58 protein-coding genes (2 of these 58 cut by a window edge) are annotated in these 57,671 nt (G+C 37.9%); 25 read left to right on the top strand and 33 right to left on the bottom strand.

The genetic code is table 11. The features are described 5' to 3' along the window. From AC1D0K_RS04805 to AC1D0K_RS04770, 8 genes are all read right to left on the bottom strand, one after another. Positions 1–640, bottom strand: partial view of a hypothetical protein gene (locus AC1D0K_RS04805; RefSeq protein ID WP_477399532.1) — the 5' portion only. It extends 29 nt beyond the left edge of the window; the window shows 640 of its 669 coding nt (coding positions 1–640); its start codon is at positions 638–640; its stop codon lies beyond the left edge, outside the window. A 47-nt stretch (positions 641–687) separates the two neighbouring features. Next, positions 688–1,296, bottom strand: coding sequence for an XkdF-like putative serine protease domain-containing protein (locus AC1D0K_RS04800; protein ID WP_477399534.1), 609 nt, complete (start codon positions 1,294–1,296; stop codon positions 688–690). Positions 1,297–1,772: 476 nt separating this feature from the next. Next, positions 1,773–2,162, bottom strand: coding sequence for a hypothetical protein (locus AC1D0K_RS04795; protein WP_477443177.1), 390 nt, complete (start codon positions 2,160–2,162; stop codon positions 1,773–1,775). Positions 2,163–2,165: 3 nt separating this feature from the next. Beyond that, positions 2,166–2,489 carry a hypothetical protein gene (locus AC1D0K_RS04790; protein WP_477399961.1) on the bottom strand — a complete coding sequence of 108 codons (324 nt, stop codon included), beginning with the start codon at positions 2,487–2,489 and terminating at the stop codon, positions 2,166–2,168. Between the two features lie 64 nt (positions 2,490–2,553). Continuing rightward, complete coding sequence (locus AC1D0K_RS04785; RefSeq protein ID WP_477443175.1) at positions 2,554–5,238, bottom strand: phage tail family protein; 2,685 nt, start codon at positions 5,236–5,238, stop codon at positions 2,554–2,556. 158 nt (positions 5,239–5,396) lie between these two features. After that, positions 5,397–8,450 (bottom strand): DUF5977 domain-containing protein, encoded by a 3,054-nt coding sequence (locus tag AC1D0K_RS04780; RefSeq protein ID WP_477463008.1) that lies wholly within the window; start codon positions 8,448–8,450, stop codon positions 5,397–5,399. 24 nt (positions 8,451–8,474) lie between these two features. Beyond that, the gene (locus AC1D0K_RS04775; RefSeq protein ID WP_477399554.1) at positions 8,475–9,083 is read right to left on the bottom strand and encodes a hypothetical protein; all 609 of its coding nucleotides are present in this window, start codon (positions 9,081–9,083) and stop codon (positions 8,475–8,477) included. 85 nt (positions 9,084–9,168) lie between these two features. Then, positions 9,169–10,749 (bottom strand): SGNH/GDSL hydrolase family protein, encoded by a 1,581-nt coding sequence (locus AC1D0K_RS04770; RefSeq protein ID WP_477399556.1) that lies wholly within the window; start codon positions 10,747–10,749, stop codon positions 9,169–9,171. A gap of 51 nt (positions 10,750–10,800) precedes the next feature. On the opposite strand from AC1D0K_RS04770, the gene AC1D0K_RS04765 reads away from it, so the two are divergent. Beyond that, entirely contained in the window at positions 10,801–11,001 is a 201-nt protein-coding gene (locus tag AC1D0K_RS04765; RefSeq protein WP_477399557.1) for a hypothetical protein, read from the top strand. Here AC1D0K_RS04765 and AC1D0K_RS04760 read toward each other — a convergent pair. The 7 genes from AC1D0K_RS04760 to AC1D0K_RS04730 all read right to left on the bottom strand — a co-directional run bounded on the left by AC1D0K_RS04760 (position 10,963) and on the right by AC1D0K_RS04730 (position 16,589). Then, complete coding sequence (locus tag AC1D0K_RS04760; RefSeq protein ID WP_477463007.1) at positions 10,963–12,198, bottom strand: hypothetical protein; 1,236 nt, start codon at positions 12,196–12,198, stop codon at positions 10,963–10,965. The genes AC1D0K_RS04765 and AC1D0K_RS04760 overlap by 39 nt on opposite strands. Before the next feature lie 181 nt (positions 12,199–12,379). Next, positions 12,380–13,495 carry a hypothetical protein gene (locus AC1D0K_RS04755; protein WP_477443132.1) on the bottom strand — a complete coding sequence of 372 codons (1,116 nt, stop codon included), beginning with the start codon at positions 13,493–13,495 and terminating at the stop codon, positions 12,380–12,382. A 20-nt stretch (positions 13,496–13,515) separates the two neighbouring features. Beyond that, positions 13,516–14,151: a hypothetical protein gene (locus tag AC1D0K_RS04750; RefSeq protein ID WP_477443134.1), complete on the bottom strand. Its 636-nt coding sequence runs from the start codon at positions 14,149–14,151 to the stop codon at positions 13,516–13,518. A gap of 10 nt (positions 14,152–14,161) precedes the next feature. Next, positions 14,162–14,308, bottom strand: a complete 147-nt coding sequence (locus AC1D0K_RS04745) for a hypothetical protein (protein ID WP_477399728.1) — start codon at positions 14,306–14,308, stop codon at positions 14,162–14,164. Continuing rightward, positions 14,305–14,964, bottom strand: a complete 660-nt coding sequence (locus AC1D0K_RS04740; RefSeq protein ID WP_477399726.1) for a hypothetical protein — start codon at positions 14,962–14,964, stop codon at positions 14,305–14,307. Before AC1D0K_RS04740 ends, AC1D0K_RS04745 begins: the two co-directional genes overlap by 4 nt. A gap of 12 nt (positions 14,965–14,976) precedes the next feature. Continuing rightward, the gene (locus AC1D0K_RS04735) at positions 14,977–16,164 is read right to left on the bottom strand and encodes a terminase large subunit domain-containing protein (protein WP_477399724.1); all 1,188 of its coding nucleotides are present in this window, start codon (positions 16,162–16,164) and stop codon (positions 14,977–14,979) included. 113 nt (positions 16,165–16,277) lie between these two features. Beyond that, the gene (locus AC1D0K_RS04730; RefSeq protein WP_477399723.1) at positions 16,278–16,589 is read right to left on the bottom strand and encodes a hypothetical protein; all 312 of its coding nucleotides are present in this window, start codon (positions 16,587–16,589) and stop codon (positions 16,278–16,280) included. Between the two features lie 526 nt (positions 16,590–17,115). Here AC1D0K_RS04730 and AC1D0K_RS04725 point away from each other — a divergent pair. Next, on the top strand, positions 17,116–17,892 hold the full coding sequence (locus AC1D0K_RS04725; protein ID WP_477399721.1) for a methyltransferase: 777 nt from the start codon (positions 17,116–17,118) through the stop codon (positions 17,890–17,892). 640 nt (positions 17,893–18,532) lie between these two features. Here AC1D0K_RS04725 and AC1D0K_RS04720 read toward each other — a convergent pair. The 5 genes from AC1D0K_RS04720 to AC1D0K_RS04700 all read right to left on the bottom strand — a co-directional run bounded on the left by AC1D0K_RS04720 (position 18,533) and on the right by AC1D0K_RS04700 (position 21,663). Next, a complete protein-coding gene (locus tag AC1D0K_RS04720) occupies positions 18,533–18,748 on the bottom strand; it encodes a hypothetical protein (protein WP_477399492.1) in 216 nt (71 codons plus the stop codon). Next, a complete protein-coding gene (locus tag AC1D0K_RS04715) occupies positions 18,741–19,004 on the bottom strand; it encodes a hypothetical protein (RefSeq protein WP_477399494.1) in 264 nt (87 codons plus the stop codon). Before AC1D0K_RS04715 ends, AC1D0K_RS04720 begins: the two co-directional genes overlap by 8 nt. After that, positions 19,004–19,786 (bottom strand): hypothetical protein, encoded by a 783-nt coding sequence (locus tag AC1D0K_RS04710; protein ID WP_477399496.1) that lies wholly within the window; start codon positions 19,784–19,786, stop codon positions 19,004–19,006. Before AC1D0K_RS04710 ends, AC1D0K_RS04715 begins: the two co-directional genes overlap by 1 nt. 274 nt (positions 19,787–20,060) lie before the next feature. Next, positions 20,061–20,534 (bottom strand): hypothetical protein, encoded by a 474-nt coding sequence (locus tag AC1D0K_RS04705; protein WP_477399497.1) that lies wholly within the window; start codon positions 20,532–20,534, stop codon positions 20,061–20,063. Positions 20,535–21,384: 850 nt separating this feature from the next. Then, positions 21,385–21,663: a hypothetical protein gene (locus AC1D0K_RS04700; RefSeq protein WP_477399499.1), complete on the bottom strand. Its 279-nt coding sequence runs from the start codon at positions 21,661–21,663 to the stop codon at positions 21,385–21,387. A gap of 29 nt (positions 21,664–21,692) precedes the next feature. Here AC1D0K_RS04700 and AC1D0K_RS04695 point away from each other — a divergent pair, with 29 nt between their 5' ends. Beyond that, complete coding sequence (locus AC1D0K_RS04695; protein WP_477399501.1) at positions 21,693–21,920, top strand: helix-turn-helix domain-containing protein; 228 nt, start codon at positions 21,693–21,695, stop codon at positions 21,918–21,920. A gap of 34 nt (positions 21,921–21,954) precedes the next feature. On the opposite strand, the gene AC1D0K_RS04690 is transcribed toward AC1D0K_RS04695, so the two are convergent. From AC1D0K_RS04690 to AC1D0K_RS04680, 3 genes are all read right to left on the bottom strand, one after another. Beyond that, on the bottom strand, positions 21,955–22,314 hold the full coding sequence (locus AC1D0K_RS04690; RefSeq protein ID WP_477399503.1) for a hypothetical protein: 360 nt from the start codon (positions 22,312–22,314) through the stop codon (positions 21,955–21,957). Positions 22,315–22,376: 62 nt separating this feature from the next. Further along, positions 22,377–22,721, bottom strand: coding sequence for a hypothetical protein (locus tag AC1D0K_RS04685; RefSeq protein ID WP_477399505.1), 345 nt, complete (start codon positions 22,719–22,721; stop codon positions 22,377–22,379). 442 nt (positions 22,722–23,163) lie between these two features. Next, complete coding sequence (locus tag AC1D0K_RS04680) at positions 23,164–24,177, bottom strand: hypothetical protein (RefSeq protein ID WP_477443136.1); 1,014 nt, start codon at positions 24,175–24,177, stop codon at positions 23,164–23,166. A gap of 1,274 nt (positions 24,178–25,451) precedes the next feature. Here AC1D0K_RS04680 and AC1D0K_RS04675 point away from each other — a divergent pair. After that, a complete protein-coding gene (locus AC1D0K_RS04675; protein ID WP_477395489.1) occupies positions 25,452–25,907 on the top strand; it encodes a hypothetical protein in 456 nt (151 codons plus the stop codon). 21 nt (positions 25,908–25,928) lie between these two features. Here the strand turns inward: AC1D0K_RS04675 and AC1D0K_RS04670 are convergent, their stop codons facing one another. Next, positions 25,929–27,299, bottom strand: a complete 1,371-nt coding sequence (locus AC1D0K_RS04670) for a tyrosine-type recombinase/integrase (protein ID WP_477463006.1) — start codon at positions 27,297–27,299, stop codon at positions 25,929–25,931. Here AC1D0K_RS04670 and AC1D0K_RS04665 point away from each other — a divergent pair. The 5 genes from AC1D0K_RS04665 (at position 27,281) to AC1D0K_RS04645 (ending at position 34,184) form a co-directional block, all read left to right on the top strand. Next, a complete protein-coding gene (locus AC1D0K_RS04665) occupies positions 27,281–28,426 on the top strand; it encodes a methionine aminotransferase (protein ID WP_477395493.1) in 1,146 nt (381 codons plus the stop codon). The two genes, AC1D0K_RS04670 and AC1D0K_RS04665, sit on opposite strands and share 19 nt — an antisense overlap. Positions 28,427–28,569: 143 nt before the next feature. Then, positions 28,570–29,355: an amidohydrolase gene (locus tag AC1D0K_RS04660; protein WP_477395484.1), complete on the top strand. Its 786-nt coding sequence runs from the start codon at positions 28,570–28,572 to the stop codon at positions 29,353–29,355. Between the two features lie 206 nt (positions 29,356–29,561). Next, positions 29,562–30,512, top strand: coding sequence for a hypothetical protein (locus tag AC1D0K_RS04655; RefSeq protein WP_477395483.1), 951 nt, complete (start codon positions 29,562–29,564; stop codon positions 30,510–30,512). 266 nt (positions 30,513–30,778) lie between these two features. After that, a complete protein-coding gene (locus tag AC1D0K_RS04650) occupies positions 30,779–33,502 on the top strand; it encodes a carboxypeptidase regulatory-like domain-containing protein (RefSeq protein WP_477395481.1) in 2,724 nt (907 codons plus the stop codon). Between the two features lie 277 nt (positions 33,503–33,779). Beyond that, positions 33,780–34,184, top strand: coding sequence for a DUF1761 domain-containing protein (locus tag AC1D0K_RS04645; RefSeq protein ID WP_477395479.1), 405 nt, complete (start codon positions 33,780–33,782; stop codon positions 34,182–34,184). A gap of 95 nt (positions 34,185–34,279) precedes the next feature. Here the strand turns inward: AC1D0K_RS04645 and AC1D0K_RS04640 are convergent, their stop codons facing one another. Then, entirely contained in the window at positions 34,280–34,711 is a 432-nt protein-coding gene (locus AC1D0K_RS04640) for a DUF6526 family protein (RefSeq protein WP_477395477.1), read from the bottom strand. Positions 34,712–34,889: 178 nt separating this feature from the next. Between AC1D0K_RS04640 and AC1D0K_RS04635 the strand changes: the two genes are divergently transcribed. Further along, a complete protein-coding gene (locus AC1D0K_RS04635) occupies positions 34,890–35,753 on the top strand; it encodes an aldo/keto reductase (protein WP_477463005.1) in 864 nt (287 codons plus the stop codon). Between the two features lie 87 nt (positions 35,754–35,840). Continuing rightward, the gene (locus AC1D0K_RS04630; protein WP_477395473.1) at positions 35,841–36,263 is read left to right on the top strand and encodes a hypothetical protein; all 423 of its coding nucleotides are present in this window, start codon (positions 35,841–35,843) and stop codon (positions 36,261–36,263) included. Positions 36,264–36,479: 216 nt separating this feature from the next. Here the strand turns inward: AC1D0K_RS04630 and AC1D0K_RS04625 are convergent, their stop codons facing one another. Then, positions 36,480–36,788 (bottom strand): YciI family protein, encoded by a 309-nt coding sequence (locus AC1D0K_RS04625; RefSeq protein ID WP_477395471.1) that lies wholly within the window; start codon positions 36,786–36,788, stop codon positions 36,480–36,482. A 197-nt stretch (positions 36,789–36,985) separates the two neighbouring features. On the opposite strand from AC1D0K_RS04625, the gene AC1D0K_RS04620 reads away from it, so the two are divergent. The 7 genes from AC1D0K_RS04620 (at position 36,986) to AC1D0K_RS04590 (ending at position 41,705) form a co-directional block, all read left to right on the top strand. Continuing rightward, positions 36,986–38,152 (top strand): galactokinase, encoded by a 1,167-nt coding sequence (locus AC1D0K_RS04620; RefSeq protein ID WP_477395469.1) that lies wholly within the window; start codon positions 36,986–36,988, stop codon positions 38,150–38,152. 82 nt (positions 38,153–38,234) lie between these two features. Beyond that, a complete protein-coding gene (locus AC1D0K_RS04615; protein WP_477395491.1) occupies positions 38,235–38,768 on the top strand; it encodes an RNA methyltransferase in 534 nt (177 codons plus the stop codon). Positions 38,769–38,853: 85 nt separating this feature from the next. Further along, positions 38,854–39,528 (top strand): YdeI/OmpD-associated family protein, encoded by a 675-nt coding sequence (locus AC1D0K_RS04610; protein WP_477463004.1) that lies wholly within the window; start codon positions 38,854–38,856, stop codon positions 39,526–39,528. 136 nt (positions 39,529–39,664) lie between these two features. Further along, the gene (locus AC1D0K_RS04605) at positions 39,665–40,009 is read left to right on the top strand and encodes an ArsR/SmtB family transcription factor (RefSeq protein ID WP_477395465.1); all 345 of its coding nucleotides are present in this window, start codon (positions 39,665–39,667) and stop codon (positions 40,007–40,009) included. Next, positions 40,006–40,428, top strand: a complete 423-nt coding sequence (locus AC1D0K_RS04600) for an SRPBCC family protein (RefSeq protein ID WP_477395463.1) — start codon at positions 40,006–40,008, stop codon at positions 40,426–40,428. The genes AC1D0K_RS04605 and AC1D0K_RS04600 overlap by 4 nt, the downstream gene beginning before the upstream one ends. A gap of 185 nt (positions 40,429–40,613) precedes the next feature. Beyond that, positions 40,614–41,186: a Crp/Fnr family transcriptional regulator gene (locus AC1D0K_RS04595; RefSeq protein ID WP_477395461.1), complete on the top strand. Its 573-nt coding sequence runs from the start codon at positions 40,614–40,616 to the stop codon at positions 41,184–41,186. An 81-nt stretch (positions 41,187–41,267) separates the two neighbouring features. Beyond that, positions 41,268–41,705 (top strand): carboxymuconolactone decarboxylase family protein, encoded by a 438-nt coding sequence (locus tag AC1D0K_RS04590; protein ID WP_477395459.1) that lies wholly within the window; start codon positions 41,268–41,270, stop codon positions 41,703–41,705. Positions 41,706–41,959: 254 nt separating this feature from the next. On the opposite strand, the gene AC1D0K_RS04585 is transcribed toward AC1D0K_RS04590, so the two are convergent. Continuing rightward, a complete protein-coding gene (locus AC1D0K_RS04585) occupies positions 41,960–44,530 on the bottom strand; it encodes a phosphoenolpyruvate carboxylase (RefSeq protein WP_477395457.1) in 2,571 nt (856 codons plus the stop codon). A 297-nt stretch (positions 44,531–44,827) separates the two neighbouring features. On the opposite strand from AC1D0K_RS04585, the gene AC1D0K_RS04580 reads away from it, so the two are divergent. From AC1D0K_RS04580 to AC1D0K_RS04555, 6 genes are all read left to right on the top strand, one after another. Further along, on the top strand, positions 44,828–46,972 hold the full coding sequence (locus tag AC1D0K_RS04580) for an FUSC family membrane protein (RefSeq protein ID WP_477395455.1): 2,145 nt from the start codon (positions 44,828–44,830) through the stop codon (positions 46,970–46,972). A gap of 90 nt (positions 46,973–47,062) precedes the next feature. Further along, the gene (locus tag AC1D0K_RS04575) at positions 47,063–48,013 is read left to right on the top strand and encodes an aldo/keto reductase (RefSeq protein ID WP_477395453.1); all 951 of its coding nucleotides are present in this window, start codon (positions 47,063–47,065) and stop codon (positions 48,011–48,013) included. Between the two features lie 257 nt (positions 48,014–48,270). Beyond that, complete coding sequence (locus AC1D0K_RS04570; RefSeq protein ID WP_477395451.1) at positions 48,271–50,034, top strand: ATP-binding protein; 1,764 nt, start codon at positions 48,271–48,273, stop codon at positions 50,032–50,034. Positions 50,035–50,123: 89 nt separating this feature from the next. Beyond that, the gene (locus AC1D0K_RS04565; protein WP_477443227.1) at positions 50,124–50,999 is read left to right on the top strand and encodes an AraC family transcriptional regulator; all 876 of its coding nucleotides are present in this window, start codon (positions 50,124–50,126) and stop codon (positions 50,997–50,999) included. Between the two features lie 14 nt (positions 51,000–51,013). Beyond that, a complete protein-coding gene (locus AC1D0K_RS04560) occupies positions 51,014–51,421 on the top strand; it encodes a DUF983 domain-containing protein (RefSeq protein WP_295716185.1) in 408 nt (135 codons plus the stop codon). Between the two features lie 81 nt (positions 51,422–51,502). Next, the gene (locus tag AC1D0K_RS04555; RefSeq protein ID WP_477395446.1) at positions 51,503–51,652 is read left to right on the top strand and encodes a hypothetical protein; all 150 of its coding nucleotides are present in this window, start codon (positions 51,503–51,505) and stop codon (positions 51,650–51,652) included. Positions 51,653–51,759: 107 nt separating this feature from the next. Here the strand turns inward: AC1D0K_RS04555 and AC1D0K_RS04550 are convergent, their stop codons facing one another. The 3 genes from AC1D0K_RS04550 to AC1D0K_RS04540 all read right to left on the bottom strand — a co-directional run bounded on the left by AC1D0K_RS04550 (position 51,760) and on the right by AC1D0K_RS04540 (position 54,799). After that, a complete protein-coding gene (locus AC1D0K_RS04550) occupies positions 51,760–52,095 on the bottom strand; it encodes a hypothetical protein (protein ID WP_477395444.1) in 336 nt (111 codons plus the stop codon). A 291-nt stretch (positions 52,096–52,386) separates the two neighbouring features. Further along, positions 52,387–54,225, bottom strand: coding sequence for an ABC transporter ATP-binding protein (locus AC1D0K_RS04545; RefSeq protein ID WP_477395442.1), 1,839 nt, complete (start codon positions 54,223–54,225; stop codon positions 52,387–52,389). A 100-nt stretch (positions 54,226–54,325) separates the two neighbouring features. Continuing rightward, the gene (locus AC1D0K_RS04540; RefSeq protein WP_477395440.1) at positions 54,326–54,799 is read right to left on the bottom strand and encodes a hypothetical protein; all 474 of its coding nucleotides are present in this window, start codon (positions 54,797–54,799) and stop codon (positions 54,326–54,328) included. Positions 54,800–54,882: 83 nt separating this feature from the next. Between AC1D0K_RS04540 and AC1D0K_RS04535 the strand changes: the two genes are divergently transcribed. After that, on the top strand, positions 54,883–55,527 hold the full coding sequence (locus tag AC1D0K_RS04535; RefSeq protein ID WP_477395438.1) for an HAD family hydrolase: 645 nt from the start codon (positions 54,883–54,885) through the stop codon (positions 55,525–55,527). Here AC1D0K_RS04535 and accC read toward each other — a convergent pair whose 3' ends face one another. The 3 genes from accC to AC1D0K_RS04520 form a co-directional block, all read right to left on the bottom strand. After that, complete coding sequence (gene accC, locus AC1D0K_RS04530) at positions 55,528–57,009, bottom strand: acetyl-CoA carboxylase biotin carboxylase subunit (RefSeq protein ID WP_477443702.1); 1,482 nt, start codon at positions 57,007–57,009, stop codon at positions 55,528–55,530. A 95-nt stretch (positions 57,010–57,104) separates the two neighbouring features. Then, positions 57,105–57,326, bottom strand: coding sequence for a hypothetical protein (locus AC1D0K_RS04525; RefSeq protein WP_295716197.1), 222 nt, complete (start codon positions 57,324–57,326; stop codon positions 57,105–57,107). Positions 57,327–57,518: 192 nt separating this feature from the next. Then, positions 57,519–57,671 carry the 3' end of a c-type cytochrome gene (locus AC1D0K_RS04520; protein ID WP_295716200.1) on the bottom strand. It continues 330 nt past the right edge of the window, so 153 of the gene's 483 nt are visible here — the last part of the coding sequence; the start codon falls outside the window, past its right edge; its stop codon occupies positions 57,519–57,521.

Raw genomic sequence — 57,671 nt, 5'->3', positions numbered from 1 at the left:
ATTTGTTGGCTTTATCTTCTTTAGCTTCTAATGATTTATCTACCTTAGAAAATTCTGCCGGGGTATCACTCAGTACTTCAAAAGCACCTTTGATAGCGTTAAACTGTTCGCCTAAAGCTGACATAGCTTGCGCTGATGCTTTACCTTCCAGTGCGGTTTTGATTGTGTTAATCATTGTATCCAGTTCGGTGATTTTTTGAACCAGTGTTGCAATGGCTGCTGTATTATCTGGTGCTGCGGGTGCTGTTTCGGTAACTGGTGTTGCCTGCTCTGTAGCCTCCTTTTCAGGGGTTTCAGTTGCTTCTTCTTCTGGTGAACCTTCTACTGGTGCTTCACCTTCATTTGCAACTGGTGCAGCTTCGGCAGGTGCTTTTATTACCTTATCGATTTTACCGCCTTTGGTTGAAAATTCAACACCGTTAGCCAGTGCATAAGTGTCATCGGCAGCTTCCTGCGAACCCATTGCACTTGATACGCTCACCGCTGTACCGGGCACTAATTCGCCTTGTACATCAACTAATTCGTTTGAATCAACACGCTTAACCGCTTCAAATTCAGCTTCCGCTTCCTTTGCAGAAAACAGCATTGTAATTGCTTTGGTAGCGTTCTTGATTGCTAATATTGCTTCGTTTTTATTCATTGATTTGTTATTATATTGGTAATAGGAATCCCGAAGGAATAATTCAATTACCCTTTCATCTTATTCACTTTTTCAAGTGCAGCATTAAATTCTTTGATTGCTTTTTGGAGGTCTAAATCTTCGATATCAGATTTACCATCACTTAGTTGATTTGTCGGGAACAAACCAAAAATACCTTCAACTGAAAACCCTTTGATTAGTCCTGATTTGATAGCTTGCCATACAGAAGGGTTGTTAACCTTCACGCCTACCACCCAAGAACCATCAGGTGCAGTTATACCTTTGGGGGCTGATATACCTTTAGCTTCATCAGTAATGTATGATTGGTACACATAGGAATCAGCCGGGATTATGGTATGTTCAATATTTGTATTGTTGAAAAAACCCTTTTGGGCGAATACCTGACTGATTTGTCTGATAGTATCTTTGGAGAATACAGCGTAATAATCACCACTTGCGCCAGTTCGAAAAATTGGTTTATCTGGCATCATAGCCAGACCTAAAAGTTCCTGCTTTTCATCATTAACCGCAAAGTGCTGAACCTGATTGAAGGCAATAAAGTCACTCTCAATAGCCGGGCGTTCAACAAGTGCTATAGCCGATACAAAGCTGTCTTCAACTTCATTTATTTTTAATTCTATTACGGGTAGTTTCATATACCCGGTAATAAGATTTAAGTCAGTAAAAAAATATTTTGAAGTTTTAAAACAATTTGAGAATATTGTCTTTTATTGATTTCAAATGAAAAATTTACCCTTTTTAATTGACTATAAAATAATCAAATCTTAACCTTTTTTTTAATTCATTGAAGATGTTACAAGCAAATCGACACAATTTTGCTGTAAGGTATTTGACAGCGATTGAAAAAAAACACTCAGATTATTTCACCCAAAATAATCTAAAGATTATGGACTGTGTTACAATTTCTGAAAGTCCAATATGTAGTGTTCACATCACTAACGAAACTTTACCTTTTGAAATTAAGGATGACATTGAATCAATGTTCTGGTGTTATTGAACTAAAATCATTAATTACACGTTTAACTGGCTGATTTTAGCCGATACGTACGTTTTAAGCAAATAAAAAGCCCTGAATTATCGGGGCTTTTATTGTTAAATGGTAGCATAACTATTAATTCATAGTACCACCGCTACGTTTTATTTCATCTGATATATTTTTAAGCGAAGTATAGATTTTTTTACATTCTTCTTTATATGGTTTAGAAGCATTACTTTTTTCCTTATCAACTATATCAATGTACTTTAAACAACTATCAATATATATAGATGTTCGACTTTCTGAATTCCGTTGTTCATTAAAAGCATTAGAATAACAAACTGCAATATAATAAGCTGTTTTAAAGTGTGGCTTTAAGTAATAAGATGATTTTAGTAATGCAGCACCAGTTAAATAATCCCCTTTTTTGTACCTGTTAAACCCTTCTTTATAAAATTGTTTATAATCTGATGTTTGCCAAATCAAATTGAAACTCAGCAATAATAAAAACCAAAAATTTTTCATATGTCAAGGTATTGAATCAAAATCAGGTGTTTTTGGTGGAACGTAAATTTTCCCCTTTGAACCAGAACTTTGTGAAATATCATATGTTTTTTTAACACCAATAGCATATCCAATAATCAATATACCTAATAAGACAAATAACAATCCGGGTGAAGAACTAATTAACCCACCTTTAATTCCGTGATACTGACCAGAAAATTTAAATTCACCCTTAACCCCACTGTTAATTAACTTATACCCCAACCTGATAGTTAAATACCCTAACAAAAAACAAAACATTTTCATCAGGAAAACCAACACTACAGGTATATAGAGGTCTAAGTCCATATGATTTAAATAATAAATAAATATAACTCTTAACCACTTAACAATCAAGCAACAACAAAAATTGTTAAATTGTAGACTGCCTGTCTAAATAATCAGTCCTTTGCTGTTTAGATGTAATATCTTTTTCAACTACGAACGCTCTTAAAGGTTCTTGTTTAGTCTTATCCGGGGTGTTAACCACATTAACATTTTGAACACCGTTATTGATGCCATTTTTAGCTTGCGATAAAAGTGTACTGTTAATTTGGGGTGCATTATATTGCGGTGTACCACCACCTGATGCACCGGGAACTTTAACAGCCAATATTGATTTAACCGAAAGTAAACCACTTGCTACTGCTGTTGCTGCTGCTATAGGGGCTAAAACCGGGCCTACATACGGTATACCAATTAATGATTCATAAGCTTTCTGTGCTGATAAATAAGTTGATATAGTTGCAGAAGCTACAGCTAAAGTTTTACCTGCTGCTGTTGATTTTCCGGCTATGTCAGAAGCAACGCCTAAAGCATCCGATATGGTTTGAAATGTAGCAATTTTAGCATCTTTCTCTTTTTGGGCTAATTCTATTTTAGCTGTTGTTGCTTCATCTTCTAAGTCGTGGGTATTCTTTTGATACTCTGCATCCAGTTGGGCAAGCTTATCATAGTTATACGCTGCCAAATCCCTTTCTTTCTGGTATTGAGCAGTTAAGGTTGCAAGTTTAGCATTCCTGATAGCCTGTTCCTTCTGGAATTGTGCTTCCGGAGTATCTTTTATTTTACCAACTTTAGCCCTATTCCTATCTTCAACCTGAGTTTCATTTAGTTTAGCTTCATCCTCTGCATCTGAATATTTTTCTGCACTATCTACCCTATTTAATTGAAAAGCCTGAGATTGAATAATCTTATTCTTTTCTTGTGGTGTGGCGTTCTTTAAAGCTTCTTCCGCTGCTTTGGTTATTTCCAACCTTTTTTTATCAAACTCATTTAATGTTTCTTCATCAGCCTTGATTAAATATTGTTTTATGGCATCTGAGTATTTCTTTTGAATCCTCATTTCTTCTATACCTTGCGCTTCTTTTAGCTTACTGGAATCCTGACCATATTTTGTAGCAATTGCTATTAAAGCTTTATACTTATAATCTGAGTCAGAAATTTCAATTTCCCTTTGAGATTTAAGACCACCCAAAATAACTTTAGATGCAGCGTCAATACCTGTTTTAAGCTTATCAAGTTCTGATTTCTTTAAAGCATCTGCTTTTTGTTGGGCTGCCTTTCTGATTTTATCGGCTTCATCCTGTCTTTTCTTGATAGCTGCATTTTGAAGAACTGTTATTTCAGATTCACCATCAGCCAATTTCTTTTGATAGTCATCCGCATTTTTATCCAGTAAGGAATTTTTAAGCTGTTGATTTTTTACCTCTAAATCTGTGGTATCCTTACCTAAAGCTTTAAGTTCCTTAATTACCCTTTCATTATGTTCAACAAGCTTTTGAAGTTCAACCTTCCGGGCTTCATCAGCAATTTTTTGCGATTCCTTTAATGCACCATCTTTGAAGTTATTAATGACGTTAAATCCATTTTTAACGTCATCCATAGCACTTTTAAAATCACCTTTGATAACATCAATAAGTACTTTAATAGGCATTATTACAAACTGCAATATGGCATTACCAAAACCAACAACAACTTCTTTAAGTTCATTGAAAATGCCTTTGACACCTCCTAATGAAGGGAATAATTTTTCTAATGAAGCTTTAAGGGAATCCCAATTTGAAACCAGATAAGCAATAGCTGAAATGATTAATCCTATACCAATAGCTTTTAAGGCTGCACCAAAACCAATTGCTGCTACAGTAGATGTTTCTTCCGCAACGGTCACCAATTCTTGTGAAGCTGCTTGTACTACATTTGCTTCACCTGCTGCTGCTGTCTCAGTTGTACCTGCAACTAAAGATTCATTATAGGCTATTTGGGCTGCTGCCAGTTCTGCTACTGCTGCTGTTTTTGCAGCCATAGTTTCGATGTAGGCTTGTTCGGCACCAGTCATTTCAACTGTAGCATCTAAACCTTCCGCTTTTATAGCTAAAAGGGCAGCTTCTGAATCTAAATTAAGTTGATTAACCGCTTCATTAGCTGCTGCTAACCTTTCTGATGCTACTTGCTGTTCGGTAATAGCTGCCGTTACTGTTTCGGTCGCCGCAACTTGCGCTGCTGCACCCTCAACAACCGCTGTAGATTGTCCTTTAGCCGCTGTTGCGCCTAAACCTAACACGTTGATGAATGAACGCCAACCAGAAGAAATTTCGTGAATTGAACTAATGGCGTGGGATAATGCCAAAACTCCTTGAAGCTTCAACATCACTTCTTCGGCTTTTTGACCGTGAAGACCAAACAAAGCCATAGCCCCGGCAGCACCAGTCATACCTACGGCTGCACCCTTTGCTATGTTGGCAATACCTGCTAATTTATTTGAAGGGTCATACGCTTCTATTTGATTTTTGAAATCTCTGGCAGCCAGTTTTAAACGCCCTAATTCTTTAGCACCGTCCCTAAAAGCCTGTGAGTTTCTACCCTGAACCTGTTCAATCTTTTGCAGTTCTGCGGTTAACTCCCTAATCTGTAATTTGTAGGATTTAACATTGGTTGTACCTAAATCCTGCTGACTTACATTATTTATATTTTGCTTTAATTGCTGAATTCCTGTATTAGCTTCTTCCGCATTTAAACCGACATTAATTAATATTCTTTCTTCTCCTGAATCTGGCATTTTCCTATTCTTTAGGGAGGAAATAGGCTGTTTGGGATAGATTCAGATAGGTTTAAGATAAAACCGTCCTTCCAGGAGGAAGGGCGATTTTATGAGGTGGGTGTTTAAGAGGTTGCGGGGATCCCCGCAACCTTTAGTAGTAATATTTTAAGCCGGGATTAAGATATTGTTGGCGGTAAACCTCTACAGCTTTGACTTTCCGTAATTGTACCGCTCACAACGTGATATCCATTAGTACCGTCTGAATACCATCCATCGGCAACCAATAAAGTGCCTGTACTATCTTTTACTACAGTACTGATACGAGGTGTCGGGTCACTGATTTTATAATTAATGTAAGTTGTATGACCATCGTTCGCAACCTGACAACTTAAATATTTTGTTGAACCTGTTAAATAATAATCATCATAAGTCATAGCAGATAATGAACTGGTAGTACCTGAATCGATAATGGTTGAACGGGTATCCGTCTGATACCAGTAAGTATCATTGCCGTAATAGGAACTAATGTTTCTGGTGGCATTGCCCCCGGCATAACTAAAGATTGTTGAACCACTATTCAATGTACCATCATTACTTGCAAAATCAGTTCTGCCAGTCATTGAAGTGGCATCTTTGGGGTTATCTGAAAAACCTAAATTAAATGTTGTACCAGTATAAACACATATTCCGTTTGCATTTGCTACAGTTTGACCAGAAGTTGAAGCTTCTGCTGCTGCCATACTATCGGCATCAGCCTGTGAAACAAAACTTACATATTTATTTGATGGTACTAAGTAATAACTGGCTTCCCCGGTATAACCTGATGTTGGACAATCATTCTTCGTCACAAAGGCAGCATAGGTACTATTCCAATAACCAGTAAAAATTACACCTGTATCTTTGATATAAGCGGTCTGCAATTTAATAGTTGAAGGCTGACTACTATTGCTGTATTCAACTGATAACAGTTTAAAATAATTATGACCTAATACTGAATTAAAATAAATTGGTCTGCGAAGGTCTAACTGTTGAATATCATTTTCGTTTAAGTAAGCAGAGGTTTCAATTATCCGGGTGTTACTGTCTTGCAGTTCTGATAACTGGTCACTATAATACCTATCAATTAAGTTCTTTTTTCCTGAACCATAATTTGCCAATACACCACCGTTGGAATAAAACACTTCTTTGGGCTGACCAAAAGTTAAATCTACAAATTCATAATTTGATGATAAAGTATATTCATTGGCTTCCGGGTATTGGCTAAATGTATACCCGCTAACGTGTGCTGCATCTAAAGAAGTGAAATAATAAGTTTGGGTTGAAGCACTCAGCATCATCCTCCCTATTTCATAAGACGAAGCGCAATTTTTTAAACCATTATAAAATAATACACGTGGTACTGTTGATTTTGCTTTTTTGGTATTGTTAGCATCCAATTCCCACAAAGAAGGTACATTTCGACCGTTGTAATAAGCTACGGGGGTTGAACCGAATATAAGTTCAATACTTTTATTTGTTCCGTTTGTAGAACCTGTTAACGTAATATTCCCGTAGGTGTCACCGTATTTATCTTTGTAGTACTTTGAATAAAAATCGGTATCGTCTTTAAATTTAAAACTGTATAAATTGAATATTTCTGATACAGGTGTTTGGGTAAAACTTGAATTATCTATTTTCTTTGTCCAATCCAAAGCACTATCAATTATCTTTTCAGCACTGAACATTGAATAATAATCATTGTACGGCGTGAAGATGATATTGTGTGAATCTTCGGGGTCTGGATAAACATATAAATTGAACATCTGGATGATAGATTTCAAATAATCTATCTGCTTAATCTTCTGGCTATTTTGACCAACCAAAACTGCATTATCACCAAAATTAAGTGTTATCTGTGAAGCTGTGATTGGACTACCAATTTGAATATCACCAGAATAAACAGTTACGGCAAATTCTGTGTCAGTATCCATATCAGTCAAAAATGCTACCATAGCAATTTGCCCACCTGCATTAAACTGATGTGATAATGTTTGTGTTAAAGTAAAAGGTGGATTTTGAACAGTTCCAAAACCTACTGTGAAATCCCTTGCATATTGTTTACTAACATCACCTATTGAAGTAAATTCAGCATTCTGGTTATCCCTATAGAGTACTTTAAAGGTTACTGTACCTTTTGCGCCTCCAAGTTGCGAAGCTATAAAGTTTACTGTTGCCGTAAAAGAACCATTAACCGCATTAATGAAAGTTATCTTATTATCATTAGCTAAAATAGGGTTGATAATAGTTTGGTTATTTGCCCCGGTTACTATCGTATCAAAGTTTAATAAATGGTTATACTCAGTTCTTTTATAGGTGTTATCATAATAAGTTTGCCCTTTACCATTATAAGAAAATGGATTTATAGTTTTTGACGTATCAAATATTACACCGGGGGATTTAGAGTAACTAAATACGTTATCATTATTCGGGGTAATGGCTTTATTAAATTCATCTATAAATTCGGTTGAACCCGTAATGGTATAACGGTAGCTTCCGGTTAAACCTGTTTGATTAAAAATAGCATTAAAGTATTCATTAACATAAAAGGCAGGTCTAAGGTTAGAGTAATCATACTTATTATCAAAAATAGTATCAGGGGTAACATTGGCACCATAATCAATTAATGGATAAACATATCCGCTACCAGTATTACCAGTAACAGTAACATTGTTTTTTTGATAAATATGTGACCAACTATTTCTGATAGTTGCCATATCATAAGTATGGTTAAATTGGGTAAAATTTAAATCTGATAACAATTTATCCTGAATCTTATTGAAGAAATCAACCATAAATCCCTTAATGCTGCACTCATAAGTTATATTACCTATTGCATCCCGATTAGCCGAAATAAAATGAAGTTTACCGACAAAAATCAAAGTACTATTTTCGTAAACCTGACAATCTATATCTTTTGTGATATTGAAATTGAAAAAGAAGGATAAGTTAACACTGTCATCTACTACCCTGTTCAGGTTTGAAAGGTTGCCAAAAACAAAAGCATTATTCTTAGAATTCTTGAAAGTAATGGTTTTAGATATGGCATCTTTCCGTTTAGAAATATCAGCTACGTCGGCAACCTGAAAGGTATTAGTTAAATCTATTCCTTCGCAATCAAGAATAGCATAGCTCCCGGTAGAACCAGTAGTAGAATCCAATAAATATATTTGAAAATTGTTATTTTGGGTCATTCCTTTTTTATAGGAAATAGCCTTTTATCTTAAATTTCTTGCCTCCGGTCGGGGTAAAATCTTTGGTTCAAAATGTTTTCGCCCATAACCTATAGATGGTTCAGCAGTTTGGTTTACTGTATCTGTCAATTGTTGCAGTTGAAGAATTAAAATCTTATCTTGTGGACGTTGGATTTTTATATACCACATAATAGCACCGTATAAAAAAATCACTGCACCAAAGTACAATGCCGCTTTATAAGCATAAACATACATTTCATAATTTAGCAAATTTTGTTCTTGACTTTCAGTTATTTTTAAAATTCGTCCGTTATCAGGGTTATTTTCAAGTTCTGACGCATTAAAAGCACGCATCAATTGACCACCACCTTTAAAATGACCTACACTATTTTCAATCGAATCTATAGCATATGAACCATCATTGCTCCCTATTGTAGGTTGTATATCGAAACTTAGATATTCTTTTGACTTCAACCTTGCCTTTAAACTATCTTTTTTTATTTCTAAGTTCGTTTTGTATTGATAAGTATTTACACTTTTATTAAAAATGTACATAGAAAAGCCCATTAAGGCAAGTCCGAACATAAAGCAGAACTTATAAAGGCTATCGGTAGGAAATGGCAAATTGAACATAGCGGTAAGGAATTGGTTTACAGTGCAATATAAATAAAAAAAGCTACCTGTTACAGTAGCCTTTATTATTTAGTTTAAATTTTGATTAGCTTCTATAAACCTTATTCAGGGAGTTAAAAACAATATCTGTAATGTTAGTGTGTTTTGCTGCTATCGGGTGTACACCATCAGGAACACCACCTGGAGCGTTACAAAAAGCAACTGTATTCATATTGTAAGGAGTAAAACCAGTATCATTACGGGTATTGATTACACCAACACCGTATAAATCTGAAATAATTTTGATAGCAGTAATATAATCTGCAAAGGCTAAACCACTTACTGCACTTACTTCTGGAATATTGCTATCACCTCTGTGAAGTGGTAACATATGAAATATTTTAGCATTTGGATATCTTGTTATCATACTCTTGTACAAGTATTTCAATGCACCGTAAAATGTTGTTTTTAAAGTATCAGCATCTGTTACTGCACCTAATGGTACTCTTAAGTAACCAAAGTCATTTGTTCCACCGAATATTAAAATTATATCAGGTGTAAAACCACTGTTTAAAGATTGCCATCTGCTATCAGTTACAAAAGGTAATTGTGGGTCTGCAGCCGGGGCTAAAGAGCCTATCCCACTACCTGATATTCCATTAACCAAAACATTTACACCGTAAGTATCTCTTAAACGTCCCCACCAGATAGTGTTACTATCCACACCTGTAATTACTCCTGCTGTACTTATGCTATCTCCAATAATGCTTATGTTCTTTCCTTTAATGTTATTTTCAAGTGAAATCCCTGCAACTGTTGTTGCTAAAGTTTGAAGTGAAGTAATAACATTAGAAGATTGCGGAATACTCAATCCACTTATCAAAACAGCATTATTTGCTACTGCTGTTCCTGCGCTGTTAAATGGTGCTACTCCATATTTTAAATTTTGTAGAGTTGCACCAGAAGCTATTAACGAAGCTGTAGTAGCGGAATAGGTTAAAACACCGTCGGCATAAAGATTTAAAACACCCGATGCAACCTGTACATTCACTCTTTTAGAAGAAGCAACTGTAGGCTGAACTGTACCGTTTATGGTAGTAAATGTATTAGCAGAAAGATTAATATTTATAACTCGCCCAAAACAAGTTGGAGTATAAATACCCATTGCACACACATTGTTAAAATTTTGGTATCCTAACACCAACCACATATTAGCGTGACCACCCAAAAAGGTTAGATTAGCTGTCGGGTCAACATCTAAAGTTACAGCATCCCAATTTTTACTGGTAACACCTGAAACACTAATATTTCCATTACTCGCAATTGAATAGCTAAACGTTGGGGTTACCGCTGACAGGTTTATAGAATTAGTTGCTACCGGGGTATTACTGGTAATTAAGGTTCTGCTATCAAGTGTCGATGTTAAACTATTTAATTGCGTGGTATGTCCAGAAGTTAATCCTGAAAGTGAAGTTATATTTAGTGTATTACCTGTTGTTTGTCCAGATAAAGAACCTATACTTATAGTATGACCTGTTACTACTGCATTGATTGATTCAACGTTAGTTTTAGTAAGGTTAGCTAAATCCGTAAAAGCCTGACCAACTACTGTTGCAGGGATTGATTTTGGTTGAGTTTCTGTTGATATATTGGCTGTTATGCCTGATAAATAATTAGTAATATCCATTGATTCCTTTTTACAGGAAATAGGCATCTTTGCATATAAATAAAAACAACTATGAAAGAGGAAGCACCTACAGAATATGAAATGTTGCTAAGTGATAAAGTTTGGACTTTAAAAGAATTAGATAGTCTTGAACTTTTGGTAAAAGAACAGAAAACAAACCTGTTTATAACCAATAGAAAACTAAAACTTTATAAACGTTCCAGAAGAAAGAATTTAAAAACTAATACCAGTATCATTTATAGTAAAAGTTAATTCCACTCTTATTAAAGAAGTTGAATACMTTTTCTGTTGAATAGGATAGTTTAGATTAGTAACAGTTATAGGATAAAACGTACCATTGCGTAACTTTATATATACTTTGGGAGACTTGATTAATTCTTTTAACCAAGCTGATTCATTATCTCTTAGAGCATCACTAATTACCTTATAAGTTGATACAGATTTTACATTGATAATATCAGATTCGGTATTGTATACACCACTAACATTATCTGAATAAACCCCGGAGGTAAATGCAAAAGGATTTTTAGTTAAACTGGTTTTGGTAACATCAATGGCTTCACGTGGGTTAAACATCATTAAACTATCATAGCCCCCTAACTGATTAGCAAACATAATCTGTACAGGTACATTTGCACACCCGGTATCTTTCAATATATAAGTTCTTAAAATACTTTTGGAGTTGCCTGATGTATCAGTTAAGCCTACAGTGAAATAATTGGTTGAATTGATGGAATAATTTGAGCCAAAAGGAGTATCAAACATATCGCCAAATTCATTATCGGCTAAGTTAACACCGTAATAAGCATCAATAACCGAAGGGCTTATATCTGCTCTGGTTGCTCCTGATGTATGACCTGATAAACTGTAATTATGATTACCTAATAAGATATTATTTACCCCGTAAAACTTAAAATTCAAATTACCGGCTATTCCATCATTCAAAAAGCTTAAATACTCTGTTGAAGTACGGTAAATATTGCTGATTTGTGGCTTATTGGTTAAAAAGTTGGTAGTTGAAACAGTAGCAGTAACCACAAAGTTCTTATAGTCGTACTGGCTAAAGCTTACTTTATCAATTAGAGCATTGAAGCAATAAAATAAACCTGATGTAGTAGTAACACCATCAACAATACCAGAAGTGGTATAAAGCTTTTCAGTTACTTTCACTTTGTAAGCCTGTTGGATTTTTGGTGAAGCTTCTAAAATGTTAGCAGAAGGTACAAGTTGAGAATCAACCACGTTTGAAAGTATCCCGGAAAGGTCGGTAAAGCTACTGGTAAGGTTAGCCGGGGTAGTATAAAGCCTTAAATTGGCGATAACGCTGTTATCATCGGCTTGTACCTGCACCTGAAAAAACTGTATAGCGGTATTATCAGATGATACCTGAAATATAATCGGATTATTTACCGGGGTGTACTTTTGTGGGGTCTTATTGAATGTAATCATCTATCCTTTTAGGATAGGAAATAGGCAGATGAAGCTTTAAATAAGGGAAGGCAAACACGACTTCACCTCCCCAACCATTTTATTATTCTAATACAATATGAGGGTTATTAATTGATAAGTAATAAAATATTTTCAAACTGTATCAAAAGTGTGAAGTTGAAGAATATTTTTAAAATTTCTACTAATCCTGTATAGCTGCTAACTTTGAAAATGCGTAGGGTTCCAGCAATGACCGAACATTAATCCAGTTCTTTCGTATTTTTGTAATATGAGCCATTGCTTCCGAATCAAAACTGGAAAGAAATGTGGAAGCGTCCAAACCTTGAAAAGAGATTTCGTCAAAGGCCCTTTCAACCTCGAATGATACATAAACAGCCATATCACCTATTCCCTTAGCATATTCGTCCCCTTTTGATTGATATAAAGTTGCTAATAATGACAGAAAGATATTTTGCCGAAAACCACTTGGAGGGTGAGATAAAGATTCTAATGTAGCAAAGTCAATCTTTTCCATTCCAAATAACCTAAAAAAAGAATAAATAGAAAAAATGTACAAGGATAAACTTGATTCAAAATCTTTATAAAATTGCTTAAATTCATTCGGAATAAAAGTGCGTTTTTCAATTTGCATTTCAATTTCTCGGATACCTATATTAATACCAAAACAATCAGCATCCATCTCTAAGGTCTGAGATATCAATGAATGTAATTTGGATGTTTCCTCAAATTCAAAATAAAAAGAGCTTTCATTAATAGTCCTAATAAAATCTAAATGTCCCATTACAATGTGTCCGTATTCGTGCATCATAATAAATTTCAATGCGTTCATAGTCATTAGGCTACTTAAAGATGACCGGGTTGAGTCTTTCGGGAACTTGGCTTGATTATCTGCTGATGCCAAATAATAAATGTCTAAATTTGTGATTTGTGCATTTAGGATTTTATCCGTATCTACTGTTTCAAGTGAAGGGTTTCCCCATTGAGTTAATACATTTGGATTTGATAACATCCTAAGAAATAATTGATTTATCAAAACCACAGTTCCAGAATTTAATCCGATAAAATACTTATCGTTATACTTTGTCACAACGGCATTAAGCGAAGAATTATTAATAAAATTTATGTATGGTTCTGGTAATTTAGAATTACCGTTCCTTAGCCAATTGATACTTCTATTACCCAATTCTAAAACTGCTTCGAGAAAATTACTACCATTATTAATCAAACTTGAATGTTCTTTCAACAAACCTCCTTTATTCAAAAATATATAATCAAATTCTTCACTCAAATTATCCATCTTTTGTTTTTAAATTGATTCTAATATAATAAAAATAGCAATTGCTTTTTATCATCTACCCTATCCCCGTACTTATTATAGATTTCAGTCTTTAACTTCTGAATAACAAAACCTTTTGCTTTAGCAATTAAATCTTTTTTTAGCTGTTCCTTTTCTTCATCCCACTTGATAGCCGGGTGTGGCTTTATACCTTTATTGAATACAGTATTTACCATCATCCAAGCTAATTGTACTTGTTTCTTTTCTTCTGTTACTTCTTTGAAAGGTGAAGCATCACCATAATATTTAGGGTTATCAACCATCCTGATATTCTTTTCCTGAATCCAAGTTAAAAACACCTGCATAGGAGGTTTAAGCGTACCGTATGAATAAGGGGTTTGGTATAATTTTTCCTTAGTACCATTAACCCCCCTATACTGGTAAAGCAGATGTTGCGAACCTTTGATATGTACTTCGTCACCGGCTGATTCTAAAGTTAAATTTTCAATCTTGCCGGAGTTAACGAAGTTGGGGATGCTCTGAATATTCTCTTTCACCCTTTGAATAAAATCAGCACAGGCTTGTTCTGCTGCCGATAGTGCAGAGGTAAATTCTGTTTTTGAAACTCCAAGACCATCGAGGGCTGCAGCGTTTGCTTGTGATAATGATTTAGCCATTTACAAAGGTTTAGGAACTGATTTTACCATTACGGTTTTCTTCTAATGTCACCTGTTCTTTTAACAGGGTCGCCACCGTTAATACGGTACACACATTATCTTCTAATACCTGCCAAAAAGTTTGCCCGGTAAACTCTGATACAGATTTGGCTATCATCCAATAATTCCACCTTTGGTTAAACTCTGCTTCGATGCTTTGCGACTCTTGAAGTATTGGGTCACCACTAACGGAATCGCCTTCCAGAACATCAGATGCTTGTTTAACAGTGAAGAACGCTCCAAACGTCGAATATACCTTTCGGTGTTCTTCTTGACAGTAAAAAAACCATTGATGACCTCTGGCATAGATAGGTTTAAAATGGATTCCGGGTTATGCTTTTCATCTTTAGCGAACAGCGATAGCATTACTGGCAGGTTGCCTATAGCTGATGACAGTATCCCCTCTTCGGTAAAGTCTAAGGATAGCTTTTGAAAGGTTATAAAGTTATCATAGCTAAGTTCTGAAAACCCCTTGTAAGCAATTTTAGGCTTACCAGTTTGCGGTACGCTACCAATGAAGCTTAGTTTCTCTATTAGTTGGTTAACCTCCAACATTGACAGAGCTTCTATATCATCCACCGGGGTATCAGTTAACAGGCTGATGATTTTAACGCTTAAATCCAAATCTGATAAATGCTTTATGGTATAAATATCATCATCCATTAATTCACCGTTATCGGAAGCATTAAGCACCGGGCTAAGCTTTATGTAATCTCTAAGCTTTAACTGTTCCCAACTTGAAGGCAATTTATTTAGTAGTTCTTTGTAGTTCATTTTGTTATTATTTTAAGCGGTGTATAGCTTCCAATTGCTGCTATAAATAGCTTCTTTAAGGTAATGGTTCGCCATACATAATGACATTATGGTATCATCGTGAAAACCGCTTTGTGCTTCATATTTGATATGTCCAGATGGTTGTATTTTATATTCAAACACCATCATTTCATTAGCAGTAACATCATTCACTTTGACCTTGCCCATTTCTAAATCTTTTACCAGTTCCATAACGATTTGCGGTTTACTGGTACTGGTGAATTTAAACCCGGTAATGTTGGTACAAGTGGTTGATAACTGTTCATATACGGCATCCCCTACGCCTGTACTATCCACCGCTTTTAAGCAGTATACAGGCAGTTTCTTTATCTTTTCAATAGTGAGCGACCACGGCAATTTAAACCGCTCAAACAGGCTAATTTGACCGTCTTCATCCAACCCGGTAAACACCGTAAAGTTATTGTGTTTACCCAAGTCAATACCGATTACTTTAGTCTCTTTCTGGCTTAATTCGGTAACAGTGTTATTCTTGATATTGTCAACACCAAACGGATTTGCTGTATTCTCCCCCGGCTCTGCTAAGTACTCCTGCCTGAATGCTGAATCAGGTAATTCTAATGCTGCTGCATCAATTTCACTGGCTGCTATATGCGGATTATCGTAACTGGTAAAATGGAATGATTCATAACCGTCTTCCTTATTCAGTCCCTTATTGTACAGTGAAAAAAAGTAATTTTTACCACGTGGCGTGCTGATGAATAAAGCGTTACCCTTATAATCAGTTAAGGTTGGTCTGATGCTATTTAACCAAGCTGATTCTAAATCTGGTATGAAGGCAGCTTCATCAATGATTACGGTTGAAAATTTTCTACCCCTGAATGAATCAAGCCTTTCGCCTGTCATAAATGATAGCGTACCATTTGTGATAAGGGTAATAACTAAATCTGTTTTATTGGCAGCCTTAATCAGCTTAACGGGAATCAGTTTAAGAATATCCTGAAAGAATATCTTACTTAATTGGTACGTTGGTGTAACGTAGGCTATGTGTTTACCGTTGACTATTCCAAGAATTGAAATAATCTGGCTTATCAGAGACTTACCCCATCTTCGCCCACACAGTAAAACCTTAAATCTGGCACTGCTATTTAATACTTGTTGTTGCCCCGGATGTGGTTTAGGTAAAGTTAAATTAATGTCCAAAAACTCTTTTTGTCCCTTATTTTTTATCCCTTTTCATAAATTAATTGCAATACGCTTTGCTAAAGCACTTTTACATTACATACTATATGTTAGGTGATAAGGTTATTGGGGGTTTAACCTTCATTATTATTATCCCCGGAAGGGTCGCTATGAGCATCAACAAAATTGATGTTAACGTTGTACTTCACTTCGCCTGAATGTTCAACCGTACCGTCACTTTCAACTTTAGACGGCAGTACATAGCGGGCTATTGCAGATAAGATTTGCCATTGCTTATGCTCTGGCATCATAGCCAAATCAGCTTCAAGTTCTTCAACTTTATTAGCCAGTACAAGTTGTATTTTTTGTTTGATTTCCTCAGTGGTCTTATTCTTAACTCCCGGTACACGTCCCCCGGTTTTTGCTCTCCCCTTTTCAAATGGCATATTCTTTTCTTTATCTATTTATGAATAGGTAATAAGATATATGTGCGAGAAAAAAGAGAGAGGTTGATTAGTTTTTAGTGGAATTTCAGTCAGATTTAATTGATTTCAAATCGGTTTTCACTACCTTTTTATTGGAATTTTATTAATTAATTATTCTTATATATTTACTTTAACATTTTGAAGGCTTTACCGACCGCTTGATTTAGGATTCTTTTTACCTAAGGTTATTAAAATGACAATAATTCCAATTAAGATAAAATCATATAAACATTTAATCTCTATAATTGACCTTTCAGGTTTAACTACTTTAAAAACTGAATGTGAAGAAATAAAACAAGAACACAACCATAATTTAAATAATCCACCACCAGAAACATTTAATTACATAATAAAGGTTTATTCACTTCCAGAATACTTTTCTATACAAGTGGAAAACGCAAATAACATTTGGTATTTCATTAAAAAATAAACTTCATCATTTAGGGGCATTCTTTAAAAGTCTGGACTATTTATCTGAAAGAGATAAATGGCAAAGCTTACGAAACAAGAAATTAAACAACACAATATAGCTGTAGAATTATTAAAGAAGGATGTTCTAACTTATGAAGAAAAGGTATTAGTTTATGAGAACTATAACGAAAGTGCGGTTTCCGTTAACAGTGAAGCAGGTGCATTTTTTACACCCCACGACTTAGCCAACGACTTTAGCCTTAACATTTACAGCAAGGCTAAAACCATAGATTTATGTGCAGGAATAGGAATGTTAGCCTTTGCAGCGTACCACTACCGGGACTGTACTGATATTACCTGTGTGGAATTGAATCCTATATATTATGAAATAGGTAAAAAGCTGTTACCAGAAGCTAAATGGTTTAACCAAAGCATCTTTGATTATAAAGATTTTGGGCATTTCGACCAAGCTATATCAAACCCACCATTCGGTAAAATAAAGACAGGTATTGATAAAGTTATACAGGATGAACTTAATTATAAGGGTGCTGAATTTGATTTGATTACAATTGAAATAGCTTCAAAGATTGCCGATTTCGGATGCTTCATCTTACCTCAAAGTTCAACCCCATTTAAGTATTCTGGTACTGAATTCTTTATGGATTTGCGAGAACAGAACAAGGGTTACAACCCACACGGTTTATCTGTACCATCAAAGGTTCAAAAATTCATTAAGGAAACTGGTTTAGATTATCAGTTTAATTTAGGTATTGATACCAGTGTTTACCGGGATGACTGGAAAGGTGTTAGTTCTGTTTGTGAGATAGTTGATTTTTATTTCAAACCTGAATAATAATAAAAAGTCCCCGGTAGTTTAAGACCGGGGGCGTAATGTTCATTACTAACTCTCACAAAGTAAAAGAACATTAAGTAATAATATCTATTTAGAATATGTAAAAAACCCTGCAACGTATTACGATGCAAGGGGTATTATATATTTAAAGCGAGAGTTATTCTTAGGTAAAAAAAAGGCAAGGGGGAACTGGTTTAGGAACTGATTCACCCCCATTGTTTTACATACAATGCTTCCAAATATGAATTTTATTCATTTAGATATAAAATTTTTAGAGCAAAAACATAAAAATTGTAAAAAAAGTGTGCAAATTGTGTAAAATGTGTGAAACTTAATAGTTTACTATTTCAAAGTCAATGATATGGAATTGGGAACTGTTCACCGCCCGGTGGAAATGTTCCGGGGTGTGGATTAGGGAAAAGAAGTATCATTAATAGCATAATCGCTATCAATGTAGCATATGCGGTAAACGCTATCCAAAATATTTTACTTTCTTCTTCCTCCATAATATAAAGTTAAAAAAATGTAATTAAATAATAAAGCCTCCTAACACTCGCTGCTCGGAGGCTTAACCTAAACCTTATCACAATTCGGGCGAGATGCCCGGAATGAATTGTAAATATACTACGTTTATTCGGCTTTATTGGCTTTCCCTTTGGTAATAACTGTAGATAATCGTTAACAACTCCCCGCAAGGGCAAGACCAACACCAAGTACGCTCCGGGGTGATAATCCGGGCTAATTCTTTAATGGTATCTATATCGGCACCAGAGGCTACAACTTCTTTGTACTGCATCCACTGATTAAGTATCGGCAACACCGTTTCAATTTTTGTTAGTATATCTGCTTTAGTCATTTTCGTAATCCTTTATTTTATTTTTAAGTTTTAGCAGTTGCAAACACTTTTCGTAATCTTCTTTTTGCTCTAAAAAGCTTATCAACTGTGTTATGTAATTGATGAAGATTTTGCAATCCCCCGTTTCCCCGATTTGTTCCAAATAACCTGCATAAATGTTATTTATTGCGATTTCGGCACTATCGTATTTCGTTATTATTAATGCCGTTTCCTGATTCATTTTGTTGAATAAGTAGGTATAAACTTTATCAGTCATCAGAGATTGAATCCTTTAATCTTTTTAAGCAAAACTCTGCGCTGCGCTATGTACTGCTGCTCTGAGAATTTTAACTTTTTTATCTTATCCTGTCGGTTCAGGTCATCATCAAACATTACGTCAAACAGTTTATTTTCCTGCATAGTAAGCTTTGCCTTTATTTGTTCCAGAGCGGTTAAGCCTTTGTTTAAATCCATATTTTTAATCTTGTTGAGGATATAATCCCGGTATTCCTTATAGGCGTTTGTGGGCTTTCTTTTGTAAAATTTCTCCCCGTTCCAGAGAGCGGTCACAAATTCTATTTCATCAGCGGTTAAGCGTTTTTGTATTTCTTGCCACCTGTCGGGGCTGTAGTCCCGGTCACCGTAAAATTCGCCGTCTGAAATTGGTATACCCCGGTAATCGGTATTTTCGCCTGATTCGTTGTAAGTATCGGTTGGGCTTACATAGTCATCTGAAAAGTAATTGCTACCGAATACCAGTTTGGTACCAAATGAATTATTCGGACTATTGGGGTTGCTTTTCTTGTGCATAAACTGATACTTAGCGATAACCACCGCTAACGCTTCTACGCTGTTGGGATTGCGGTTAAACCGTTCAACCAATTTTTCCGGGGGATACTTTGATAACTCCAACCATACCTGTAATTCTACTTCTTCGGCTATTTTCGTGTACCTGCTGATGTGCAGCTTACCTTTGTAATACCCGTCTATCCTTACTTTTAATCTTCCCGTGTTGTAGTAGTCTGTTATGATTTTATTTGCTTGTTGTTTGATATCCATCCCGGTTATTTTATTCTTACAGGCAGGCTTTCAAACCACCTGTAAAACGCTACAGCTAAGAAAGATGCAGCTAATGGCACTACGACCAGTTGAATAGTAAAAGCCCCTAAAAAGGCTTGTATTACTATATAAATTACCCCAAGCCACCACCCAAGGCAGAGCGGACAATTAAAGGGTTTTGCGTCCAGGCGAAGCCTGTTTAAAATCCAGAGGTAGGGCGGATTGATTAACAAACCGTTTACCGCCAAGGCTATGAAAATTGCTGTCAAAATCATTAAACCACTTTCTTTAATCTCTGGTAGCCAATCTCCTTTATAGAACTGGCATCAGTTATTGGCAGGTGAATCATTGGTTTCCACATATTGCCATTATCTTCTTCAAATGTCTTATTGCACCAAACATCTTTAATTTCGTAACTGCTTATAGGCAACTTACTGAGGTTATAAACCAAAGTTTTGTCCATATACACATTAAAGTAAAACATTGGTAGGTTGCCGTTATTTTTAGACAACTCTTTAAGCTTTTCATACTTCAATACCTCTAAGAATCCGGTATCAAAAGCATCGTGGTAGGTGTGTCTGATTTTGATTTCTCCAAGGAATGCACCCGAAGCCGTAACACCGCTAACATCCCAAGATGCTTTTTCTGCCAAGGGTGAATAATCCCAATTTTGGTTAGGGTAAAGTTGTTGTATATAGCCTCTACCCCTTAATTCTGTTTTGTCGTAATCAGTTAATAATTCCATCATACTAACCCCTTTATTTCTTCGCTCAATAAGGTAATCCCTGTCATTAGGGTGTACAGTTCCGGTTCAATGGATTGTACTGTCATTTCTTTTTTATTCACCATATACGCCCCAGTTGGGGTCTGAATAAACAGGTGGTTTTTGATTTCAATTAGGCTCATAATATTTGCTTCTTTATTATAAATACTACAGTAAAATTTTAGACGCCCCGTTTTATTCATTTTTCTGAAAATAAATTTTTGACATAAAAAATCCCATAGCGGTGGCTACAGGTCATAGTGGTTTTAAATGATTACTCACTTATTTACATTTCGATACTCAATGATTTTTTTAACTTAACAATAACAAATACAGATGATATATTGCATTACCAATTATAACCAATTATGCCAATACCTTGCTTTGAATGTCATTCGCTAAACGTTGTACGTATCCCTAAATATGAATCTATAAGCGATACCTATTTGCTATATCACAGATATATCTGTACAGGATGTTTAGATGTTTTCTACTGGTATAATTCAAATTTCTTGAAACCTACTAAATCTAAAACCGTTCAGTTAATCAGAAACACACTTTAAAATAGGTCAAAGGATTTATTGAAAGATTTATCAACCCCGGATGGGCATTAAGAACGTCCTGTTCTAACAGGTATATTTAATTGAACCATCAAAGCATCAATATCTGTCTTTAGGCGGTACTTCGCCGTGACGGAATAATAATTTCCATAGGTAATAAGATTACTCATCACGGGTACGTAATGCAGGAGAAAAAGGACTTTTAAGTCCTTCGCCGAAATTTGAAATTTTTTCAATATTTCGGCTTGTGAGTAGTACAATTCCCGCTCAAACATTTATCTGACTATTAGGTTATAATAAGTAGTATCCACCTTTGAAAATGGGCTAACAGGCGGCATCTTCAATATTACTTCGCCTCCTTTAGTACAAGCCCTTACTGTTATTGATACGAGTACAATAATAGTAGGGTTAATATAGTTTTCATATTTAATTTTTTCTTTTTTCCTGCTTTTGTCAATCAGATAAAACTGGTAAAGCACGTATAGCATCACACTTATCAGAGCGACGAACACCGTACTATCCTGCCAATTATCAAACCAAATCTTATCTGGCATCCTATTTAAAGTTTATCAACTTTTGTTCAATGGCGAATCCACGTGACACTAAGGGTATAAAAACGGTCGGTACCAACATCAGAAAGTACCGAAAGTTGCAGAACCTAAGTCAACAAGATTTAGCCAATCTTCTTGATACCGACTTATCCCAAGTGAACAGGATAGAGTTAGGCAAAATCAATACTACCGTATCAATGCTATACGCTATCGCCGAAATCCTAAAGGTAGAAACCTACAAGTTTTTTATAATTGAATAAACCCCGGCACTTTACACCGGGGGTTGGTGGTGAATTAAATACCGTATTCTACTGTAAGGTTTAAATTTGCTTTTCTATCCGCCTTCTGATTGCGCTCACCGCAAAAATCAATAATTGATGATATCAGGTTGGATGATTCTGCTTCAAAGTAGACTGGTTCAGTTTCAACTTCCAAAATAAACGTAATCAGTTTGCGGGATGATTTTTTTATTTGAATGTTAAATTGCCCATCAACCAGTAAGAAAAAGGACATATCATCTACATCGTAACCCTCTGTTGTTAGGTACGCTGCTAAGGATTGTAGTTCTGCTTCCATCATTAAATTATTTTTCTCTTGCGCTGTCAATGTACCTTCTTCTAAAGCAGATTCATTTAATTGTACTTGTGTGTTCATAGTATTGTTTCTATTTTATTTTTTGTCCCTTATTATGTCCGGTTGTTTCACCAAGGGGTTAATTATACTTCAATATCATCTGCCATAATCTGTAGATATATGGCGTATTCCGGGTAAGCCTGATTTGAAAAGCTTATGTAGTTGGCTACCTCTGATAAGCACTTGAATTTGTGCGCTTCACCTCTGAAACTTTCTTCCGGGATACTGCAATACAGCTTATATAAGCTATGCTCTTCATCATATTTTAACCATAGGGTTGTTTGCGCTCCCTGATGCGTGATTACTAAACCGCAATGGCAATCACATTGCCAAACGGCATCCATATAATCAATCTCGTTGAATACCTCTAACAGGTGGCTTAATTCCTGATTTACCGTTTCATTTACCGCTGTTGAATGTTTACTCATATTGAATCCTCCTTTATTATAAATACACTGTTCCTTTTTTTAATGCCCCGAATAGTAAAACTAAATTTAGATTTAACTTATCCCCTTTAAATGCGAAATGCGAAACCTAAGCTTCGCATTTTTAATCAACCTTGCGTTGATTTTGACTATTTATCACCCTCACTTATCGCCAATTTTCTTCCGGTTTTGCACCTGATTTTTTCTAAAACAAATATCGGGTTTTCAACCCAAAACATCAAATATTTTTACACTTAACTATCTGGAAATAAGCAAAATGAACTGTAGTAAATCTGAATTTAGTTTTACTCCCAAATGGACATTTTTTATAGCTAAATGGAGGTAAGAAGTTCAGACGGTCTAAAAAATTAGAGTGAACTTCTTAGTTGTCCATTCAGTAGGTTAAAACCTTAAAATTAACTTATAAGCAATCTAAAGTTGAATTTCAGGCTGCCAGTTCGGCATCTAAAACGCTTGAAAGTGTCACCGTATGGGTTGAAGCATCAATATCAAATGTTAAAATCCACGTTTCGGTTGTAAAGGTGTCGCTGCCCTGATGACCTTCCGCAACCAATTGTGATAACCTGCGCTCCATTGCAAATCGCTCCATAAAGCCCATAAGTTGGGTAGCCCTCTTATATCTGGTACTGTTCACCATCAGAAAATCTTCCATCGGTTGAACATCTGTATTTAGTACCGACCCCGCTTTTCGGGGTTTAGGTTTTACAATTTCAGCCTTTGCAGCGGTTTGTGCTTTAAGCCCTACTAAAAACTGTTTAGCCCTATCAACTGGTTTAGCCTCTGGTCTTAGTTCTTGCGCTGCTTCTGGCTGCTTTGGTTTTAAAGCCTCCGGGATTTCCGGGGTTGAATCCATAACAGGCAAAGCAATGCTGTTAGCTATTAAAGCTGCTTCCAATATCTTAATATAAGCATCTTTATCATCAGGCTGTACATCTAAACTCTGTTCAGTTGTTGGTTGAACCATTACGGGCTGCCAGTCGTTTGAGCGTTTAACCCAAGCGGTTGTTTCGGCGTTACGGCAAGCTGAATCATCCGCAACATAACGCTGTACCCACAACGGGCAATCTGATGTGTTCAGATAAAAGAAGTGCTTATTAACGGTAGCTTCATTCAAGTAATTGAACGGTTTTACCATTGAATAGTGTTCTGACTTTGCGCCTCTGATGCTTTTACTTGACAGTTTGATAACGGATGCTTCAACCAGAGTTTTCTTGATGAAGGATAGGTCATTACGGGTCAACGACAAGAACCATCGGTGATTATTAAGGTCAAGATTGTAACCTGACTTATTGTTGTAGTAGTTGCACTGGTGAATTATGTACCGTACTTTATCTAATTTATCTTCTGAGTAAGCAGGGAATAATCCTGATAGGTCTAATGATTTTGGGGTGTTGAAAATTACAGGTTGTGTAATGTCATTTTTGAAATTTGATTGCATTGTGTTATTAATATACCTTCCAAACCTTTAATACCGAGTACCAGTCGGTATAGGCAGATGTACCCCAAGGTTTGGTACGAGATACACCTGCACAATAAACAATGAATTGCTTTTTTCTTATAAATACATCAGTTTTTGATAGAAGTCTAATGGAAAAGCAAAAAGTTAAAATAAATACTTTCAACTCCCAATAAAGTAAATATAGTGCAGTACTTGCAGAAGTCAAGCGAACGGGGCAACTAAATTTGAGAATGACCTCCGGGTATGTAAAAGCCGTGGGCGTTGAAGATTTCTATCAGCCCCGGCAGTATGTACGCCGATATATACGAGTATATATACTTCAATTTGTACGGCAGTATGTACGAATTTATGTACTTCAATATGTACGGGTATATGTACGCCGATATGTACGGCAGTATGTACGCAATAGAGTATATAGAGTTATAAAGAGAAATAAAGAGTTATATAGAAATATAAAGAGATTTAAAGAATTCAAAGAGTATCAAAGAATTGAAAATTGAAATCTAAAAGCACATAGGTTACTGTTTGATAAAATTCTCCAAACAATATCCCAAGGATGACTACCCCTGCGGGGTGTTGAAGGTATCCTTTCAGGTTTTAGTTTTCAACTTGCAAAGCAATATCCTTTTTGATTAGAAATCCCCCGGAGGGCAAAGAGGTACAAATCTTCAACCTGCTTATGTAGAAATCCTTCAATTGGTTTAGGCACGAAAGTGCATTTTAGGTAAGAGCGTAGCCAGTTTTGAAAATTTTTCAAAGTTGAAAATGATAAATGAAATAACTTTCAACCTGCGAAGCAGTCTCTTTTAACTGTTTTACCTGTACCCGAAGGATTATATCTCAATTGGAACAAGGCTTTCAGGGTTCAGACCTATGCCGGGGACGGCATTTTCAATAGGTTTAAGGGCGAAATCTCTGGTATAATTTATTATACGCAGGCTAAAACCTATTTTAAAGCCTATTAATGCATTAAATGCTTTCAACAATACACATATCAAAAACTTTAGAATTATTGAATACATAAGAGATATTAAAGCCTAAATGAGGTTTAAAAGCTATAAAACCTAAAAGTAAATTTAGTTTTACGTTTTACTTCAATCTTCTTAGTAAATACCTTTTCAATCGGGTTAAGCCATTGCCCGGAGGGCATTTTAAATAAGGGGGATTTAGTAAATATTTCCATCCGTTTTCAACCGACAATCCTTGTTTTTTTTCGATAAAATAGCGATATTTATAGGTAAAATATGATTAATATGGATTCAACGCCGATAACTATAAATAGCAGTGACCGGGATACGATACGAAAACTTTTCCAGAGGAAACAACCTCTGGAAATTGCATCTGTCAACCTAACCGATAAAGTTGAAAGGGATAGGTTTCTTCAAGATTACCGGGAACACGAAGTAAAACAACAACGGGTTGCCGATGCAACAAAAGGGTTTAACCCGGATGTTCACGTTATAGTCTCCAAGGAACAATTGGATATCACCAACCAGATTAAAGGTTTGGCGGGTATGGCATCAACGTTGCAGGACATAAAAAATGTACAGAGCGATATGGCTACCAAGGTAACCGAAATTCACGCTGTACAAACTGGCAAACTATATAAACCTAAGAAAACTTTAAACAGCAAGGAAAGAAAAGAAAAGGAAGAAGCTGAATTTCAAGAAGAAAGAAGACAAATACATTTAAGTTGGTTAAATAAATAAGGGGCGGATAGACCCTTTAAATTAATCGAAAATAAATGAATCCTGAACATCCATATTTAATTCTAATTGCTTTAAGTACTTTTCAGTTGTAGCAAACTTTTCGTGTCTGCATTGGGTTTGTACATATCGCAAAACATCTGTTTTAGACTTGTCTTGATAGTTGGCGTTAACAAAATCTGTAACCCCGGAATGTTTAAAACTATAAGGTGTCAAACCCTCTTTTTGAAAAAGATGGGGATGTTTTATTTTCAAAACATCGAACCCAATATTAAACTTCCGTTTCCAATTGCTCAATAAAGGGAAATTTGAAGGTTTCATTTTTTTGCCAACCACATAAAAATCTGGTTGGTGTGGAAATGCGTTTAAATAAGTTTGAATAGCTTCTTTTAACTGTGGGGTCATTATCACCCATCTTATTAAGCCATCTTTTTGTCCTTTGGCGTTTTCAGGTCGAACTGCAATTCTCCGGGTATCCAAATTGAAATCTGCAACCTGTAACCGTAAAGTTTCGGTACTACGGATGTAAGCATAATACGTTATCCGCAACATCATAGCAATACACTTATCCTTTTTATCAAAGTAATCAAATATAATATCCCTCTCTTCTTTCGTGAAAATCGAAAACCGTTCTGTAGCCTCTTTCGGTTTGGATTGAGTTTTGGCAACCGGGTTATCCTCCAACCGCTCCTGCTCAACCATAATTTTGAAGAACCCAAATAACAGCACACGTTTATCATTGTAGGTATTATTACCCCATTTTATTTTAGGGTCTGGATTGAGGTAATAAAAATTCATAAAATCCAAAAGGTGAATTTTTGTTATTAACCTAATGTCTTTATCAAGACCTTTACTGACTACATACTTTCTGAACTGATTTTTGAAAAAGTGACTTCTACCCTTTGCCGTTTCAACCTGATTTGGTTTTGGATTATCATAACCCAATAATTTGAAATAAAAATTCACACATTCATCATAAGTATATTTTTTAGCTTCCTTAATCTCAGCTTCAATAATTGCTTTTACAGTTTCAGGTCTTTTCTTATCAATTCCATCTTTTAAATCTGCTTCAACATAGCGTAAAAGCTTATGGGCAACTTTATCCCTTTCCTTTAAATCCTCAATCTTATTTAAGGGTTTGGAGAGGTTGTAAGCTTTCCCATATTCCTTTAAGGGCGCAAAATCATCATCACCCGGATATTTAATACTGTACCTGATGCACCATTTTTTATTAACTTTGTCTTTATAGATGTACGGGGGTTTGAAGTCAAACATTCTCATTTTTATAATTTTTAAAGATATCAAAATCCTATGAAAAAAATCCCTTTTAAATCCCTTTATAGCTTGAAAGGGCTTAAAACGCCATAAAACTAATGATGATACCTGTTGTTTCAAAATTACCGCAAACCGGCACAACCATATTCACCGTTATGTCTGCCCTGGCCAATGAGGTTGGTGCCATAAATCTGTCGCAAGGATTTCCTGATTATGATTGCTCACCTGCGCTGATTGAGCTGGTTAACCAGGCCATGAAAAACGGCCACAATCAGTATGCTCCAATGGCCGGTGTAATGAGCCTGCGCGAAAAAATAGCCGAAAAAACAGAAAAACTTTATGGAGCTATTTACAACCCAGAAACCGAGATAACCATAACTGCCGGCGGAACGCAGGCTATTTTCACAGCAATAAGTGCTGTAATACATCCAAATGATGAGGTTATTATATTTGAACCCGCATTTGATTGCTACGCCCCTGCTATTAAACTGATGGGCGGTGTAGTAAAATCACTGGCGCTTGAGCCGCCCAATTACCGCATTGCCTGGGATATGGTAAAAAGGCTGATCAACCAAAAAACAAAAATGATCATCCTTAATTCGCCGCAAAACCCAACGGCAACCATTTTACACAAGGAGGACATTGATGAGCTAAGCGCTTTAGTTAAAAATCAAGATATTTTAATATTAAGCGATGAGGTATACGAACACCTGATATATGACGGGCAAACTCATCACAGTATGGCGCGTTATCCCGAATTGCAACAACGCAGTTTTATAGTAGCATCATTTGGTAAGCCGTTTCATGCTACCGGGTGGAAAGTAGGCTACTGCATGGCCCCTGCTTTCCTGATGCAGGAGTTTAGAAAAATTCACCAATTTTTGGTATTTGCCGTAAATACGCCTATACAATATGCTATTGCCGAGCATTTAAAAAATGAAGAAACTTATTTAGGCCTGCCCGGGTTTTTTCAACAAAAAAGAGACTATTTCCGCGATGGGTTGAAACAAACCCGTTTTGAGCTTTTACCATGCTACGGATCATACTTTCAATCAGTACGTTACAGCAACATTACCGATGAAAAAGATGCCGATTTTGTATTGCGTTTAACTAAAGAATTTGGGGTTGCATCCATACCTGTTTCAGCCTTTTATACTAAAGGTATCGACCATCATGTTTTAAGGTTTTGTTTCGCTAAAAGGCAAGAAACTTTGGATAAAGCCGTTGATAGGTTAATGAAAGTTTAATTTTAGAATAGTTGAACCTTTAACGATAGTTTGTTGTTTCAGCTAATAACTTTAAACAAATTTAATATCATGGACATTATATAGTCCACAAATTTATAACATCCATGGACCATTGATTATGGTCTGTCGACTTAAAAACGCTTATGGATAATCTTAAAATAACTGTTTTTCAAGGGTACCTTTTTTGGGAAAATACAGACAAAAATTTACAGAATATTTCTCTGCGATTATCTGGCGGTATTCGCGAAAAAACGGACCTTATCATCCTGCCCGAAATGTTCAGCACCGGGTTTACCATGGATGCCGAACGACTTGCCGAACCCATGGATGGCAAAACTACAAAATGGATGCACAAGATTGCACAGCAATATGATTGCGCAGTAACCGGCAGTATCATTATCAAAGAAAAAGATAAATACTACAACCGCCTCATTTGGATGCGCCCCGATGGCACTTACGATTATTATGACAAACGCCATCTTTTTGCTTTAGGCAAAGAGCATAACACCTATACTCCCGGAACAAAAAAGCTTTTTGTTGAACTGAATGGCTGGAAAATTTGCCCAGTTATTTGCTATGATTTACGTTTTCCTGTATGGCTGCGCAACGTTGGCGATAACCCTTACGACCTGCTCATTGTAGTAGCCAACTGGCCCGAGCGCCGCGCTATGCACTGGCGCACCCTATTACCGGCCCGCGCTGTTGAGAACCAGACTTACGTTATCGGTGTAAACCGGGTTGGTCATGATGGTAATGAAGTTTATCACTCCGGCGATTCTACCTGTATTGACCCTAACGGTAATGTAGTTTATTACAAACGCGACGAAGATGATGTATACACCTTCTCTATTATTGCTGACGAAGTGAAGAAAGCTCGCCGCGCCCTGCCTTTTTTAAAGGATGCTGATGAATTTAAGATAAAGCTTTAGCTATAATTAATCAGGCAGGACTTAATCGCGTGCTTACTCTGATTTTTGTACCGGCAAATAATTTTAAACATTGAATTTTTAATTTCAAGTGTTTTTTATTTGCTGTTCATTCTAAAATCGCTTGCTCTAAGGTCCTATGTTCAAAAATATGATGTCCTTTTACCGGTTTATTGAATTATATATATCTTTAAGCCGCTATGCTACCAATGAATTTTAAAACAACAAAACAGGCGTATTTAATACTGTTTATTACAATTTCAATTATACAAACCGGTTGCAACGGAGGAGCAAACAGTGGTAAAAAACAACTAATTGATTTTAAGCCCTATAATGGCATCAATTATTCAGAAGTATCCCGCCGGCAAAAAAACGGACTTTCTTTTAACGAATATGGTTACCAGCTGGAGCCTCAATGGAAAATGAAGTTCGTGTCTGATGATTCGGTGAGCATATACAGCCCAACAAAACAAGCATTCATCAATTTCCCGTTAACCCGTGGTTATGATTCCATCTTTAATGCGGCACGATCATGGTTAAAGGTTCAAAAAATAAGTAAAGACAGCCTTGTTCTCGAGATCATCAAACAAAAAGGAGATTCGCTGGATATTAAAGGCACCAAAGTATACATGCGTTTTTTTGCGGATAACTATGTTAAAAACGTATTGCACACGGATACATCCATATTAAGGCGCCCGAGCCGTAAGGATACCTTATATATCCAATCTTTGGCTGCAAAAGCAAACAAGGATTACAAGAAGGCTTTTTCGGCCAGGCAACCGGTTGAACTTATAAGCAAAAGTTCACAGATAAAAGTTACCCGCCGCACAACCAAACCCGAAATCGAAAATAACTTCGATCCATCCGATGATTACCTTGCCCCTACTTATGATATCGTTATCAACAAGGCATATAAGGATTTTTATTATTCCTTCACAATGTATGTTGATGATAAGGGCGGTATGTATTACGGCAACGCACTCGTTGATCTTGCCTCAAGCGGCCCTGAGTTTGAGCGCGCTTACAACCGAATTGCGAGTGGCATTATGAACAGCTATTTTAAATTTTATTTAAACATCAAGCCAGGATCAACCCTTGGTATTGTACATTCCAGTATGGTATCTGTGCATGTAGAGGGCAAAACCGTGGCTGCTAAATAACAATAGTTCGTATTATTTTAACTTCATTTATAATGCCAAAAAGTAACAATTATGTTATTTTAAACTGCATGTATACAATTGCGCTTACCTTTCGCAGCACAAAGTCTGTGGTGGTAAATTTTGCGTACCCATTGCATACAATTTAAACTATAAACCCGTTCAAAATACCGCCGGGTTGTAAAAAAATGTTAAATCCTGTTTGCCTCCGGTATGCAACAACCCTAAATGTTTATATTAGCCCCTGTTAGCTGCTTTATATTATATTAATGATATCAAGAAAATTTTTACTCGTAGTATCCCTCTTATTATCTTTTAGCTTAGCCGCACTGGCCCAGCAGGATAGCATCCCCATTAACACCATTATAGAAAAAACCGCCAAATACTCGGCCGCGTTCCCTATAGAAAAGGTTTACTTGCATTTAGATAAACCTTACTATGCCGCCGGCGATACAATTTGGCTTAAGGCCTATGTAACCGTTGAAAAGCATCAGCCATCGGCGCTTAGCGGCATTGTGTATGTGGATCTGCTTAACAGCCAGGACTCGGTACTTACAAGCCTCAGGCTACAGTTAAAAAACGGTTTTGCCAACGGAAACATAACGCTTGATGGTGCAACATTTAAGCAAGGCGCTTATCGCATAAGATCATATACTAACTGGATGCGCAATTTTGATCCGGATTATTTTTATGACCGCACTATAAACGTGGGGAACGCTATTGATAACAAGGTAAACACTTCAATATCCTATAAAAGTTCTGGCAAAAGAGGTGGTCTTATAAAACTTAATGCAAATATTGTTTATAAAGATCCGGCGAGCGTGCCCTATGCCGATAAAAAAATCACCTGGCAATTGATGCGCAATGGCGACCCGATAAGCAAAGGCCGCGGCACAACAGATGCAAATGGCAATCTGCTGGTTGAACTGCCGGAGAATAATTCGGAAACTATTACATCCGCATCATTGGTTACGGCTATTGATATGGGTGACCGCCAATTTGTTACCAATACTTTCCCCTTAAATGGTTCCATTACCAACTTTGATGTACAGTTTTTTCCCGAAAGCGGGCAGTTAACCAACGGTGTACGTACCAAAATAGCATTTAAGGCTATTAATGCCAAAGGACTGGGTGCAGATATTAAAGGAAACATTACCGATGATAAGGGAACTGAAGTTGCAACATTCACATCGGCACATTTGGGTATGGGCGTATTTGCCTTAACACCCGAAAGCGACAGAGCCTATACAGCAAATGTTACTTTCCCTAACGGATCAACTGCTACCTATAAACTGCCCCGGGTTCAAAGCATGGGTATTGGGCTTGCAGTTTTCAATAACGAGCCTGATAATTTAACCGTTAAAATATCAGCTAACGATGTTTTTTTACAGCGTAAACAAAACAAAAGCTTTTACCTGGTAGCGCAAAGTGGCGGGGTTGTTTATTATGCCGCTTCAACGGTGTTGGAAAATCTTACCTACTCTGCCAATATCCCAAAAAGCAAGTTCCCTACAGGTATTTTACAGGTTACCTTGTTTTCATCCGGAGGTTATGCACTTTGTGAGCGTACTGTTTTTATTCAGCATAATGATCAGTTAAGCCTTAATTTAAAAACCGATAAACCTTCTTATACGGTAAGGCAAAATGTAAAAATGTCGGTTACCGCGCTTAATAAAACAGCTCCTGTTGTGGGCAGTTTTTCAGTTGCCGTTTTGGACGATGCCACCATACCTTCAGATGAAAATAATGAGCAAACTATTTTAAGCAACATTTTGCTAACATCAGATTTGAAAGGTTATATAGAAAAACCAAACTACTACTTTAACAAACCCGACCAGGAAAAACTGGATAACCTGGATATCCTGATGCTTACCCAGGGCTATAGCCGTTTTAATTACGAGGATATTCTGGCCGATAAAAACCCGCCTATTTATGTCGCTCCCGAACAAAGCATTGAAGTAACGGGCATTTTACGCACCAATACAGGTTTACCGGTAAGCAAGGGTAGTATCAGGCTGATAGTACCTGATAATAACTTCTCGGCCGAAACACTTACGGATATGACTGGGAATTTCAAATTCTCGGATGTAGTTGTGAGAGATACTTCTAAGATTACCCTGAGCGCACGTAATAATGTGAATAGCAGAAACATGGTGATCAATGTAAATGGTGAAATTTATCAGAAGATTAGTAAAAACAACAATATAGCAGATGAGATAGTAAATATTGATAGTGTTATACGCCCCTACCTGGAAAATAGCCGTAAACAATTTCAAAGCTCAAGAGTGCTTAAAGAAGTAGTGATAAAGGCTAAAACAATAGTAAAAAAAGTAAGTCACTCAGATTACGGAACTTTCTCTGGCCTTAGCGCACAGGCTGATCATGAAATAAATCCCGATCAGCTTAAGGGATGCCCTATTTTAATAAATTGTTTAAGTACCATGGCGCTTGGTTTAACCTATGTTGACAATAACTTTTATGTTACCCGTAGCTATAATCAGGGTAACAAGCAGCCCGTACAGATTTACCTTAACAGTGCGCAAATTGATGTTACCAACCTGGCATCAATGAGTGGCGATGAAGTTGAATCTGTTGAGATATTTGTTACCGATGGCTTAAGTGGCATTAATCGTGTAAACGGTACAAAAGGTGTAATGATCATCCACAAAAAGGTGATAAAAAAAGAAAAAATTTCGCTGTCGCAATTGATGGCGCTTATACCAAAACAAAACGTAATTACCTTTTCTGTTCAGGGATATTCCAAGGCAAAAGACTTTTATGTACCTAAATATGAGGTAGGCAAAAGCAGTGTAATAGGGCTCGACCTGCGTAACACAATTTATTGGAACCCTAAAATCACCACCGATAAAAACGGCGTGGCCACTTTTAGCTTTTTCAACAGCGATGCGCGAGGCTCCTACCGTGCAATAATTGAAGGCATTGATGGTGATGGTAATTTAGGCCGGCAAGTATTGCATTTTAATGTGAAATAAGATTTTGAGATTTTTGGACGTTCGGGTTTTCGGACGTTCAGATAAAGGACTAAAAGACGTTCGGACAAAAGACTTTCGGATATTCAGAACAAGGACAAAGGAGTAGATCCTTTGTCCTTTGTCTTTTAATCCTTTGTCCGAATATCCGAACGTCCTTTGTCTTTTAGTCCTTTGTCTGAATATCCGAATGTCTTTTGTCCGAAAGTCTATCCTCCGAAACTCCTTTGTCATTTATCATAAAAAAACTTAATTTTATTGAACACATAAACTTATCATTATGAATCCTTCTCTCATTAATTGGCTGGCGGTTATAGTGGCGGCCTTATCTGCATTTTTAGTTGGCGGTATATGGTATTCCCCTGCCCTGTTTGCCAATGCCTGGATGACCGACAGTAAACTTACTACTGACGAATTAAAAGCAGGCAGCAAATTACGATCGTTCGGGATGACAGCGGTATTCTCATTAATAATGGCTGCTAACCTGGCGGCTTTCTTAGCCGATGCCAAAACAGATCTGGCCTGGGGTACAACGGCAGGATTCCTAGCTGGTATCTGGACATTTAGTGCTATCGCTATCCACAGTTTATTTGAACTGAAAAGCTGGAGGCTGATATTTATTAACGGTGGCTACAGCCTGGTATCGTTAACACTGATGGGAGCTATTTTGGGAGCCTGGAGGTAATGGCTATAGAGGAGCCAAATTCTCACTTAATCATATAACAGTGGTGTAGTTAACAATACAGATTAATTACACCACTGTTATAGTTTATAACTGCATTATACCCTGTGATAATCGCCTCTCCACTTTTGGATAGCTTTCTTAATATCGTTTGGGCTAAGGTTTTCGCTTAATGTTTTTTCGATAAGCTGTACTACTTCTTCATCGGGTGCAAAACGCAGGGCTGCTATTTGCCCAATGGTAAGCTGGCGGCTTAATGGCTGGCGGGTTAATATAAAATATCGCAGGCCTTCTTCGGCGCGTATGGCCCTATCCTGTGCTTTCATCGGGAAAACACGCATAAACCAGAACATAAAAAAGAAACAAACAAAAACAAGCAATATCAGCAGTGAGGACATAAGTCCCTCGGTTTGCCATTGCTTTACCACATTTACTATAGCCAAAGCAAATCCTGCTAAAAGGAAAAAGCTTAATACATAATGATAGCCTATTACATTACGCTTGTGATTGACAAAATTTTGATCAGTCATTGGATTTGTTTTTGATGGAAAGATAGCCTTTTAGTAGTTAATATCAAGTGCCGGCATAGGAGCAAAATCTTGATACTTGATACTAATTACTTGCTACTTATAATGACATTTACGTTATATTTCTCATAAACAATGCAGCCATATTTGAGTTGAAATAATAATAAACAAAATCAAAATTATGGCTACTACAACAAGTTCATTTGAAAAAACTTTTAGTTTAGGCGGCGATTTCACTATAAACCGTTTAGGCTACGGCGCCATGCGCATTACCGGTCAAGGTATCTGGGGACCTCCGGCAGATAAATTTGAATGCATCCGTGTGTTAAAGCGTGCGGTTGAACTGGGTGTAAACTYCATTGATACAGCCGATAGCTACGGTCCCAATGTATCTGAAGAGTTAATTGCCGAAGCACTTGCACCCTACCCTGCCGACCTGGTGATAGGTACCAAAGGAGGCCTGCTGCGTACAGGTCCCAATGAATGGCCTGTAGACTCATCGCCAGAGCATTTAATGCAGGCATTAGAAGGCAGCCTGAAACGGCTAAAATTGCAACGGATAGATCTTTATCAACTTCACCGCATCGACCCAAAAGTACCCGCCGAAAAATCCTTTGAATTTTTACAAAAAGCACAACAACAGGGTAAGATCAAACATATTGGCCTATCCGAAGTGAGTGTTGCTGAAATAAAAAAAGCACAGGAATTTTTCGAAGTGGTATCAGTACAAAACATGTACAGCGTTGATAATCGTAAATGGGAGGCAGAACTGGAATATACCCGCGATCATAACATCGCCTTTATTCCATGGTTTCCACTGGGTGGCGGTAACGTACAAGGCGAAGAAGTGTTGCAACGTGTGGCAAATAAGCATAACGCTACCATCCACCAGGTTGCATTAAGCTGGTTATTGCACCATTCGCCCAATATTTTATTGATTCCTGGTACCTCAAGCGTTGGGCATCTGGAAGAAAACATGAAAACTATTGATATTCAATTATCAGAAGATGATATAGATGTATTGAACACATTGGGCGAAGTATAAAAAACTTCTCATTTAGCCTAAAAAAACAAAAGGATGTCATTATGTTTATGTCATCCTTTTGTTTTAGTTGAAAGCGATATAACGAACATGAAAACCAAAGAAGAAATATTAAATAGCTTTTATACAGCCAGTGCCAATGGCATGCCCGAAATATCTGCCGCCGAACTGCTTAGCGCGATGGAAACCTACAAGCTGCAATGCCAGGAAGATGCCTTTAACGCTGCCCGCAGGCTAAAGGATGAATCGCCCGCCCAACCCCATTATAAGTTTGCAAACTTTAATGAGTATTTAAAAAGCACCGAGATTAAAGTATCGAAAGTAGAAAAAGATGAGCTCAGCGAACACATTGCCTTAGTAGCTGATAGCGTACTACCAAATTTTTTACCCGATGATCCCGCTGTAAATGAGTTTTCATTTGATTTTAATATGATGGGTATTGGCTATACCGCTTTTTATATTAAAGATAAAGATGGTTACTGGCAAATGAAAAGATGGAAGCTGGGCAGGTAGGCGGTTTTCAGTTTGCAGTAGGCAGCGGGCAGTTCGGGGTAGACAGTTTGCACTGGGCAGTTAGCTTTATAGAGCTAAATTTTGTCTGAACGCTATTTGAACATGAATTTTCAACTTGCTTTCCTCCATTTATTGCGAGCTATAAACAGCCAGTTGAAAACCATAAACTGCCCACCATAAACTGCCTACTGCAAACTGTAAACTGCCCACTGCAAACTAAACCGCCGCCACTTTATAAGGCTTCACATCAACCGATTCCCATACTTTTTGGGTAATGTAAGGCTCATTTTGTTTCCAGGCATCAAGCTCTTCTTCGGTTTCAAATTGCAATATCATAACCGAACCTATCATATTCCCTTCATCATTTAACACAGCTCCGCCCAAAACATAATTTCCACTTGCTTTAAGCGCTTTAGCACCATCAAGGTGATGCGGGCGTACATTCATACGGCGTTGTAAAGCGCCTTCGTCGGTATAATCATATCCGGTAATCAGGTATTGTTTCATGGCTTTTAAATTTGGCATTAATTTACCAGGGTGTTAAGCTGATCCTTGTTGTTTTGATTGCCGTAAAACTATAAAATTAAAAACGCAGACAAAATTTTAAGTCATAATGCTTCTTTTGGGCTCTTTTTTAACCCTTTTTTGAAATTAATTTAAATTTATAACTGTAAATATGACAATTTTTACAATATTTGTTTTCCAGTAAACCAACCTGAACAATGAAGAATACTTTACACCAGGAATTCAATAAAATTTTTAACAAAGAAGCAGACAACGCTTACTTTTCACCCGGACGCGTAAACCTTATTGGCGAACATATTGATTATAATGGCGGCCTGGTAATGCCATGTGCCATCACTTTTGGTACCTACCTGCTAACATCACCTAATGAAGATGGCGTTTTCCGTTTCAGGAGTTTAAATTTTGACGAAAAACAGGACGTCCCTTTGCAAGCGTCATATGAAAAAGTTGGCGAAAACTGGTTTAACTTCCCTATTGGGGTCATCGATTCTTTCATAAAAGAAAATCACGAGCTTAATGGTCTCGATATGCTTTTTTACGGCGATATCCCTATTGGATCTGGTTTATCATCCTCTGCTTCCATTGAGGTAGTTACCGCTTTTGCACTCAACGATATTTTTAAAAGCGGATACAGCAAGCTTGATTTGGTAAAACTTTCCAAATCGGTAGAAAACAACTTCATCGGTGTAAACTGTGGCATTATGGACCAATTTGCAGTTGCATTTGGCGAAAAGAACAAAGCATTGATGCTTAACTGCGATACGCTGGACTATGAGGCTGTTGACAGTAACCTTGGCGATTATGTTTTAGCCATTATCAATACCAACAAACCCCGCAAACTGGCCGAATCAAAATACAATGAACGTGTGGAGGAGTGTCAAACAGCTTTAACTGCTCTTCAGCAAGAACTAAACATCAATCACCTGTGCGATATTGATGCCGAAACACTTCAAAAATACCAATACCTGATAACTGACACAGTTGTACTTAAGCGTGCCAAACACGTTATTGAAGAAAATGACCGTGTAAAACTTGCTGCCAAAGCTTTAGCCAATAATGATTTAGCCGAGTTTGGCAAACTCATGTATGCATCTCATGATTCCCTGCGGGATTTGTACGAAGTAAGCGGTATTGAACTTGATACAGTGGCAGAGTACAGTAAAACAAACCCTGATGTTGCCGGTGCCCGTATGACAGGTGCAGGTTTTGGCGGTTGTGCAATAGCCCTTGTTAAAGGCGATGCCTTTGAAGATTACAGCAAAGGTGTAACAGATTACTACACCAGTAAAATAGGCTATGCACCATCCGTATACAGCTCTTTAATTGGCAACGGCGTAGGTTTACTAAACGAGGTGGCTATTTAAGCTATTTATCAATACTTTTGCGCCTCGAAGTTTATTAGTTTATTGATAAAGCTAATGAACCAGTAAAAAATAAACTATGGAGATTCGCAAATTAAAGTTAGATGAGCTGAACCGGGCTTCTGTTGAGGAATTTAAGGAACAGGACAAGCTACCGGTTACCGTTGTATTAGATAATGTGCGCAGCATGCACAATATAGGCTCTATCTTTCGTACCTCTGATGGTTTCGCGGTTGAGCAGGTTTGCCTTTGTGGCATCACTGCTCAACCTCCTCATCGTGAAATTGAGAAAACAGCCCTTGGTGCCACCCAATCTGTAAACTGGACCTATTTCGAAACGCCATTACAAGCTGTTGAACAATTACGGCTTGACGGATACCAGATCATTGCTGTTGAGCAAGCTAAAAACAGTATCATGCTCAATGAATTTAATCCCGATGCTACTAAAAAATATGCACTTGTATTTGGCAACGAAGTAAACGGCGTAAGCGATGAAGTGATGCAAAATATTGATGCGTGTATCGAGATTCCTCAGTTTGGTACTAAACACTCATTCAACATTGTGGTTTCGGCTGGCATTGTACTTTGGGATTTCTTTGCGAAGCTGGCTATAAAATAGTCGGGGGTGATTTACTTGCAATGTGTACCCACTTCTCATCTGCCGCGTAGTTAATTTATTTTGTAAATTAGCTACTCCAATTGTAATGACCAATAACCCAATGAACGCCCTCGCAAAAAAATTGCAAATAAAACCTGATTCCCGGTGGCTGCTTCAAAATGCACCGGCAAATTACCCGGATAGTTTATCACCTTTACCAGACGGTGCCGAGGTTGTTTTTAACACTGCCGGCGAATTTAACGGGATACAATTATTTGTTAAAAGCAGTGCCGAACTGGCATCAGAACTGAAAGTGGTTTTTCCGTTATTAAATAATAACACCATTTTTTGGATCATTTATCCTAAAAAAAGCTCTGGCATAAAAACAGACCTCGAGATGATGGGCAGTTGGGATGAACCAACTAAATATGGATGGGGTCCGGTTGCTGCTGCAGCAATTGATGAAACATGGACGGCTTTGCGTTTCAGGCCTGAGGGACAATCGAAAATTTCTGAAGGGCGAAATGAAAGCATCCGGAATAATGAATACAGTGAGTTTATTGATGTCGATAAAAAAGCAGTAACACTCCCCCCTAATGTTAAGAGTGCACTTGAGCAACAGCCTGCCGCCCTGGCCTGGTTTCAGCAACTCTCCTATAGCAATAAAAAAGAATATGTATTGTGGATATTAACCGCCAAACAGGAAAAAACGCGTGAAGAACGTTTAGCTAAGATGGTGACCATGTTACTGAATAACAAGAAAAACCCTTCGGATAAATAAGTACCATAACTTTATTCTGACGCAAGTAACCCCGGGCCATTGAAATGACCTGAGGTTATTTTTCATTTCGCTATTGCGTAACCAAAAGGTTTCATATATATTTGTAACCATAAGGTTTCATATAGCCATTATTACCATGCACCGAGACGTTTTTAAAGCCATTGCCGACCCCACCCGAAGGGAAATCATCAACCTGTTAGCGCACCAAAGTATGAACCTTAATACAGTGGCAGATAATTTTAATATGAGCCGCCCCGCTGTATCCAAGCACATCAAGATTCTTACAGAGTGTGGTTTATTGGTTATTAAGCAGCAGGGCCGCGAACGGTTTTGCAAAGCCGATTTAAAACAACTTAAAGAAGTAACCGATTGGGCCGAACAGTATAGCCGGTTCTGGACACAAAAACTTGATGCCCTGGATATATTCCTCACCAAAGAACAAAACACAGACATTATAAATCCTAAAAATGAAAAATTATGAGCACACAACCTTTTGAAATTGAACGCACTTACAACGCACCGGTGAGCAAAGTTTGGGAAGCCATTACCGACAGGGATAAAATGCAGGAATGGTATTTTAACATTGCCGAATTTAAACCGGAAGTAGACTTCGAGTTTGAGTTCACAGCAGGTGACGACAATGTTAAATATCGCCACCTGTGCAGGGTAACCCAAGTTGTTGAAGGCAGTAAAATTGCCTATACCTGGCGCTATGATGGTCGCGAAGGCGATTCGGAAGTTACATGGGAGTTGTTCCCCGAAGGTGAAGGCACCCGCCTTAAACTCACCCATACAGGCCTGGAAACCTTCCCTCAAACAGATGCATTCAAAAAAGAAAATTTTGTTGCCGGCTGGACACATATAACAGGCATATCATTGAAGGATTACCTCGAAAAATAATTTGACAGGATCACAGGAAAGGCTTACGAAGTTTTGAAAACTTCGTAAGCCTGAGATTCTGCAACTTTTCATCCATAGATATTAAGTAATCTCCGGCTTACAACGTAGCTTTGCTATACAACCTGTGCAGCTTGAGTATAAAACATTCTTGAATAAAACTCCAACTGCTTTTAAGCACCATCTATATGCACTCCAAACTTACTGATCATATTAAAAAATTCATCGAACTTACTGAAGCCGATGAGCAATTGATCAATTCGGCTGTGGTAGTGAAAACCGTTAAGAAAAAAGCTTTTCTGCTACAACCGGATCATATTTGTAAGGAACTTTATTTTGTAAGTAATGGCTGTTTACGCCTCTATTTTATCAACAAAAAATTAAACGAGCAGATAACCCAATTTGCGATCGAAAACTGGTGGCTTACTGACTATGTAAGTTTGGATAGTGGTAGCCCATCATTTTATTATATCCAGGCCATTGAAAATACTGAGGTTATCAGCATAACAAAAAGCAAACTCGAAGAGCTTTTTATTGCAGTGCCTAAATTGGAACGTTATTTCAGAATAGTACAGCAACGGGCATTTGCCGCAGCCCAAACCCGTATTAAATATATCTACAGTATGAGCGATGAAGAAACATACTGGCATTTTAATAGTTTGTTCCCGGCTTTTATGCAGCGGATACCTCAATACATGCTGGCATCATATCTTGGTTTTACTCCACAGTTTATGAGCAAAATAAGGGCGAAAAAAGGTTAGCGCACTTCTGTTTTATTAATCTTGATTCATTTTTTGACGCCTGTTTTGATACTACTTTTGATGTATCAAAACAACATAAAAATGAAAACAAGAGTAAATATCGGTAAAACCGACCCGGAGGCCTACAAAATATTATTAAACCTTGATCAATATATCGCCAAAAGCACTGTAAGTAAAACTCACCGCGAATTGATCAAAATCCGGGCATCTCAAATAAATGGCTGTGCTTTTTGTATAGATATGCATACCAAAGACGCCCGTAAAGCCGGTGAAACCGAACAACGTATTTATGCGCTTAATGCCTGGAGAGAAACACCATTTTTTACCGAAGAAGAGAGAGCAATACTGGCCTTAACAGAAGAGGTTACATTGATACAAAACCATGTTGCTGACGCTACCTATGAAGCCGTAGCCAAAGTTTTACCTGAAGCCTATATTGCACAAGTGATACTGGCCATCATAGCTATTAACGCATGGAACAGGCTTGCTATTTCCACAGGGATGCAACCGGCGTTGTAAATAAATTATCGTCAGTTTCTTTTGCAAAAAAACTTTTGTCATCTTGAACGTAGTGAAAGATCTATTATTCACCATGCTTCTTCGCCCTGTAAAGTCTGCGAATAAATCCTTCACTACGTTCAGGATGACAAACCTTTTAAAACATCATTTCTGCGGCAGAGTGTTGAATCCCTCCGCAATATCTTTTTTTTTGTTTTTTTTCTACTCGCTTTTTTAAGCCCTCTCCTTTGGAGAGGGCTGGGCGAGATTTCTGCTTACGCCAAATTTCTACCGGCATTTACAATACCATAAACCGTACGAATTACCAGCTTATCATAAATATCCACCAACTCACTATCTTTACTGTTGTTTAAGCATTGCAGGGCATAATGCTGAATAATAACCAATGGCAGTACTATCTTTTCGCGAATGGCGATAGAACGGCGCTCAACAGGGTATTCTTCCATTAAAACAGTAGAGCCTGTTAGTTCTAACAGCATTTCACGGGTTAGTTCAAACTCATCTTTCAGCATTTTCCAAAAATCCCCAAATGTTTCATCTTTTTCAAGATAGGCGGTAACCCTGAAATCTGATTTTGACATAGACATCATGCAATTATCCAGCATGGTTTTAAAGAAACCAGATGTTTGATATAGTTCCTGGATTTCGTGCCAGTTACCTCCATCCTTCATCTTTTTAAGCGCTGTACCTACACCGTAAAAGCCAGGAATGCTTTGCTTAAGCTGGCTCCATGAGGTTACAAAGCTAATGGCACGCAAATCTTCCAGCTTCAATGGCGCGCCGGCGTTACGTTTGGTTGGGCGGCTACTGATATTAATCCTGGACAATAGTTTAAGCGGACTAAATTTCTCCAGGTACTCCACAAACAAAGGATGAGCGCGCAAAGCCATAAATAGCTTATAACTTTCGTCTGCCATTTCTGATATCAGGGATTTGTGCCTGCTATCCAATAAATCATTACGATTAGGATGCAAGGCCGATATAACTCCCGCATTAACCAATTGCTCCATGTTAAACCTCGCTGTCTCAATTGATCCGTATTGCGAGCTTACGGTTTGCCCCTGTATGGTGAGCTGAATATGATCATTAGCTATTTCATTACCCATTGAAGCGTAAAAGCGATGTGTTTTACCTCCGCCGCGTGCCGGTGGGCCTCCCCTGCCATCAAAAAACGCAAGGCTTACTCCATACTTACGGGCTATGGTTGTTAGCTCAACTTTAGCTTTATAAATGCTCCAGTTAGCCATCAGATATCCTCCATCCTTGGTGCTATCAGAAAAACCGAGCATGATAGTTTGCCTGTTTCCGCGCATTTTTAAATGCTGGGCATAATATGGATGAGTATATAGCTGCTCCATGATCTCGCCTGCGCGTGTCAGATCGTTCACAGTCTCAAACAGCGGCATAAAGTCAACAGTAAGACTATCTTTTTCCCATCCGCTCCATAAAAATAAATCTATAAGTTGTAAAATATCTGATGCCTGCTGGCAGTTGCTAATGATAAAGCGCTGGCAGGCCTTTTCGCCATTGCTCTGCTGAATTTGTTTCATCAGCCTTATCGTATCCAGCGTGTCACGGGTCATGTCATCAGCATCGGCCGGGCATTTGTAATCAACCTCGTTAAAAGTAAGCTTGCTCAGTTTTTCGCCTTCATCAAATTTATTATAACCTTTAATAACGCCTGTTTCTGCCTGTTCAGTCACAAAATCAAAAACACTGCGCAATACACGGCTATCTTGTCTTATATCCAAAGTGGCAAAATAACAACCGAATAAACGTACCTTTTGCATCAAATCTTCTACCACATCAACAAACAAGCTATCGTGATCTGTAATGATGGTTTGTTTAATGGATTGAAGTAAGCTCAATAGCTCGGCCTGCAAATTTTTAGGGTCATTTTGCTCATTGGCATTTTTGTAAATCAGCTTTTCAAGCTTAGCCATAGGTTTTTCAACACCTCGGAAAGTAATACGGCGTTTAAGCGTTCTAAAATCGCGGTAATAGCACCTAAACAGGCGCTGCCTTAAATAACTGGCAACAGCTTTGGTAGTTTCAGTAGTTACATTAGGATTTCCGTCCCTGTCGCCACCTGGCCAAAAACCCATTTCAAGCAGCTGATTGCTGGCATCAATATCAAACTCATCTTCGAGTTTTGATTGAATACCCGATACGGCATGGTAAAATATATTTTCCAGAAACCACGATAAGCTGATGGCTTCATCAACAGGCGTAGGTGATGTTTTGTTAAAAAATGGTGTTTTGCCCAATTGCTGTAACAACACATCAATAGTATTAATATCGTTAACCTTTACAGCCTCTATAAGGTCGGTCATGATACCCAGCACCGTGCCAGGGTAAAACTGGGTTGGATGCGCGGTAAGCACCAGTCTTAACGAAAAGTCTTTTAACTTTTCGCTGATGTTTTTACGGGTTTCATCACTTATGGCAGCTTGTTGCAGCAGGCTTTGCAAAGTTCCGGTATCATCAAACTTACCTATTTTATTAAAAGAAGAATCTTCAATAGCATCAAACAACACAACCTGGCGCTCAATGTATTGTATAAAACGAAACATCCTGTTTATCTGCTCGCGGTGATCAATATCCGGAACGTACTTCTTAAAAAAGGTTTCAATAATATCCGTAGGTGATGCGTTCATTACAGCCCCCTTTTCGCAATGTGAGCTAAAAAAAGGCAACAAAATTCCTGTATCCTTTACCTGGTAAAAAGGAAGCGTTTGGAATAAACTGTTATACAACTCAAAACGGGTTACAACTTCATGATTAAAAGTTGTTTCTCTTTGACTGAGTTTTAAAGTTAACGACATAGTACAAATAAGTTGAAGGTTAAAATTGATGGGCAATGGGCAGCGCACAATACCGGGGGTGAATTTAAATATCTAAAATTAAATTTCAGCAAAAAGTGAGTAATTTATAACAGTTATTCGTTATTAATGCCATATTTATTAAAATACACCCAAAAGATTTAATTTTTGTAAATTTGAAAACCTTTTTTGGCGCAAAAAAAGCGTTAAATGAAATGGAGTAGCTCATTGCTAAAAATTTGCAATGAACCATGTAAACATCATAGCTTTATCTCCGTATAATAAAAACAATTGCAATTAATGAAACTTAATACCCGGGAGATCAACAGCTTCTTTTATAGTCAGTATTTTTCTGATGGTTTGCGCATCTCTGCTGGAATATTACTGCCATCCCTGGTGTTATTGGAGTTTGGCATGTTTGATCTTGGACTAACATTATCACTGGGCGCGCTTTGTATTTGCGTAATAGATAATCCGGGGCCGCTTACACATAAGCGTAATGCTATGGCTATTGGTAATTTGTGCCTGTTTATTGTTGCAGTTACCACGGGATTTGCGCGGTTAAATGTTTTTACACTGGGTTTGGAGATCACCCTTTTCTCATTCTTGTTCAGCATCTTTATAATTTACGGAAACCGGGCCGCATCTATTGGCACATCCTCTTTACTCATTATGATATTTATGATGGATAAGGCCCTTGCTCCATCAGAAGTGCTTATGTATAGTGGCACAATATTACTGGGAGGGATATGGTATATGTTATTCAGTCTCATATTTTTCGGGATCAGGCCTTACCGTGCGGCACAACAAACCCTTGGCGAAAACGTGGCTGATATAGCTAAATTTTTACGCATAAAAGCTGAGTTTTATAATACGGATAGCAACATAGATGAAAATTACCGTAAACTGGTATCGCAGCAGATACAGGTAAGCCAGCACCAGGATGCCGTGCGCGAGCTATTATTCAAAAGCAGGGTGATGGTACGGGAATCAACCGGAGCAGGGCGCATCCTGGTACTCACGTTTGTTGATCTTGTGGATATGTTTGAGCAAATAATGGCCACCCATTATGATTACAATGAAATCCGCGAAAAATTTGGAGATACCGGTGTTTTGAACGAAATAGCCCGCATTGTACATCATATGGCCGATGAACTTGATGATATCGCCTATATCGTACTTTCCAACACCCGGCACCGCCATGTAATGGATTTCAACATAGAACTGGAGAAGCTGAAGTTAAAGATTGATTCAATTGGTAAAGATCAACAGGAAACCAGCAACCTGGTATTAAAAAAAATCCTGATCAATCTCCGTAACTTAAGCGAAGGCATTAACAATATCTACAATTATTATAACGCCAAAAATGCCTTAAAATCAACCGAAATAAAAGGCGAAATAGAATACTCCCAGTTTGTAACCCACCAGGATTATGCACCACACATTTTTTGGGACAATTTAACTTTAGCTTCTGGCGCGTTTAAGCATGCACTTAGGGTGGCCCTGGTTTGTTTGGTGGGCTTTATTACTGCCAAAACTATAGCACAGGGACATCATAGCTATTGGGTATTACTAACTATCATCGTGATTCTAAAACCCGGTTTCAGCCTATCCAAGCAGCGTAATTACCAAAGGCTGATAGGCACCATTGGCGGAGGCGTTATCGGAATATTGATATTAAGCTTTATACCCAATACTATTGCTCAATTTATTTTCCTGATGATTTTTATGGTAGGTGCTTATAGTTTTCAGCGGCTTAACTATGTGGTAAGTGTAATTTTCATGACACCATATGTGCTCATCCTATTCAAATTTTTAGGAGTAGGATTACTCAATGTAGCCCAGGAGCGTATATTAGATACTGTCATCGGATCCTCTATCGCGTTTATTGCCAGTTACCTGATATTTCCAACCTGGGAGTTTGAGATGATAGAGGAAACCCTGCGCGAGGTTGTGGTAGCCAATATCAATTACCTCATTGCCATAGCCGAAAGTATTTCAGACAAAGTTGTTGGCACTACGGCCTACAAGCTTGCGCGTAAAGATGTCTATGTAAAATCGGCCAACTTATCAGCCACGTTTGAGCGGATGACATCCGAACCTAAAAGTAAGCAGCGCAATGTTAAGGAAGTACACAAGTTTGTGGTACTTAATCATATCCTGTCATCATATATTACAACCATTGCCGTAGGCCTGATAAAAAATAATCACCGGCAACATCCGGAGGCTTTAAAGCTCATTAAAAAAAATATAGCTGTATTAAACGAAACCAATAAAAAACTCCACGGACAAAGTATTGAGTTTAATATTGGCAAAGCAAACTCAGGAGCCGAACTTGAAAAGCCGGTGCTTACCGCTGACGAAAGTTTATTAAAAGAGCAGTTGGGTTTTATAAATAAGATAAGCTATGATATAGCCAGGGTTACCGATAATATTTTGAAGTAAATTTATTACCTGATTATTATACCTGCCTGACAAACAATTTACGCTTCGCATGCCTTTTATCATCAAATTAGTTTTTTAATAAATTATATTATGGAACAGCGCGAATTAGGCACATCGGGAATAAAAACCGCGCCTTTGGTTTTTGGGGGAAATGTTTTTGGATGGACAGTTAAGGGTAACGATACGGCTTTATTACTGGATGCATTTTTAGATGCAGGTTTTAATACCGTTGATACAGCCGACGTATACTCTAAATGGTCACCAGGCAATAAAGGAGGCGAATCTGAAACAGAAATTGGCAAATGGCTTAAACTAAGTGGCAAACGCGATAAAGTGATTATTGCAACTAAAGTTGGCGCCGAACTGGCGGCCGATAAAAAAGGGCTAAAAAAAGATTATATAATAAAAGCAGTTGAAGATTCTTTAACCAGGCTGCAAACCGATTATATTGACCTTTATCAATCACATTATGACGATGCTACAACGCCGGTTGAAGAAACTCTTAGAGCCTTTGACCAGCTAATAAAAGATGGCAAAGTACGGGCTATAGGAGCATCTAATTTTTCTGTTGAACGGTTACATGAATCGCTCAAGGTGAGCCGTGAAAAAGGACTGGCCAGCTACCAGAGCCTGCAACCAGAATATAACCTGTTTGACAGGGAAAAATACGAAACCACCCTTGAACCCTTTATCAAAGAACAAAGCATAGGTGTTATCAGCTATTTTTCATTAGCCAGTGGCTTTTTAAGCGGCAAATACCGCTCCGCGGCTGATTTAGAAGGTAGTAGTCGTTCTTCTCTGGTAAAAAAATACTTAACCGAAAGAGGGATGCGTATTTTAAAGGTTTTAGATGAAGTATCGGCACAATATAACACCAAACCCGCGGCCGTTGCTTTAGCCTGGTTGATTGCCCGGCCAACAATAACAGCTCCAATTGTGAGCGCCACAACCGTATCTCAGTTAAAAGACCTCGCCCAGGCGGCTACCTTACAACTCAGTACAGAAACAATTGACGTGCTAACCAGCGCGAGCGCATATTGATATTTCTTCTTAATACAGTATGTTTTAACCGGGCATGCTGTATTAATTACTCCCTTCAGTTTAAAGCTTAACTTTTAATGAGTTAATTACTTAATAAATTATCCCCGCCAAATAATTTAATTATTAAACAATTCCTTGTTGTTAATTTACCTGTTTAAATATTTAAATTATTTTTCCTCAAAAAATTTCCATTAATTACCCTATCCTTTTAGTTGTTTTTTGCGTAATAGTACTCTATAATTAATTTTTTAACTTAAATGGAAAAGCTAAAACAAATCATCGGTTATGGCGATTCTCGTTTGTCTCTTGAGAATAAACTTTTTAACGCTCTTACTTTATTCATTTGCTTCAATAATGTTATATCGCTTGCAATAAATATTATATTAGGATTTGGCCTGGGTTTAATCCTGGCAAATCTTTTTGTACTTTCATTTTCGGCCTTTGCTTATTACCAAAGCAGGTTTAAAGGCTATAAAGAAAACCTTGTATATGTTTATATAGGCCTGGGTATAGCTTCAATTTTCCCGGGCTGGTTTTATAATGGAGGCATACACGGATCAACTACCCAAATTGGTATTTTTTTAATTGTGCTGATAACGTTACTGGTAAAGCAGCGATACCATTATATATTTATATGTATACTGGCCGGTGTATTTATCAGCTGTTATATGCTGGAAAAGGCACATCCGCAATGGATTTCAGCAGCCTCGGATGAATCATCAAACCAATTTGATCTCATATCATCGGCCGTTATAAACATTGTATTGGTAGGCCTGCTCATTGGATTCATCAAAAAAAGCCATGAAGCTGATAAGCGCGACCTTATTCACAAAAGCGAAGAGTTGCAAACATCACAGGTTGCTCTTCAAGCTTCAAAAGAAGAAGCCGAAGCCGCTACATTTGCCAAATCGAACTTTTTGGCTAACATGAGCCATGAGATACGCACCCCGCTCAACGGAATCATCGGCGCTTCACAATTACTGTCACGATCTGCTTTAATGCCAGATCAGCAGGAACTTCTACAAACCCTGCAGGCAAGCGGTAATCTGCTTATTAATATCATTAGCGATATTCTGGATATTTCTAAAATAGAGGCCGATAAATTGATCCTCTCGCCGGTTACCACTAATATCAGGCATTGTGTTAAAACAGTTGTTGATATCAGTCAGCCCGGCATTACCAATCAGCACAAACCCATTGTGCTTAGCTATATAGTTGATGATAACGTAGCTCAATTTGTTAAAGTAGATGAAGGACGTTTACAGCAAATTTTAGTTAACCTGATAGGCAACGCCATCAAATTTACTGATGAAGGAGCGGTTACCGTAACCGTAAAAGGATCCGAAGTAAAAGATGGCCTCCAGGATATCAGCTTCCACATAAAGGATGATGGCATCGGCATCAGCCAGGAATCGTTAACACAGTTGTTTAAACCATTTACACAGGTAAACACAACCGCTCTGCGCAAATATGGCGGTACAGGCCTTGGTCTGTCCATTTGTAAAAAACTGGTTGAATTGATGAATGGTAAAATATGGGCCATTAGCAAAGAGGCGCAAGGATCTGTATTTATTTTTAATTTGCCATTACAGGTAACCAATGGAGAGGTAGTTACTGAACCCAAAACAGAAGATAAAAAAACGTTTCTGTACCGCCCTCTAAGGATTCTTTTGGCCGAGGATAACAAAATGAATCAGCTTATTGCAAGTAAGATATTTAAAAAAGTTGGGTACAATATTGATATTGCCGAAAACGGATTGGATGCCATCAGGATGAATGATGATCAGCTATATGACCTTATATTCATGGATATCCAGATGCCCGAAATGGATGGGTTACAGGCAACCAGGAACATCCTTAAAAAGCATGGAATGAGCGCTCCGCCTATTATAGCGATGACTGCTAACGTTTTAAGCGAGGATGAAAATGAGTGTACCATGGCCGGCATGAAAGATTTTGTGAGTAAACCATTCACATTTGAAAGATTGGAAAATGTTATCCAAAAGTGGACTAAAGCTTAAATAGCTAAAAACTAAAAATCAGTAAATAATACCATTCAAAATAACAATAGTACCATTCAAAACGATGGCATTGTTTGTAATTTTGATACATGATACAAAGCATCCCGGTATATGATATTTGCTCGTTATCTGACGTAAGGCAGGATGACTTGCTGGCAAGCCGTTTTGCCCCCTATCTCGACTCGCACAAGAACCTGTTCTTCCCGCATCGTCATTCTTTTTATCATCTTGTACTGTTTACTGATGGTAGCGGATCACATAGCATCGATTTTGAAAATTTTGAAGTAAAACCCCGTCAAATTTATTTTATGATACCGGGACAGGTGCATTCCTGGAATTTTGATGGTTTTACCGACGGCTATATCATTAATTTTTCCGAATCGTTTATCCAGTCATTCGTGTTGCAGCCTGGCTATCTAACCAACTTTTCATTCTTCAACGGAAGTTTGAAAGACGCGGTGATCGATCTGCCGGAAGATAGCTACGGTGTAGTTAAATCGCTGTTTGAGAATATACTTTCAGAGATCATAAAACCCGCCCTTTCGGGCAGCGATATGGTGAGATTGCTCATGCTCGAGATATTTATCCATATCAACAGGTTGAATGTACAACAGGATACCACAGGTAAATTAACCTATAATCAAACCCTGCTCAAAAACTATAATAAATTAATTGAGCAGCACTACACCAATATTAAATTACCAAAAGACTACGCCGAATTATTATATATCACCCCAAACCACCTTAACGCGGTTTGTAAAGATTTAGTGGGACTGTCGGCGGGAGAATTGATCCGTAACCGTACTTTGTTAGAAGCTAAAAGATTGTTAACCAATCCACAGCTCAGCATTAGTGATATAGCGTTTAAACTAAACTTCAGCGACAATTCCTACTTCACCAAGTTTTTTAAAAAAATGGAGAATATTACTCCCGAGGAATTCCGCAAACAGATATTGAAAAATTAATAATTAATATGATCATGGAAAATACTAAAAAATATGAGTTAGCTGCCTGGCCTGCAATAGTACATGCCAAATGTCCACGTTGCCGCCGGGGCGATTTATTCAGCACCAGCATGTATAGCTTTAAAGGGCAGGCAATGCATAAAACCTGTTCACATTGTGGCTTAACCTATGAGCGGGAACCGGGTTATTTTTATGTAGCTATGTTTGTGAGCTATGCCCTAAATGTTGCCGAGATGGTTACCATTGCTGTCGCCATTCATGTATTAACCGGCAGCAGCAACCCGTGGTTGTATTGTGGTATCATATTAAGCGTTGCTGTATTGTTATCTCCGTTTAATTTTAGGTATTCAAGGGTTGTATTGCTTCATTGGCTTACCCCCGGTTTACATTATCATCCCGAAATGAGTAAGGATAAAATATAAACGCAAACGGTTAAACCATGTTTACTGCTTTCTGTCAAAATTGCAAAGATTCACATTTACCGATCATCAATTTTTTGAACAATGAAAGCTAAATTAAACACCATAAAAAACGACCTGTACAAAGTATTTATATTGGGTAATGCCGACAATGTACAATTAGCCAAAGCATACTTTTTATTAGCTATACCGCTTTTAACAGCACTTTTCACTTTGGGCCATTTTAATTATTAATTGCCCCGGCGAACATTTAACTCCTTAAAACAAGACAGCCGTTACACTTCTGTAATGGCTGCTTGCAACTGTTTCCCTAACTAAATTAAACTAACTATTAACTAAACTTATTTGAATTTTTTAAGTGCACCGAAATAATTAAGGGCTATTTGAACGTTGTTTACATAAACAAACTTTTGGTAAGCAAAATCCATTGCGTTATCCTGTATTAAACTTGTGTATAAAGGGTTACTACCTTTTGAATTGTTAACTTTAAAAGCAAATGCATCACTATTGGTAATCGAGATTGTGGAATCATCTTTCGATTCAACATTATTGGACTCAGGGGCAGGAAATTCATCTATTTGGGATTTACCTGGAGCGTCTGAAGCAAATAAATTGGCACAGGCAACCAATATGAGTGATGTAAAAACAAAAAACAAAAAATGGTAAAATAGCTTCATAGCGGTAGGATATTAATGTAGACTTAGGTATCAAATAAATGTTATATCAAAGATAAGGTTTGATAAATAAATAACATATAGTGATTACACTGAAATGCGCACGTATTTTTACGCAATCTTTAAGAAAACAGGCTTTAATTGAGATTATTTATAGAAAAACAGAATGAAGATTAAAGTTATTGTAACATATATATTACAAACAATATTTCTTTCTATAAAATTCGAGAATTGAAAAATCCCTCCCGGTAATAACTTGCTGGCTATCCTCACCTTAAAAAGGTGAAATACAAATTATCTGTATCCTGCTGCCTGCAAATCAAATAACTCGGCATAGCGCCCTCCCTTAAGCAATAGCTCTTCGTGGCTGCCAATTTCTACCAGTTGGCCTTTTTCCAATACAAGAATTCTATCGGCCATGCGTACTGTACTAAAACGGTGTGAAATCAATACTGCCGACCGGCCTTTGGTAAGTTCGGCAAAGCGTTCAAAAACATTGAATTCGGCTCTTGCATCCAGTGCCGAAGTTGGCTCATCAAGTATAAGCAATTGAGCATCGCGCATATAGGCACGGGCAAGCGCTACTTTCTGCCATTCGCCACCTGATAGTTCAACACCATCGGCAAAGCGTTTACCCAGTTGCTGATCATAAGCACCCGGTAATTTAGCAGCAAGTACATCCGCAAGGCTTTGCCTGGCCGAATTTACTATCAAAGGCCTGTTATCCTTCTCGCTTATTTTACCAACGGCTATATTTTGAGCAAAACTCATCTGGTAGCGTAAATAATCCTGGAAAATGATACCTACATTAAGGCGAAGGTCAGCAAGATCATATTCACGCAGGTCGATACCATCCAGCAAAATACGGCCTTCTGTAGGGTCATAAAGCCGGGATAACAACTTCACCAGGGTAGTTTTCCCTGCCCCGTTCTCTCCTACCAGTGCAAGCTTTTCGCCGGGGTATAAAGTAAAACTTAAATGCCGGTTGGCCCACCTGTCAGAGTTGACGTATCTGAAACCCACATCCTCGAAAGTAAATCCCCGTTGTATGATTTTTGGAAACGGTAATGCATTTGCTGCATGTTTTATTTTAGGTTCGATCTCGAAAAATTCAAAAAAATCGCGCAGGTAAATGGCCCCCTGCGATACAGCAGTAAACCGGGTAAGAATCCCCTCTAACAAAGCACGAAGTTGACGAAATGAACCTGCCAGGAAAGCAAGTTCACCAATAGTTACACTACCCTGTACCGCCCTGATGATGATTACCACGTAAGCTCCGTAATAACCCAAACTACCCAACATGGCAAAAAATGTTCCCCATAACGAGCGTTTAATAGCCAGGCGTTTATTATCGTTGTAAAATTTGCCAGAGAGTTCTTTAAAGCGATTGATGATAAATCCCGAGAGATCAAAGATCTTTACTTCTTTAGCAGTTTCATCACTTGCGCCCAGGTAACGGACATAATCCAACTCCCGGCGTTCGGGCGTTTGGCCGCGGGTAAGGGCATAGCTACGATCATTAAAGTAGGATTCACCTAAAAAAGCTGGAATTATGGCAATCAATAACAAAACAATAAGCCATGGATTAAAAGTCATCAACCCTACAGCCAAAAAGCCCATGGTTATAAGATCCTGCACCTGGCTCATAACCTGTGATAGCAATATAGTACGCCCTATGGTTTGCTGCCGTGCCCGTTCCAGCTTATCATAAAATACCGAATCTTCAAACTGATCCAGATCAAGCGTAGCGGCATGTGCCATGATCTTTACCGAAGTATAATTACTAAACAAGTCGCCAAGTAAGCTATCCATCAACGTTATAGCCCTGCTTAACGCATCGGTTAAAATTGCTAATGCAAACTCCAGCCCCACCAGCTCCCAAAGCTGGCTCATATCCTTAACCGGGCTGTGGCTTATGGTAACCACGTTATCAATGATCAGCTTGCCTACATAAAGTAATCCCAACGGCATGGCCGAGCGAATGATACGCAGCAGCGCGTTAACCACGGTCATCCAACGGCTGGTTTGCCATACCAGCTTAAAAAAGGCCGGCAAATTGCGTAACGCGTCAAAACGTTCTTTTAGTGTAACTTTTGTATTAAGGGTATTTTTGGGTGGGCGGGCAGTATTCAATATTATATCTTCCTCTGTTTATTGTATATAAACAAATTTACTCAATTGTTTTGCCAATTAAAGATACTCAGATATTTGTGAGGGATCGATGACAAAAACACTATTGCGGATCTTGATGATTTGCGATAACCTTTTTGATTTTCAAAGAAGTTATTTTTATTTCAGCCCATATTAACGCTATTAAAATCATTACAAATACGCCAAAACTTATTAAACCCTCTGACTGCGGAATTCCCGCAACAAGAGAAATTATACCGATAATCAACCCGATTGAAAATAAGGATACAAGTATAAAAGGCAATATACTTAGCCGGTAACCGTAATAGATGTCGGTTTCGTTTTTAGAGATACTAAAAATGATCTTAGGCAGAAAAAATTCGACAGAGCTTTTAATACGGGTAAAGTACAAAGCATTTTTACCATCGTAACCAAAAAAGCATTTATCTGTACCTATGTCTAATTTAGAAGAACCAAGATCTAAACCTCGGGTTCGTTTAATAGAATTTTTTCGTAATGCGGCTTCAATATTAGCTTTATCATCGTAATTAAAGTATATCTTCTTAAAGTAGATCATGCCTTGCGTATTTTCTTTCTAAATGTAATAATTTACTGTACAATAGCTGCTTCAAAAAATATTCCCTTATTTTTGCGGCCATTATGGATACTTCATTAAAAAACAAATTCGATAGTATAATTTTTGACCTGGATGGTACTCTTTGGGATAGCACCGCTAATGTAGCGCTGGCCTGGCAGAACGCCATTGCTAAAGTTGATTACTTAAACGAAGAAATGACAGTTGAACGGGTAAGATCCATTACCGGGATGACCTACGATTCCATTTTTGATAAACTTTTCCCTACCCTTACCATCGATCAACGCAAAGAGGTACAAAGCCTTTGCGCAATAAGCGAACTCGAAATCCTGCATACTAAAGGTGGCGAACTTTATCCGCAATTAGAAGAAACCCTTAAATATCTTGGTACAAAATACAAGCTTTACATTGTTAGTAATTGCCAAAACGGTTATATTGAAGTGTTTTTGGATTTGAATAACATGCACCCTTATTTTTTAGCGCATCAGTGCTTTGGCACAAAAGGTAACCCTAAAGCAGACAATATAAAAGATATCGTAAACGATCATGAGCTTAAAGCCGCTGTTTATGTAGGCGATACCATGGGCGATTATAATGCAGCCACACAAGCGGGAGTACCTTTCATTTTTGCCAGCTATGGTTTCGGCGTAGTGCCTGATGGCATGGCCGCCACAGCTGATAGCTTTAGCAGCCTTGTTGAATTGTTGTAATTAATGTTTACTTCTGTTTTTCAACCAGTTACTTGTTTCAGCGCCGGCGACTGATGACATTTTAACTTTTTTCTGACTAAGCAATAATTCCATTAATACCGCAGCAATCCGGGCCTCTTCTTTATTCCCGGTTTGCAATACCTCAGGGGCGAAATACTTTTGCACAAAATGGGTATCAAAATTACCGGAAATAAAGGCTTCGTGCTGCATAACAAACCTACCAAAGCCTAATGTGGTTGTAATGCCCGTGATCTGGTACTCATCAATGGCCCTTATCATCCGCTCTACGGCTTCCGCACGATCTTTGCCGTAAGTAATAAGCTTAGCTATCATCGGATCATAATAAATAGGAATCTCCATCCCCTGTTCAAAACCATCATCAACCCGTACACCAGCGCCCTTTGGGGCGATATATGTTTGCAGGGTACCAATATCCGGCAGGAAACCATTAGCCGGGTCTTCGGCATATACTCTAAGTTCGATGGCATGACCACGGATCTGCAAATCTTCCTGTTTAAAGCTGATAGGTAATCCCCTGGCAATATTGATCTGCTCTTTCACAAGGTCGATACCGGTTATTAATTCAGTAACGGGATGCTCCACCTGCAAACGGGTGTTCATCTCCAGAAAATAAAAATTGAGGTCGGCATCCATGATAAATTCTACCGTACCTGCACCCGTATAATTTACAGAACGTGCAACATCAACTGCACATTTACCTATTTTTTCTCTTATTTGCGGGGTGAGCACTTTTGAAGGAGCTTCTTCTATTACCTTCTGATGGCGGCGTTGCACTGAGCAATCCCGCTCAAACAGGTGAACAATGTTACCATGAGTATCGCCCAAAACCTGGATCTCGATATGCCGGGGAGATGAAACGTAACGTTCAATGAAAACGGATCCATCACCAAAGGCGGATGTAGCTTCAGACACGGCCATCTGCATTTGCTCTTCAAAATCATTCGGTCCCTCAACTATACGCATACCCTTCCCGCCACCACCGGCAGCAGCCTTTATCAGGATGGGGAAACCTACTTCAACCGCACGCTTTTTTGCCTCGGCAACATCCGTTATAGCTTCCTCGGTACCGGGAACCATCGGTATGTTATATTTTAATGCAGCAGCTTTTGCCGATAGTTTATTGCCCATTACCTCCATTGCTTCGGGCGATGGACCGATGAGAATAAGGCCAGCATCCCGTACCTGCCTGGCAAATGCCGCATTCTCGCTCAAAAAACCATAACCAGGATGAATACCCTCCGCCCCTGTTTTAATACAGGCTGCGATAATTTTTTCGCCAACGAGGTAGGATTGATTTGAGGGGGAGGCACCAATATGCACCGCTTCGTCTGCATAACGCACATGTAGCGCGTCACGGTCAGCATCTGAATAAACTGCAACAGTTTTAATCCCCATCTCACGCGCAGAACGCATGACCCTTAAAGCTATTTCGCCACGGTTGGCTACCAGTATCTTTTGCATAAACAAATGTAATTTATTTACCGGTTAGCAGGCAGGAATTAATTATGGAACCAGGATAAAATAAACCATTGTTTACACTACTTGTAAGTCAATGTTTATTTGCCTGTTTTATCAAACCTGTATGATTTACGGTTACAACGATAGCAAACGTAGCGTTTAATGGGTAACCAAAACAAAAATGTTTTAACAAACGGGCCGCGTTTAATGCGTGAAATACTTGCTTTGCAACTGCGGCAACGTAATTCTTTTTGAGCAGCTAAAGGCCTTATGGGCGTAATGTTATCAACGCCAGGCTTGCTATTTAATTCAGCAGTCATATTATAGCTAATTTATTATGGGGTATTAAAATCCATTAAAGTTAAATATTAATCATGAATTTACTGTGAACATTTTGTTAGCAAATATAAAAAGGGTATTTCCCACTTATTTTAGTACTTTTTTCCACTATATCACAAACAAAAACGCCTCTAACTTTTAGGTTAAAGGCGTTTTAAATAGCGGTATTACAATTATTCCTTTTTATCAGGGGCAGGCGCTCCTGCAGGAGGAGGGCCAGGCTGACCAGGTGCACCAGGAGGCGGACCACCCGGGCCACGACCACCAGTAGGCACGGTAACTTCCGGATGGGCACTACCGCGGTGGCAACTATTACAGTTAACACC

The organism is Mucilaginibacter sp. P1_A3, from assembly GCF_056406855.1.
Note: the sequence above shows the minus strand (reverse complement) of the source record. Positions and strands in the feature narration are given on the sequence as shown.

Bases quoted from the DNA above. Each gene is read 5' to 3' on its own strand.
- AC1D0K_RS04800 (WP_477399534.1), bottom strand. From the start codon at position 1,296: ATGAAACTACCCGTAATAGAATTAAAAATAAATGAAGTTGAAGACAGC.
- AC1D0K_RS04795 (WP_477443177.1), bottom strand. From the start codon at position 2,162: ATGAAAAATTTTTGGTTTTTATTATTGCTGAGTTTCAATTTGATTTGG.
- AC1D0K_RS04790 (WP_477399961.1), bottom strand. From the start codon at position 2,489: ATGGACTTAGACCTCTATATACCTGTAGTGTTGGTTTTCCTGATGAAA.
- AC1D0K_RS04785 (WP_477443175.1), bottom strand. From the start codon at position 5,238: ATGCCAGATTCAGGAGAAGAAAGAATATTAATTAATGTCGGTTTAAAT.
- AC1D0K_RS04780 (WP_477463008.1), bottom strand. From the start codon at position 8,450: ATGACCCAAAATAACAATTTTCAAATATATTTATTGGATTCTACTACT.
- AC1D0K_RS04775 (WP_477399554.1), bottom strand. From the start codon at position 9,083: ATGTTCAATTTGCCATTTCCTACCGATAGCCTTTATAAGTTCTGCTTT.
- AC1D0K_RS04770 (WP_477399556.1), bottom strand. From the start codon at position 10,749: ATGGATATTACTAATTATTTATCAGGCATAACAGCCAATATATCAACA.
- AC1D0K_RS04765 (WP_477399557.1), top strand. From the start codon at position 10,801: ATGAAAGAGGAAGCACCTACAGAATATGAAATGTTGCTAAGTGATAAA.
- AC1D0K_RS04755 (WP_477443132.1), bottom strand. From the start codon at position 13,495: ATGGATAATTTGAGTGAAGAATTTGATTATATATTTTTGAATAAAGGA.
- AC1D0K_RS04750 (WP_477443134.1), bottom strand. From the start codon at position 14,151: ATGGCTAAATCATTATCACAAGCAAACGCTGCAGCCCTCGATGGTCTT.
- AC1D0K_RS04745 (WP_477399728.1), bottom strand. From the start codon at position 14,308: ATGATAGCCAAATCTGTATCAGAGTTTACCGGGCAAACTTTTTGGCAG.
- AC1D0K_RS04740 (WP_477399726.1), bottom strand. From the start codon at position 14,964: ATGAACTACAAAGAACTACTAAATAAATTGCCTTCAAGTTGGGAACAG.
- AC1D0K_RS04730 (WP_477399723.1), bottom strand. From the start codon at position 16,589: ATGCCATTTGAAAAGGGGAGAGCAAAAACCGGGGGACGTGTACCGGGA.
- AC1D0K_RS04725 (WP_477399721.1), top strand. From the start codon at position 17,116: ATGGCAAAGCTTACGAAACAAGAAATTAAACAACACAATATAGCTGTA.
- AC1D0K_RS04720 (WP_477399492.1), bottom strand. From the start codon at position 18,748: ATGACTAAAGCAGATATACTAACAAAAATTGAAACGGTGTTGCCGATA.
- AC1D0K_RS04715 (WP_477399494.1), bottom strand. From the start codon at position 19,004: ATGACTGATAAAGTTTATACCTACTTATTCAACAAAATGAATCAGGAA.
- AC1D0K_RS04710 (WP_477399496.1), bottom strand. From the start codon at position 19,786: ATGGATATCAAACAACAAGCAAATAAAATCATAACAGACTACTACAAC.
- AC1D0K_RS04705 (WP_477399497.1), bottom strand. From the start codon at position 20,534: ATGATGGAATTATTAACTGATTACGACAAAACAGAATTAAGGGGTAGA.
- AC1D0K_RS04700 (WP_477399499.1), bottom strand. From the start codon at position 21,663: ATGCCAGATAAGATTTGGTTTGATAATTGGCAGGATAGTACGGTGTTC.
- AC1D0K_RS04695 (WP_477399501.1), top strand. From the start codon at position 21,693: ATGGCGAATCCACGTGACACTAAGGGTATAAAAACGGTCGGTACCAAC.
- AC1D0K_RS04690 (WP_477399503.1), bottom strand. From the start codon at position 22,314: ATGAACACACAAGTACAATTAAATGAATCTGCTTTAGAAGAAGGTACA.
- AC1D0K_RS04685 (WP_477399505.1), bottom strand. From the start codon at position 22,721: ATGAGTAAACATTCAACAGCGGTAAATGAAACGGTAAATCAGGAATTA.
- AC1D0K_RS04680 (WP_477443136.1), bottom strand. From the start codon at position 24,177: ATGCAATCAAATTTCAAAAATGACATTACACAACCTGTAATTTTCAAC.
- AC1D0K_RS04675 (WP_477395489.1), top strand. From the start codon at position 25,452: ATGGATTCAACGCCGATAACTATAAATAGCAGTGACCGGGATACGATA.
- AC1D0K_RS04665 (WP_477395493.1), top strand. From the start codon at position 27,281: ATGATACCTGTTGTTTCAAAATTACCGCAAACCGGCACAACCATATTC.
- AC1D0K_RS04660 (WP_477395484.1), top strand. From the start codon at position 28,570: ATGGATAATCTTAAAATAACTGTTTTTCAAGGGTACCTTTTTTGGGAA.
- AC1D0K_RS04655 (WP_477395483.1), top strand. From the start codon at position 29,562: ATGAATTTTAAAACAACAAAACAGGCGTATTTAATACTGTTTATTACA.
- AC1D0K_RS04650 (WP_477395481.1), top strand. From the start codon at position 30,779: ATGATATCAAGAAAATTTTTACTCGTAGTATCCCTCTTATTATCTTTT.
- AC1D0K_RS04645 (WP_477395479.1), top strand. From the start codon at position 33,780: ATGAATCCTTCTCTCATTAATTGGCTGGCGGTTATAGTGGCGGCCTTA.
- AC1D0K_RS04640 (WP_477395477.1), bottom strand. From the start codon at position 34,711: ATGACTGATCAAAATTTTGTCAATCACAAGCGTAATGTAATAGGCTAT.
- AC1D0K_RS04630 (WP_477395473.1), top strand. From the start codon at position 35,841: ATGAAAACCAAAGAAGAAATATTAAATAGCTTTTATACAGCCAGTGCC.
- AC1D0K_RS04625 (WP_477395471.1), bottom strand. From the start codon at position 36,788: ATGCCAAATTTAAAAGCCATGAAACAATACCTGATTACCGGATATGAT.
- AC1D0K_RS04620 (WP_477395469.1), top strand. From the start codon at position 36,986: ATGAAGAATACTTTACACCAGGAATTCAATAAAATTTTTAACAAAGAA.
- AC1D0K_RS04610 (WP_477463004.1), top strand. From the start codon at position 38,854: ATGACCAATAACCCAATGAACGCCCTCGCAAAAAAATTGCAAATAAAA.
- AC1D0K_RS04605 (WP_477395465.1), top strand. From the start codon at position 39,665: ATGCACCGAGACGTTTTTAAAGCCATTGCCGACCCCACCCGAAGGGAA.
- AC1D0K_RS04600 (WP_477395463.1), top strand. From the start codon at position 40,006: ATGAGCACACAACCTTTTGAAATTGAACGCACTTACAACGCACCGGTG.
- AC1D0K_RS04595 (WP_477395461.1), top strand. From the start codon at position 40,614: ATGCACTCCAAACTTACTGATCATATTAAAAAATTCATCGAACTTACT.
- AC1D0K_RS04590 (WP_477395459.1), top strand. From the start codon at position 41,268: ATGAAAACAAGAGTAAATATCGGTAAAACCGACCCGGAGGCCTACAAA.
- AC1D0K_RS04585 (WP_477395457.1), bottom strand. From the start codon at position 44,530: ATGTCGTTAACTTTAAAACTCAGTCAAAGAGAAACAACTTTTAATCAT.
- AC1D0K_RS04580 (WP_477395455.1), top strand. From the start codon at position 44,828: ATGAAACTTAATACCCGGGAGATCAACAGCTTCTTTTATAGTCAGTAT.
- AC1D0K_RS04575 (WP_477395453.1), top strand. From the start codon at position 47,063: ATGGAACAGCGCGAATTAGGCACATCGGGAATAAAAACCGCGCCTTTG.
- AC1D0K_RS04570 (WP_477395451.1), top strand. From the start codon at position 48,271: ATGGAAAAGCTAAAACAAATCATCGGTTATGGCGATTCTCGTTTGTCT.
- AC1D0K_RS04565 (WP_477443227.1), top strand. From the start codon at position 50,124: ATGATACAAAGCATCCCGGTATATGATATTTGCTCGTTATCTGACGTA.
- AC1D0K_RS04560 (WP_295716185.1), top strand. From the start codon at position 51,014: ATGGAAAATACTAAAAAATATGAGTTAGCTGCCTGGCCTGCAATAGTA.
- AC1D0K_RS04555 (WP_477395446.1), top strand. From the start codon at position 51,503: ATGAAAGCTAAATTAAACACCATAAAAAACGACCTGTACAAAGTATTT.
- AC1D0K_RS04550 (WP_477395444.1), bottom strand. From the start codon at position 52,095: ATGAAGCTATTTTACCATTTTTTGTTTTTTGTTTTTACATCACTCATA.
- AC1D0K_RS04540 (WP_477395440.1), bottom strand. From the start codon at position 54,799: ATGATCTACTTTAAGAAGATATACTTTAATTACGATGATAAAGCTAAT.
- AC1D0K_RS04535 (WP_477395438.1), top strand. From the start codon at position 54,883: ATGGATACTTCATTAAAAAACAAATTCGATAGTATAATTTTTGACCTG.
- accC (WP_477443702.1), bottom strand. From the start codon at position 57,009: ATGCAAAAGATACTGGTAGCCAACCGTGGCGAAATAGCTTTAAGGGTC.
- AC1D0K_RS04525 (WP_295716197.1), bottom strand. From the start codon at position 57,326: ATGACTGCTGAATTAAATAGCAAGCCTGGCGTTGATAACATTACGCCC.